This window comes from Actinokineospora auranticolor, assembly GCF_002934265.1.
In the GTDB taxonomy this organism is placed as follows: Bacteria; Actinomycetota; Actinomycetes; order Mycobacteriales; family Pseudonocardiaceae; genus Actinokineospora; species Actinokineospora auranticolor.
This window is the reverse complement of the sequence record NZ_PTIX01000025.1, coordinates 57672-107135: the sequence shown is the minus strand read 5'-3', so window position 1 is coordinate 107135 and position 49464 is coordinate 57672. Positions and strand designations below refer to the sequence as shown.

Below are 49464 nucleotides of genomic sequence, written 5' to 3'. Positions count from 1 at the left end.
TCCAGGGCGATGCGGCGGGCCGACCACTTGCGGTCCCGACGCAACCACTCGATCCGGACCACCACCTCGGCCGGGGCGGCGGTGGGCTGCCGACGGGGAGCGCTGGGGCGGTCGGACAGGCCGGCCTCGCCGAAGCGGCGATACCGGTTGACCCACTTCGAGGCGCATTGCCGGGAGATGCCCATCTCGGCGGCGACGTGGGCGATCGGACGGGTTCGGCAGCGTTGTACCAGACGGGTGGCGGCCTTCGACCGACAGCGGGGCGTTACGGTGGAGCACGGACGGGTCTTTCCACTCGGCGGATGTGTTGGTCGCACTTCTCATCCTGCCGCCGAAAGACCCGTCCCCTCGTCTCAGCCCCTACCAGCCGTCACCAACGTCATGACCCGCAACAGCTAGCTCCGCCCCATCATCTGGCACACCATGGCGTTGACCGTCTTGTCGAACAGCGACCCCGGTTCCTGGTTCAGGTCCGTCGCCACGAAGAGCACCGCGCTGCGCTTGCCTGCGCGGTCCTGGTAGGCGATGGTGTGGTAGCCCGGGAAATCGCCCGCGTGGCCCCAAACCCGGCCGCAGGGCGTGTCGACGTAGTAGATGCCGAGGCCGTAGCCGCCGTTGCGCTCGGGGACCTCCACGGTCGTGAGCATGTCGCGCAGTTGCGGCCGCTCGAGGAGTTCGCCGGTGAGCAGCGCGCGGTAGAAGCGGGCCACGTCCTGCTGCGTCGACACGACCGCGCCCGTCGCGCCCGCCAAGGTCGGGCTCCACGTCGTGGTGTCGGTGCGGGTGCCGTCCGGATTCGCCGTGTAGCCGTGGATGTGGTCGGGACGCACCCGCGCATCGGTTGCCAGGTAGGTGTCCCGCAGACCAAGCGGACTGGTGATCCGGTCGGCCACCAGTCGCGCCAGGGAGCGGCCGGTGGCCTGCTCCGCGATCAGCCCGACCAGGAGGTAGTTGGTGTTGCTGTAGGACCACCGGGTACCCGGCGGGAACAGCGGCGGACGCCCCAAACCCACCGCGATCAGCTCGCGCGGCGACCAGCCGCGCGTCGGGTCGGCCATCGCGGTGGCCAGCCACTCCGGGTCCTCGGAGTAGTCGTACAGGCCGGTGGTCTGGTTGAGCAGCTGCCGGACCGTGATCCGGTCGCCACCGGGGACCGTGCCGGGCAGCCAGCGCTCGATCGAGTCGGTCAGCCGGATCCGGCCCTCCCCGACCAGTTGCAGTACCACCGTCGCGGTGAAAGTCTTGGTGACACTGGCGATCCGGAACGGGTCCGACCCCCGGATGGCCCTTGGCGGGTCGAGCGTCGCGACACCGCTGCCGACGGTGCGGACCCGCTTTCCGTCGTCGACCCGGACCACCGCGCCGGTGACACCGGACCGCACCAACGCGTCCAGCGAATCACGCAGCCCGCTGTCCCCGCTCTCCGCCACCGCCGTCCCGGACGGCACCACCACCAACACGGCCGCCAGCCCGGCCACGATCCACCTGCGCACCTTGGATTCCCCCCTCGGTAAGGATTCGGTGCTACCAGCAGACCGGAATCACCCACCCGCGCGCTTCGGGTATCCCCCGTAGTCCCACAGGGGCACGGAGTCAGAGGTGTACCCGCAACTCGCGCAGACCTCTGGTCCGGAACGAGACCCGCCACAACGGTGCCGCATCGGGGTCGACCAGGCGCGCGTGCGGGAACCGGTGCAGCAGGGCCGTCGCGGCGAGTCGGATCTGCAAGCGGGCCAGCGCGGCACCGACGCAGAAGTGGACGCCGTGGCCGAAAGCCAGGTGCCCGCCCTGACCGCGGTCCGGGTCGAAGTCATCCGGATCGGGGAACTGCCGGGGATCGCGGTTGGCCGCAGCCAGGCTGAGCCACACACGACTCCCCGCGGGGATCTCCACGCCGTCGATCCGGATGTCCTCGACCGCGAACCGCCGCACCGCGTGGGAAAACGGCGTGACCCAGCGCAGCGCTTCTTCCGCTACGGCGGACATAGGTAGCGACCCGTCGCGCACGCGCGCGGCGTGGCGCGGGTGCCGGAGCAGCGCCAGCAGGGCGGTGCCGATGCCCGACGCGGTGGTGTCGTACCCGCCGAACAGCAGGAGGAACACCAGCGCCACCAACTCGTCCCGGCTGAGGCCGTCCGCGGTGATCAGCGCCGTCAGCACGTCGGACCGCGGCTCCGCGCGCTTGCGTTCGACGAGCTCCACGAGGTAGGCGTGCATCTCCGCCATCGCTCGACGGGACCGTTGCGCGGCCTCGGGATCGGGGGCCACCAGGGTGTTCGTCCAGTCGCGGAAGTGGTCGCGGTCGTCGGCGGGGATGCCCAGCAGGTCACCGATGACCAGCAGCGGCAACGGCATGGCGAGCCCGTCGACGAGATCGGCCGCGTCCGGCGGGAGGCGGTCCAGCAACCGCTCGGCGCCCACCCGCATCCGCTCCCGCAGCCCCTCGACGCGCCGGGCGGTGAACGCGCTCGTGACCAGCCGCCGGATCCGGGTGTGGGCGGGCGAATCCATGTTGAGCAGGTGGCCCTGCAGGACCGGGGGCAACGACGAGTCGACCTGGTCCGCGCTCCACCGGTTGTCCAGCGACAGCCGCGGATCGGTCAACGCCGCCCGCACGTCGGCGTAGCGCGTCACCAGCCAGACCGCGGTCCCGTCCGGCGCCGCGGCCCGGCACACCGGCTCGTCGTCGAGCAGCCGCGCGAGCACCGGATAGGGATCGGTGACGAACGCGTCGTCCATGTGCAGCAACGGAAACCTCCCGACGGGGGCGACCTGGCCGCTGCCCCGTGTCCCACCCCAGGCGGGCCGGTGACCACCGACCGCTCCGAGCATACCCGGCAAGATCAACACGGGACCGCGGTCGGAGACCGGAAAGCGCCCCCGCGCACCAGGTGCGCGGGGGCGGGGGCCTAGGTCAGGGGCCCTCGATCTCGCGGTAGCGGTCCAGCTCCGCGCTGCCGTCGCACTGGGTTTGGTTGCGCACCGCCAGGTAGCCCGCATCGGTCATGGCGAAGGAGAACACGCAGCCGTTGCGGTCCACGGCGGCGGCGGGCTGGCCGACGTGCACCGAGCCGAGGTCCGACCAGGAGGTGGCGTAGCCCGCGTCCGGCCCGGTCTGCTTCGTCGTGCTCTGGCCGGAACCCGCGTTCCCGGTGAACACCTGGATGCGCGCGTCCGCGATCGCCGCCGAGTCCGCCCAGGGGCCCGGAGCCTCGCTCGCCGCGACCGCGCCGGTGCCCGCCTGGCCGCCGATCTCCTCGCCGTACGAGCTGAACGACCCGTCCGAGCGCTGCCAGGTGTGGCCCACCAGGCCCGCGAAGTCGTGGTCGGAGTTGGTGGCCAGCCGGTAGAACACGTCGAGCCTGCCGTCCTTGTTGTGCACCACCGAGGGCGGGCCCGCGGGCTCGTACCCGGCCAGCTTCGGCTGCTCGGTGAAACCCTGCCCCGGCGCCGCGCGCCAGTGCCGGATACCGCCGACGCTGCCGTCGATGGTGTAGGCGAACACGTCGACCCCGTTGTCCCGGTCGACCGCGATCGCCACCGGGTCCTGCACGTACGGGCCGCCCTCGAGGTCGTCCCAGGCGGTGTCCCACTGGCCGTTGGGGGTGTGCTGGCTGATCACGCTGACCCCGCCGCCGCCGTTCCGCACCGCGACGCGCAGCAGCCCGTCCGGGCCGAGCACCGAGACCGGCGCGCCGAGCTGGGCCACCTGGTCCGGGCTCACGTTCGGGTTGCCCAGCGTCCCCCACTGGGTGGAGAAGACGCCGTCCACCGCGACCTGCCAGGTGGTCACGATGTCGTGGGTGTCGGCCCGGCGGGCGAACACCTGGAGCCTGCGGTCGGCGTTGCGGTTGACGGTCACACCGGGCAGCAGCGGCCACGGGGTGGTCAGCACCTCGCCCTTGCCGAACTCTCCGTTCGCGCCCTGGTACCAGGTGACCAGGCGACCGCTGAGCACGGCGAACGCCTCAAGCCTGCCGTCGTTGTTCGCCCCGACCCAGGTCGTGCCGGTCGGGTACCGGGTGTACATGCGCTTGGTCCAGGACAGGTAGGCATCGTCGTCCGCCGCGGTGTGCACGTCCCAACCGTCGTAGGCGAAGAAGGTGTTCGCCTTCTGGTCGCGGCCGCCGTAGGGGAAGTCGAGCCCGGTCAGGTTCACCTGGCCGTCGGAGATGTTGTAGTCGCGGTAGTTGATCAGGTCGACGGACCGGCGGCCGGTGGTGTCGGCGTACTCCTTGACCGCCTGGTCCGCGAAGCGGGCGGTGTGGACGTGGTCGTCGTGGTCACCGTGGATCTTGGGGTCCGGCTCCGGGTCCTGCACCCGGACGACGGTGGGGTGGTAGCGGCCGAGCAGGCCGCGCAGCACGTCCAAGAGCCGGTTGTGGTCGTAGGTGTACCGGGGCGCGAGGGTGCCCCAGGCCAGCACGGTTTTCGCGGTGGCGGTGCCCTCCCACAGGCGCATCAGGCTCTGCCCGCCCGCCGGGGCGACCTCGGGGTCGTCGTCGGCGGTCTCCGGCACGTTCAGGAAGACCAGCGCCACCTCGGGCCGGTCGCGCAGGGTGTACTCGTCGACCACGACCGGTCCCTGGCCGGTGTCGACCCGCACCGTGCCGTGGTCCCACTCGTCGGCTTGGCCCGCCATCTGCGCGTACGCGGCCTTGGCGCCCTGCTGCCTGCAGTAGGCGTACTCCTCGCGGACGAGGTCCCGCGCGGTCTTGCAGCGGTCGCGCTCGGGCAGCGGCCCCTGGTCGCCGGGTTCGTGGGTGTTCTCCCCCGCCGTGACGAAGATCGTCTTTACCGGCCGCCCCGCTCCGATCGAGTTCTGCAGGTCGGGGTTCATGAACAGGATGTCGTCGTCCTGGTGCGCGACGACGTGGACGATCACCGGGTCGGGCGGGCCCGCGGGAGCGGCCGAACCCACGGCGGGAACGGCGGCCAGCGTCACCCCCACCACGGCGACGGCACTCGCGAGTCTTTTCCTCATCAACGCTCCTCGTTATCGAGAACGGCGGATTCGCCGGTCACAAGTGAAGACGTCGACTGTGGTTGTGGCGATACGGGGGAGCGTCGATCCCACTTTACCAGTATTCATTTCCGCAGCTCACCATGGGCGGCAGTTTCGCTTCTGCCGCTCAGGCAGTTTTCTGGGGAGCCGCTGAACGGGGTTGCGGTGAGACCGTCAAGAATTCATGTTCAATTTCGTGAGCCCGCTGGATTGTTCGGGTTCCGGCCGCGAAAAGCGCTCAGGGCGACACCCCGTAATGGGTGGCGAGCGCGGCGGCGCGGTCGCGCGGAGCGGCGCGCAACCACGGTGGCGACAGGGCCTCCGCGTTCGTGCCGAGTTGCCACAACGCCCTGTTCGCGCACGGTGACCAGGCCGATCGGGTCCACCGTGCGCCACTTCGCGGCCTGGTCCGGCACCGCGTACCGGATGCGCAGCCGGTGCCCCGCGACCACCGCGCGCCGGATCGCGGCCAGCACCGCGTCGGGCACCTCCTCGGCGACCAGCCCGCGGGAGAGGAGGTCGGTCTCCGGGTCGACGAGCAGGCGCTGGACCGCGCCCGCCGCGGTGGCCCGGGAACCCTCGGGCAGCGCGTCGACCACCTTGCGCATCGCCGAGGCGAGGGCCGGGCCGAGCCCGAACGCCCGCGCGCCGCGTCGGGCCCCGGCGACGAGCAGGGCCAGCGCCTCGTCGTGGGTGAGCCCGGTGGACGGACCGTCCACAACGAACCGAATGGAACAGACGTGGCAGTGGCGCGAACGGTGATCAACCCGGCGACGTGGTCGGTGGCGATGGGGTTCAACCAGGGGGAGGTCGTCTCCGGGCACACCCGGACGCTCTACGCCTCCGGCCAGACCGCGATGGGCGACGACGGCAACCCCCGGCACGCCGGTGACATGGCGGCGCAGGTGGCGCTGAGCCTCGACAACCTGGCGGCCGTGCTCGGCGCGGCGGGCATGTCGCTGGCCGACCTCGTCCGGCTCACCGTCTACACGACCGACGTCGACCTGCTCCTGCGGCACCACGGCGTGCTGACCTCGCGCCTGGCGGCGGCCGGGGTGGCGCCGCACACGACGCTGCTCGGCGTGGCGCGGCTGGCCATCCCGCCGCTGCTGGTCGAACTGGAGGGCACCGCCGTCGCGTAACCCCGGGGTACATCAACACCCGGAGACGCAACAGGGCCCGTCCGGCCGTTGTGGATCTGGCCGGACGGGCCCCGCCTGCACGGTCGTTGCAGGGATTAACGACCCTGCAGCGACTTCACGTTGTCGCCGAAGCTCCAGCTCTTCGAACCGTCCCAGTTCAGGGACCAGGTCATGAGACCCTTGAGCTGGCCGCCACCGGTGCTGCTCCACGCCTGGGACACCAGCGAGGGGGCCATGTAACCGCCACCCGCGCCCGGCTGCGCGGGCAGACCCGGGACCTGCTTGTCGTACGGGACCTTGATGGTGGTGCCCTGGATGACCAGGCCGTTGTTCAGGCAGTCGGTCTGGACCTTGAAGCCCTGGACCGTGCCCGCCTGGTACGAGTCACCGGAGCAGCCGTACATGCTTCCGTTGTAGTACTGCATGTTGAGCCACCAGAGCCTGCCGTTGTCGGCGTACTTCTTGATGATCGGCAGGTACGCGCCCCAGATGGAGCCGTAGGTGACGCTGCCGCCGGTGACGTAGGCGGTCTCCGGGGCCATGGTGAGGCCGAAGTTCGACGGCATCTGGCCGAGCACGCCGTCGATGATCCGGATCAGGTTCTGCTGCGAGGCCGACAGCGTGCCGATGCTGCCCGAACCCGACAGGCCGGTCTCGATGTCGATGTCGATGCCGTCGAAGTTGTACTTCTTCAGGATCGGCACGACGGTGGCCACGAACTTGTCCGCGACCGTGGACGAGCTGAGGTCGATGCCCGCGGTGGCTCCGCCGATCGACATCAGGATGGTCTGGCCCTGCGCCTTGGCCGCGCACATCTCGGCGGGCGTGGAGACCTTGACGGTGGCGTCCATGCCGTCTTCCCACAGCACGGTGCCGTCGGAGCGGATCACGGGGAACGCCGCGTTGAGCACGTTGTAGCCGTGCTGGCGGATCACCGGGTTGGCGATGGAGGTCCAGCCGAACGGCGGGTGCACGCCGTTGGTGGAACCGTCCCAGTTCTCCCAGTAGCCGACGAGGACCTTACCGGCGGGCTTGGACTTGACCGCGCAGGTCTCGCCGCCCGGGTCGGTCGTGGTCGTCGTGGTCGGCGGGGTGGTGGTCGTAGTCGTGGTGGTCGTTGTTGTTGTCGTGGTGGTGGTGCTCGTCGGCGGAGTTGTGGTGGTGGTCGTGGTCGTGGTCGTCGGCCGCGTGGTGGAGGTGGGCGGGTTGCCGTCGCAGGCACCCAGGTCCTTCCACAGCGACTTCGAGGAGGCGGGGTTCCACCCGGCTCCCGGCCAGGCGGTGTGCGCGACTAGGGCGCTGTACTGCCTGCTCTGGTAGGTCACCTTGGCGCCCGCGGCGTAGGCGGTGCCCTCGGCCCAAGCCGGGGCGTCACAGGCCGCGAAGGCCGCCGCGGAAGCCTGCCCGTTAGCGCCGACCGCGAGCGTTGTCGCCCCAATAATGGCAACACTGGCAACCGCGGCGATCGCGAATCTCTGGGATCTCACTAATCTTGATGGTAAAGAAAAGTTCCACATACTGTGATTATCGTAAAACCCACAGTCCCTGTCCATACTTGCGCGTGCGCCACCGACTCCCCGTCGCGCCCCACCCCGTCACGTGGACGGTTTCCCTCGCGGCGCCACCTCGACATCCCCAGGTCAGCGGCCTGTCGGCTGTGACGATCCGTGATTGGCGCCAACCGGTCGTGATGTCGATCAGTCCGAGAGAACGACAACCTAACCCGGCTTCATAACAGGTATCAACCCCTCGGTCGCGGTGTCGCGGGAGTTTCGACATCCACCGGTTGATGTCCGATTGCGGAGCCCTTGCCGGGTGTCACCGAAAATGGGCGGACAATCGGTTGACCGCCGAGTGGTCGGACGTCCGATGAGCCCGCCGACATGGCCTCCACACCCGCTGGGGGAGCGGTTCCGCCTGCTGGTCCTGTTGCTCCGAACCGCCGGGGGACCAGCGCGTGACCAGGCCTGCGCGGTCTGTCTGGCGCCCCTTTAAGCTGTCCGCCCTAGGAAGTTGTTCGCCCTAGGAAGTTGTTCGCTGGGGAGGGCAGATGGGGGCGGGTACGTACGTCGATCCCGCCGCGGACGAGCCGACGGTGCGGCTGGAGTCGCCCGCCGCGGCGCGGTCCAGTGGGTTCCGGACCGACATCCAGGCGTTGCGGGCGGTCGCGGAGATCCTGCGCACCGGCCGGGTGCGGTTGGGGCGCTTCTACGCCCGCCGCGTGCGGCGCCTGCTGCCCGCCGCCTTCCTGGTGCTGGGCGTGAGCCTGGTCGCCGCGTACTTCCTGCTCCCGTTCCAGCGGTGGGAGACCAACGCCCAAGAGGCCGTGGCCAGCGCGCTCTACGCGGAGAACTGGCTGCTGGCGATCCACTCGGTCGACTACTCGGCGTTCACCGCCGTGGCCAGCCTGTCCCAGCACTACTGGTCGCTGTCGGTCGAGGAGCAGTTCTACCTGTGCTGGCCGCTGCTGCTCCTGCTGCTGTTCAAGATCCGGCAGCGCCAGGCGCAGATCATCGGCATCGCCGCCGTCGGCCTGGCCTCGCTGGCGTTCTGCGTGTACTTCACCGACGCGTCCAAGAGCCAGGCGTACTTCGTGACGCCGACCCGGGTGTGGGAGTTCGCCCTCGGCGCGCTCATCGCGCTGGGGGCACCAGGCTCGTCCTGCCCCGGGTCGCGGCGGGCCTGGCGGCGTTCGCGGGCCTGGTGCTGATCCTCGGCTCCGCAGCGCTGTTCGACCACGACACCCCGTTCCCCGGCTACCTGGCGCTGCTGCCCGTCGTGGGCACCGGCCTGGTGATCCTGGCGGGCAACGGCGGCGAGCGGCAGTGGCACACCCCGCTGTCGGCGTCCGCGCCGGTCCAGTTCCTCGGCGGCATCAGCTACTCCCTGTACCTGTGGCACTGGCCGCTGATCGTGCTCGCCCCCTTCGCGCTCGCGGACACGCTGGACAAGGGCCGGCTGGGCGGCGTGCACCAGGTCGGCATCCTGGCCGCCGCGATCGTGCTGGCCTGGCTGTCCAAGGTCCTGGTCGAGGACCGGGGCATCTCCCTGGGTGCCCGGCTGAAGACCCGGACCAACTTCATCGCGATGGTGGCCGGGATGGCCGCGGTCGCGCTGGTCGCGGGCGGCCTGGTGTGGACCTACGACCGGCACACCGCCCAGGCGGCGAAGGAGTGGAACGAGCAGGAGCCGTCCCGCTGCGTCGGCGCCGCGGCGATGGTCGCGGCGAACGGGTGCGCCGACCCGTTCGGCCCCGCGCGGCGGCCGATCAGCGACGAGGACGCGCCGTGGCTCGGCGGCAAGGGCATGTGCGTCAACAAGGAGATCCTCCCGGGGGACACCAAGACCACCGGCGTGTGCGACTTCACCGGGGGCGCCCCGAACCGGACGGTCGTGTGGGTGGTCGGCGACTCGCACGGCGAGCAGTGGCAGGCCGCACTGCTGCCCATCGCCCGCGAGCAGAAGTGGCTGGTCAAGCTGGGTCTGCTGGGCGGTTGCCCGTTCGCCGACATCCCGTTCGTGGGGTTCCAGGGCAGCAAGGACCGGGGCTCCGCGGCCCGGTGCACGAAGTGGGTGTCCGACCTCAACAAGGTCATCGTCCAAGACCGCCCGGCCAAGGTCTTCGTTCGACCCCCTGACCGAGGCGGCTCGCAACTCGAAGAACCCGGGGGTCTCCCTCATCGACACCACGGACAGCTTCTGCGACCGCAAGTACTGCTACGCCGTGGTCGGCGGGGTCGTCGTCTACTTCGACCGGAACCACATGAGCATCTCCTTCGGACGCACCCTCCGACCTGTGCTCGCCCAGGCCCTGGGCCTGCCGACCGGCTGAGCCCGCGCCGACCGGGCGGTGGCTACTCGTCGAGCGCGTCGAGGCCGGTGAGGTCGTCGATGATGTCCTCGATGATCAACCCCGCCTGGTTCGGCTCGTCGTCCGCCCGCAGGCCGACCGCGGTCAGTTCGGTGACGAGCACGGAGAGCAACGTTTCCACCAGGTCGGCGGACGCCGATTCGGTGGTCCGCAGCACCCACGGGTTCATCCCGGCCTTGGCCGCGACGTAGACCAGCACCTCGAACCGACCCCGGGACCCGGGGTACCACGGCGGCACCCGAGCCGTCACCGCACCGACCCGCGCACACCCGCCGCCGCCCCCCGGGGCGCGCCCACCGCCATGACCACCCGGCTATTCGAGCACACGCCCTACTGCAGCCAGATCTGGGCCGCGGCCAGCACGATGGGCAGGGCGACCAGGGTGAAGTGGGTGAACAGCGACACCGTGCCCATGCGGAGCGGGCGGATGGTGGCGGCGCGGCAGCGGTCGATCTCGCTGAGGTACGGGGCCATCGCGGGGATGTGGGTGTCGGGGTCGATGCCCTGGGCCTCGGCGATCGCGCGGATCTGCCGGATGCGCAGGGCCGCCGCCTTCTCCCCGGCCCGGCGGAAGAGGACCCAGGGGACGAAGGTGAAGACCGGCATGAGGAGCACGTAGAGGACGACGAGGAAGGCCACCCAGCTGGCGTTGGTGATGCCCAGTGAGATGAGGATGGTGGACAGGCTGGTGCCCAGCAGGGCGTTGGCCCACATGACCGTCCGGTAGAAGCGGGCCAGCGGCGCCCAGCCGTGGCGGTTGTCCTCGTTGAGCCAGTCCGCGCCCGGGTCGACGAGGAAGTGCATGCCGATGGTGACGTAAACGGCGATGAGCCCGACGAGGTGGAAGAGCAGGACGATGAAGATCGCGTAGCTGGCGAGCGCGAGGTAGATGGTGAACGCGAGCGGGTGGTCGATGCTGGCCCACCAGCCGCGGTAGGCCGCCTGGAGCCACTCGGCGCGGTCGGCGCCTGCCAGCTCGGACGGGGCGAGGGTCTGGAAGAGGCTGTTGCGCATGCCGAGCACGAGCAGGCCCGCGAGCACGATGGAGAGCACGCTGAGCGGCACCAGGTAGGTGAGCCAGCGGTTCGACACGGCCCCCACGACCCGGCCGACGAAGTGGCCGAAGGCGGTCTTGTTGTCCCGGTCCCGGACGATGGTGTCGATCCGCAGCAGCCGCGAGATGATGTTGAAGTTGCCGCGGAACGCCTCGCGGGGCAGCGGCTGCTCGTCGTTGTCGTCGGGTGGCACGGGGCCGGGCTTGGCGATGATCGCGCCGCTGCGCGCCAGTCCGGACAGGCACTTCGACATGTACTGCCAGTGCCGGTGCAGCAACACCGTCCCGGCGACGACGTTGGCGGTGAGGATCCACGTCGGGATGTCGCGCACCAGCGGGAAGGTCGTGTCGGACTCCGCCGCGGGCAGGCGCAGGATCCGCCGGAAGTCGTTGGCGAACTGGAACTCGTCGAAGCTCCCGACCATGCCGGAGGACGCCGCGGCCAGCAGCACCAGCGCGGTGAAGCCCGCGCCGATGAGCAGGAACCACGCCGAGTGCCGGTCCCGCAGCGCCCCGCTGGTCCGCCCGAACAGGAACGGGTTGAGGTCGACGGTGGTGATCCGCCGTTCCTCCAACGGGTTGGTGGAGATCCGGGTGTGCTGGCCGTTGTGGCTCCCGGACCGGGCCTCAGCGGTCATGTCGCGCGCTCTCCGCGATCAGCGCGGCCAGTTCCGCCGGGTGTTCGAGCCAAGGCCAGTGCCCGCAGCGCCGGATCACCGCGTCGCCCTCGACCCGGACCAGCTCGCGCACCAGCACGCGGTCCTGGTCCCGGATGAGCGGGTCGCGGTCGCCGGTGATCAGGTCGACGGGTTGGGTGACCGCGCGGAGAATGTCGTCGTACGGGATTCCCTTGGCGGTGAACAGAACCCGCAGCACGGCGGGGCTGCCCGTGCCGGTGAGGGTCTCGACGAGCAGGCCGCCGTCGAGGCTGTCGGGCGCGGCGACGAAGGGCCGCAACAGCAGTCGCCGCAATGGTTTCACCCGGGCCAGCGCGTTCAACACGGGGCGCGGTACGGGGAACAGGCCCGCGACGAACTGCGTGGCGACGGTGAGGCCGAGCATCGGCGCGCGCAGCGCCCGGGTCGGGTGCTGCGCCATCTCGGACGCGCGCACCAGGGCGCCGCTGACGAAAACCAGCCTGCGGAAGCGGTCCGGCGCCAGCGCGGCGACCCGGGCGGCCAGCACGCACCCCACAGAGTGGGACACCAGCACGCCGTCCCGCACGTCCTTCTCCGCGCACAACCGGACGATCGCCCGCGCGGACTCGTCCACGCTGAACGCGCCGGTGACCGTGCGGGTCCGGCCGAAGCCCGGCACGTCGACCGCGATCGCCCGCGCCCCCGCGCCCAGCAGGCGGACGATCTCGCTCCACTGCTCCAACGACCCGCCCAGGCCGTGGACCATCAGGTAGGTCCCGCCCACCGCCTCGCCCTGCTCGCGGTAGCGGACCCCGTGCTCGGTTCCCATCGTGCTGACCATGGCGGGCCTCCCGGCTGCGGCACTCGGCATGGATCTCGCGCCCGGCCGCGGCGGCATTACCCCGGCTCGGCGCCGCGGTCCGAAAGTCGCCACGAAAGATGACAACCGTTGGAGCGAAAGGCTGATCCGCTCCCGCGAGCCGCGTTCAGGGCGCTTGGTCCGCCGGTGGCGTGACCACGCCCCACCAGAGGTAGTCGCGGGCCCGGGTGGCGGCGACGAGGTGCCGTCGCGCGCGGAGTTCCTGTTCCGCGGGGTCGTTCGGCTTGCCGGACCGGGTGAACGCGACCGCGATGACGGCCTGGAAGTCCAACCCCTTGGCCCGGTGCACGGTGCCGATCTTCACCGTGTCCTCCGGTTCGCCGGTGTACTGGTCCAGGTGCGCCACCGGGACCCCTGCCTCGCGCAGGATCGCGGCGCACCGCTCCAGGTCGCGGTGGTTGAAGGTGATCAGCGCGGTCCGACCCCTGGGGACCGGCAGGGCGGCGATCGCCCCGGTCAGCGCGTCGGGGAGTTCGGAGTCCGTGCCCGTCCACGGTTCGGTTCGGCCGCCGGGGTTCGCCGTCTCGGCGTCGCGCAGGGCGACCCCCGCCGCGCCGTCGAGGTCGTCCACCTGGTTGGTGGCGTCGAAGCGCCGGGCGAAGTCCAGCACGGCGGCCCGGTTGCGGTAGTTCACCCGCAGCACGGCGCCGCGGCCCTGGACCGGGATGCCCGCCTCGGACAGCCGCCAGCCGCCGGGGTAGACCTGCTGCTGGCCGTCGCCCACGAGCAGCAGCCGGTTCGGGCCGTCGCCCGCGAGTTGGCGCAGCAGGCGCAGCCCGGTGAGGGTGATGTCCTGGACCTCGTCCACGATGACCGCCGCGTAGGGCACTTCCAGCGGACGGGCCGCCAGCTCCGCCCGAGCGATGGCGACCAAGTCGTTGTAGTCGCTCAGGTCCTTCTCGGCCAGGTGCCGCTCGTACGCCTCGTACAGACCCCAGACCGCGGTGCGCTGCGCGGGGTTGAGCGCGAGACCGCGGCCCCGGCGGGTGACCCGCAGGTATTCGTCCACCGTGGTCAGACCGCGGCCCTTGATGACCCGGTCGACCTCGGCCTGCCAATAAGCGGGCGCGGGCTCCAGGTCCGCCAGCGCCGCCCGGTGGGACAGCCAGGCCAGGTTGAACGCGGTGGCCACCTGGGCGCGCCACTGGGTCACCGGCCTGCCGCGCTCGGCGAGGAAGTCGCGGGCCCAGGCGTGCAGGTTGACGAACCGAACCCGGTCGGCGAACTCCGGCGCCATCCGGTGGAAGGTCCCCTGGTGCACGGCGGGCAGGGTGCGCACGAACGTGGTGAACAACAGCGGTCCGGTGCTGCGGCGGGCCAGGTGGAGCAGCCGGTGCAGGGCCACCACGGTCTTGCCCGTGCCCGCAGGCCCGCTGATCCGGGCCGGGCCGCCGTAGTTGCGGGCGACGACGGCCTGCTGCTGGGGGTGCAGGAACGCCATCCAGCTCTCGAAGGGCCGCTGCTGCGCGGCGGCGAGCTGGTCCGCGGTCAGGTCGGCCTCGTCCAACAGCCCCGGCGCCTCGGCCGCGCGTTCCACCGGTTCCACCTCGACCCGCCGGTACCCGGTCAGCCGGTGCGCGGCCTGCGCGGCGATCGACTGGGCCTGGTCCCGGGTGAGGACGGCGGCTTCCCGGCGGAACAGCGCGTCAAGATCCTGTTCCGGCACCACCCGGTACAGCGGACTGGGCGACGTGACCCGCTTGCCACCACCGGGCAGGACGACCAGGTGGCGCAACGCGCTCGACGCCAGCACCTGCCCACCGGGACCGCGAACCCCGGCGAAGCGCTCCTCCGCGTGCCGGGCGACGGCCCGCGCGGTCGCCTCGTCCGGTAACCGGTCGCGGATCAGGAGGGAGCACACGCCCGCCGGACCGATGAAGTACGCGTCGGCGACGTCCGAAGGCGACCCGGGGTGGAGGAACAGCCGCCACCGCTGCGCGGTGCGGACAAGCAGCGCCGTGCACACGCGGCGCCCCAACGGGTCCAGCCAGGGGGCGTCGCGGGTGAGCACCTCGGTCGCCCGCCGCTGGAGCTGCCGCTGCCTGCTCTGGTTCATCGTCCTCCGCTCGTCGCCCCACCGGCAGGCTATTGCGGAGCGTTACGGGCAGGGGACGGTCCGCGATCGACCACCCGAACGTCGTAGCGGCGCGCTCATGACGATCCGCTACCGACCCTCGACGGCCACCAACTGTCCACAGTGGTCTGGGCGGGCGGGGTGCCGGGGGCGCGGGGGCCCGCGCCCCCGGCACTTCACCGCTGGGTCAGCGAGTCGGCGAATCTCCGCCACGCCTCGGCGTTGGCGCGCGCCAGGTCCGCGACCTCGCCCCGGTGGTGGGCCGCGACGATGCTGGTCAGCCGGGTCCACTCCGCCTGGCCGAGCGTGCCCGCCTCCAACCACCGGAGCAGGACCCGCCCGGCGTCGGTGAACCGCATCGACGGGTCTCGGCGCAGGATGCGCAGCGCCCGCACCCGGTCATCCGCGTTCGACCCGGTCGCCTGCGCGGGTTCGGCCCTCGGCTTGCGCTCCCGGTCGCCCTCGGCTGCCCGGCCGCGCTCCGGCACCGGGTCCGCCCCGCGCCGCAGCCGCTCGCGCACGTCCCACGCCGTCGACAGCGAAACCCCCGCCGCCCGCGCGATGTCGCGCAGCGGGGCCTGCGGGCTGTCGGTCATCAGCTTGACCGCCAACCGGCGGCCCGCCGCCCCGTCGAGCGGCCTGGTGCGGCCGTCGCGCCCCAGGCGGGCGCCCGCCTGCGGCCCGGCCGAGGGCGAGCGCCCGCGGATGCTGGAGACCGTCTTCGCCGAGAGGCCGGTGGCCTTGGCGATGGCCCGGTCCGACCAGTCCGGGTGGGTGCCGATGATCCGCGCCGCGGACGCGGTGCGGTCGCGCATGGACAGCGGCAGCCCGTGGGTGACGTTGGACTCGACCGCGAGCACGAACGCCTCGTCCTCGTCGCCGTCGAAGAAGCGGACCCCGATGGTGTCGTGGCCGCGCATGACGGCCGCCTGCAGGCGGTGCATGCCGTCGATGATCCGCATCGTGGCGCGGTGCACGATGATGGGTGGCAGGTCGTTCTCCGAGTCCGCCAGCGCGCGGATGTGCTCGACGTCCTCCCCGCCCAGCCGCGGCGAGTCCGACGGCAGCAGCGCCCGGACCGCGACCACCTCGACGGCCTGCGCGCCCCCGTGCTGCCGCCACCGCCCCAGCGCCGACCACCCCGAGGTGCTCGGCTCCGGATCCGGTTGAACCTCCCCGGTCATGTTCCCCCCCAACAAACAACGGTGTGCGGTTCTTGTGGAGCGCCCGGGTCCACCGCGTCCGGGCGCGTGGCAGGTCAACTCCGCTGGGCCCCGCCGCGTCCGGTGACCGCCGCGACCACCAGCAGGACGACCCAGATCCCCGCCGGGAAGACCCAGTACGGGAAGGGCCAGTTCGACCCGGTCAGCCCCAGTACCAACCAGACGAACACGGCGATCAGGCACAGCACCCCCCACCACGTCAGCACCCTGCGCCAGTTGGCAGAAACATTGCTCATTTCCTGGTGTCCGCCTATTCTTGAGTTATCACTCGATTACGCCGAGTCTTTTCCTCGGTCGTTACCTGGCCATACCTGCGCGGCCGCCCATATTTTCCGTGGGCACGCGGAGCCGATGTCATCGGGCGCGGATGCGGCTTAGGTGTCGTGGAGTCAAGGTACCAGGAAACCGTGCTCGGATAAACCGGCGGCTGGTTTCGCGGGCGTCGCGCTCGGCTTGCCGGTGCCGCCTGAAATGCACCACATTCGGGCGGCTTTCCTGAACAGTAGATTAACTCGAACCGTATTGCAGATGTCCGACCGGCGGTGAAACGGTGTTGAAGCCGGCCAGTGCGGCGGTGGCCATCGCGGTCACGGCGGGTCCCAGCGCGGCGCCGACATCGGGCGCGAACCGCGGCGAGTGGTTGGGTTCCAGCGCGGCGAGCTTGGCCGCGGCGCCTACCCCCGGTGTCGCGGCCCACCGCCGCGGCCCCACGACCCCGACCATCCAGTGCACGAGGTCGATCCCCCTGCCGCCGTGCAGATCGGTGCCCGCGGGACCGAACAGCGCGAAGTCCTCGCACGCGGTCGCGGGCGGCCAGGCGGCAACGCGCGCGGCACCGAACTCGGCGGTGTGCGCGGCCCGCACCCACCGCGCCGTCGGCCCGACGGATTCGGTCACCGGTGTCCGCGCCACGACCTCCACGGCACCGCGCACGGACTCCGTGCACTCCTCGGCGACAATTCGCCGCACCGCAGCGATGACGCCGTCCAACGCGTCTTCCGCGAATGCCCGGGCCATCACGGAAAGCGTCACTTCCTCGGGTACCACATTCACGCTCACACCCGCGAGCAAGGCCCCAACGGTCACCATCGCGGTTTCCCCGGTGGGTGAAACCGCCTCGACCCGCAAGCGTGTGGCGAGCGCGGCCAGCGCGCCGACGGGATCGACGCGAGCCGTTGCCGCGTGCCCTCCCGGCCCCCGCAGCACGACCCGCAGCACCACCCCTGCCGCGAGCGCGGGCCCGTCGGCAGCGTGCGCCACCACCGCGGCGGGCAGCGGCGCGCAGTGCTGCGCCAGCACCGCGTCCGGCACTCCGAACCGCTGGTACAGACCATCCGCCAACATCGCCGCGGCACCCCGCAGCGTCTCCTCTTCCGGCTGCCCGACCACCACCAAAGTCCCACGCCACCGGTCGGTGGCCGCGGCGAGCACCCGTGCCGCCCCGGCCACGGCCGCCAAGTGGAAGTCGTGCCCGCAGGCGTGCGCCACCGGTGTGCGCACGCCGTCGGGGGTGGTCGAGACGACGTCGCTCGCGTAGGCCAACCCGGTCCGCTCCCGCACCGGGAGCGCGTCGAGTTCCGCCCGCACCAGGACCCGCCGCCCGGGACCGTTGCGCAGCACCCCGACGACCCCGTGACCACCGACCCCGGTGGTCACCTCGAAGCCGTCGGCCCGCAGCCACCGCGCCAACGCCGCCGCGGTCGCGACCTCGGCGCCCGACAGTTCTGGTTCCCGGTGCAGCCCGAGGTAGAGCACCAGGGCTTCCCGCACCACCGACGGCGCGCGGGCGAGGAGGTCGGACACGGTCAACTCCAGCGGTGTCGGTCGCTGACACGAGGTGTCAACGCGGTGAGAGCCGGTTGTGGGTGGGGTTGGGCTGGAATGGGCGGCAGGGGACCGGCGACGGCGCCGGACCGCCACCAGAGGGAGGAACCGTGAACGACCACAAGGGGTTGGCTTCGCTGGCCGACGAGATCCTGCGGCTGGAGACCGAGACGTTCGAGATCTCGGACTACGCCGACACCAACGACGTCGTGCTCGCCGCGTGCACCAGCTCCAGCAGCACGAGCACCTGCAGCAGCACCACCAGCACCACCAGCTGCAGCGCGTGAGCGCGGGTGGCCCGCCCGCCCGTCGGGCGGGCCACCGACCGGCGGGTCAGGGGAACGGGTGCGGCACGCGGCGGATCTCCCGGGCCGCGGCGCGCAGGCGGGGCATCGTCAGCGCGCGCTGGCGGGCCCAGCCGAAGTCGATCGGCAGCAGCCCGGGCACGATCACGCACACCGTGCGCAGCCCCAGTCCCAGCTGTTCCGGCGTGGTCTGGTCCACTACGACCACGTCGAACCCGGCCTCCGCCAACAACCCGAGCACGAACCGGATGTCCTCGACCAGGTCGAGCGCCCCCGGCCGCAGCGCGGCCCAGTCCCGGTAGGCCTCGGCCACCGCCAGCGTCGCCACCGGCTCCAGGTACGTGCGGGAATGACCCAGCATGCTCGGCAACCCGTGCAGCCGCGCGTGGTCGGGCAGCGTGACGACCTTCGAGTAGTCCACCGACATCTCGCGCAGTTCGTCGGCGTACTCCGTTACCTGGCGCGGTAGGTGCGGGATGTAGGTCAGCACTTCCGACAGCGCGGCCTCCAACGCGGTCTCCGGGTCCAGGCTCGCCCCCGCCGCGAAGGACAGCGCGCCCGGCCCGCCGTCGCGCCGGACCGCCAGCCCGGTCACCACCGGCACCGGCAGGTCGCTGCGGGTGTCGAACGCGTGCACGTCGTAGCCGTGCAGCGCCGCGCGCCGCACCATCGCCCGCACCGCCGTGCCGCGCGCGCTCGACAGGTCCAGTTCGATCACGGGCGCGTTGCCGTACCAGGACAGCAGGAACGCGTCGCGCTCCAGCAGTTCCAGCAGCCCGGCGAGGACCGCCTCCTCCAGGCTCCCGCCGATCGCGCAGCCGTTGGAGCACTCGAACACGAAGTTGTCCGCCGCGCTGCCCGCGCTGTAGTGGCTCAACCGCGACGGCACCAGCACCGGCCGCTCGTCGCGCAGCGAGTACCCGCGCTCCCAGGGGATCTCCCGCGCCGGGTCGAACGGCGCGACCATCGGGTCGGTCGCGTAGGTCTCGTCCGAGTACACCCCGCACGTCCGCGGGTCGAGCGCATCCGCGCCCAGGTCGTCGTACGCGGCGACCACCAGCCCGTCGCGCCACCGCCGGTGCGTGCCCGCGTAGCGCTCCAGGCCCTCCAGGAACGCCAGGTCCCGGCTGAGCCCGTACGAGTCCGCCTGCCCGCTCCAGGACACCTCGTTGAGGCCCGCGTACCCGCGCACCAACGCGGTTCCCGCGGCGGGCGCCGTCGTCGGCGACGTCACGTCCAACGACACCACCGGCCCCAGCACGCCGCACACCGGGTTGGCCAACGAGTTCGCGGGCAGGGCGTACGACCCCGGTTCCCGCAGTCGGAAGGTGTCCCGGTCCGGTTTCACCCGTGGGCGCAGCCGGTAGTCCGGCCACCCGCCCGACGTCGGTCCGCAGTGCGGGCACAGCGGCTCGGGCAGCAGGGACACCGTATGGACGGCCAAAGTGGACAGTGCGAGCCGCGATACCCGGGACGTCCCGGTATCGGGCTCACCGTACCCGCGCCGGTACAACGCCCAGACGGCGTCGACGACGTACTCGGGCAGCAGCGGCCATTCGGCACCGCCCCGCACGCCATGACCCGTCTCGACGGCCTCCCGCTCCGCGCGCGTCCGCAGCCGCTGCCACCGGATCGCCAGGCACAGCCCACAGCCCGCGCCCCGCGGTCCGACCAGTACGGAGTCACCGGTCAGGTGCACGTTCGCCGCCGCCACCGCCGCCACCGCGGCGGTCTCCAAAGCCGTCGCGTTCCGCACGCCCAACGCGGTCACCACCGGAGCCGGGCCGACCGGGTCCGCCGCGTGCCGGGTGCCGAGGGCGCGCTGGAGCAGGCGCCGGGCCCGCGCGAGCGGGGCGGGCGCCGGTGTCGTGGTCGTCATGTGTCGTTGCTCCAGCGGAACACGCGCAGGGCCACGGCGGCGAACAGCAGGGAGAAGCCGCCGAGCGCGGCGGCGGCCACGGCCACCTCGGTGAGGTCGCCCCGGCCCGCCAGCGACGCGGCGGCGCCGTCGTTGAGGTAGCGCAGGGGCAGCGCCCGCGAGATCGCGGCCAGCCACGGCGGCATCATGTCCACCGGGAAGAACGACCCCGAGACGAACGCCATCGGCAGCATCACGCAGTTGGCCACCGCCGCCACACCCTCCGGCGTGTTCGCCACCGACCCGACGATCATCCCGATCGCCAGGAAGGCCACGATCGCCAGCAGCAGCAACGGGATCAGCAGCGGCCAGGACCCGGCCAACCGCAGCCCCAGGAACGGCAGCAGCGCCACGCCGACGAACAGCAGCGTCTGCAGCAGGCCCATCACCACGGCCAGCGCGTACCGGGAGGCCAGCACCGACAGCAGCGGCGTCGGGGTCATCCGGATCAGCCGCAGGATGTCGTCGTTGCGCCACTGCATCAGGGTGAACGCCACCCCGAACACCGCCGCGTTCGCCACACCCCAGGACAGCACCCCGGGGGCGATGTAGTCGATGTAGCCGCGTCCGGTCTCCTCGACCCGCTGGCCCGAGAAGATCACGCCGAACACCACGAGGAACACCAGGGGGAACGCGAAGGTGAAGAACACCGTCGTCAGATCCCGCCCCGCGGCGCGGATCCCCGCGCCGGTCAGCGCGCCGTACCCGCGCATCAGGCCTCCGCCCCGGTCAGCCGCAGGTACACGTCCTCCAGGTCAGCGGTGCGCGTCTGCACGCCCGCCAGCCCGATCAGGTCGTCCAGCGCGGACAGCACCCGCGCCGTGGCCATGGTTTCCAGCACCACCGCGCCACCGCTGACCGACACCCGGTCCACGCCGTCGATGCCCGCCGCCCGCTCCGGTGTGATCCGGTCCTCCGGCACCAGCACCCTGGTCGGCAGTCCCGCGCCGCCCACGAGGTTCACCGGCGTGTCCAAGGCCACCACCCGGCCCGCCACGACGATCGCCACCCGGTCGCACAGCGCCTCGGCCTCGTCGAGGTGGTGGGTGGTGTAGACGATGGTGCGGCCCGCGCCCTTCAACTCGCGCAGCACCCGCCACAGGTCCCGGCGGGCCTGCGGGTCCAGCGCCGCGGTCGGCTCGTCCAGGAAGATCAGTTCCGGCTCGTGCGCCAGCGCGGACGCGATCGCCAACCGCTGCCGCTGGCCGCCGGAGAGCTTCTCCACCCGCCGGTCCGCGTGCTCGGTCAGGCCGACCAGCGCCAGCCCGTGGTCCGCGGCCCGCGCCGCGGGCACGCCGTAGAGCCGCGCCACCGTCTCCAGGTGCTCCCGCGCGGTCAACCGGGCGAAGAACGCCGACTTCTGCGTCTGCACGCCCAACCGGGGCAGCAACGCCACGTCCCGGGGCACCGGCGGGTGCCCGAGCACCGACACGGCGCCCGAGTCCGCGACCCGCAGCCCCTCCATGATCTCGATCAGCGTCGTCTTGCCCGCCCCGTTGGGGCCGAGCACGCCGAAGAACTCACCCCGCCGCACCCGCAGCGAGATCCCGTCGACCGCGCGCACCGTGCCGTACCGCTTGCGCACGTCCGACAGCACCAACGCCGCGTCCGGCTCCGCCGGTCCGCTCATCCGTTCCCCCTCGGTCCACTGGGGCGCGCCGCGCCCGCCCGCCGCGCCCTGACCCACCGCGTGATCGAACCCGCGAGCAGGAACAGCAGCAGCGCAACGGGAACGGCGACGGCGAGCGCCCCGATCCGTTGTCCCCACAGCAGGTGGCTGACCACCACGAGCCCCACGCCCAACCCGCCCACCACCAGCACCGCCCCGACGCCGTAGGCGGCGTAGGCGCCCCGGCTCGCCCGGGGGTAGTGCGCCACCGACCGCCCGCGCCGGGCAAGCGACCCGAGGAACCGGGCGCTCTCCGCCGCGAGGTCGATCATCCCCAGCGCGTGGCTGACCATCTTGTAGCCGTCGAGCGGGGGCAGTGGGACCAGGTTGCTCAACCCCTGGAGGCTACCGAGTAGCAGCAACGCCGACAACGCCTGCCGCGTCGGTGATCCGGTGGGCTGCGCGCACCAGGCCACGACGAACGGTAGCAGCAGCACCAGGTTCACCGCGGGCCCGGCCGCGGCGGCCAGCACGCGGTCGCGGCGGCGGAGGAGGAAGAGGTAGTTGTCCACGCGGCAGTACATGATGGCCACCGGCAACCGCCACTTCAGCCCGATCTCCCCGACCCGACCGCCGCGCGCGTGTGCCACCACCCCGTGCCCGATCTCGTGCGCGGTGACCGCGAACCACAGCAGGACCACGACCAGCACCAGGTCGAGGGGCCTGCCGAACACGGCACCGGTGTCCGCGACGAGCTCGGGCACCCGGGTGGCGAGCACGACCTGCGCGGCCACCGCCGCCAGCAGCAGCGGCACCGCGACCCACGGGCGCAGCAGCGGGCCGAGCAACCGCAGGACCCGGCCGACGAACACGTCCGGGTCCCGCACCAGCAGTACCTTGCCGCGCAACACCGTCGACCGCGCCTCGGTCCGGGTGGACCGGTCCACCGCGACCGCGCTTCCCTGACCCGCCAACAACTCGCGGGCACCGAGCAGGCGCAGCAGCTGGGTCCAGCCCACCGGGTCGAGCCTGCGCTCGAACCGCCGCGCGTACTCGGCGCCGATCTCGGCCAGCGTGCGCGTCCCGTCCAGCCTGCTGATCAGGAAGTGCTCCTTCGGCCCCACCTCGAAGCTCCGCTCGCCGTCCGGGTGCCGGATCAGGTGCACCACCACCGGACCCCGGATCAGCGCCGGGCTCAGCTCCGTGCCCGCCCGCAGCGCGGGCCGGGCGTCGAGGAAGGCGGCGGCGGTCACACCGCGCTCCCCACCCGCACCGCCCGCGCCAGCGCGTACGACAGGTACGCCTCGTCGCGGATGGTGGCGTTGAGCCGGTTGTTGGTCATGTGCAGGTACGGCGACAGCAGCCGCTGCAGGGCGTCGGCCGGGTCGGTCACCACCTCGTCGGCGGTGCCGTCCCACGACCGGAACTCCAGCGCGCCCCGCACGGCCGCCGAGACCACCGCCGCGCGCAGCCGCCGGGCGTGCGCGGCCCAGGTGTCCAGCGGCGCGGGCAGCCGGTCGGCGCGGTCCCCGGTGAGCGCGTCGAGCACCCGCGCGGACCGCGCGGGCAGGGCCTCCGCGCTGCGGTCGTAGGCGCGGGCGTACTCGTCGGTGCCGATCAGGTCCGTCCCCGCGAACGCCCGGTGCCAGAACACGTGGTAGCGGTCGAAGTACTCGGCGAGTTCGCCGCGGTCGGGCAGGAACGTGCCCGCCAGCACCAGCATCAGCTGGGCGCACAGCCCCAGCTGGACCGACCGCAGGTGCAGGTTCATCCCGGCCAGCGCGTCGATCACCAGGTCGGTGGAGTGCCGGAAGTGCCACTCCGCGAGGTCGACCCCCGCCAGTCCGCCGTACTTGCCGTACTCCGGCTCGTACGGCTCGAAGCTGTGGCTGTTGTTGGGCCGCAGTACCATCCGCCCGTCGGGCCCGGTGAACCGCGCCCGCTCGGCACCGGAGAACTCGAGGGCGAACAGCGTGTCGTACAACTCGTGCAGGAACCCGCTGTCGACCTCGTACAGCGCGGGTCGGGCGCGCAGGAACGCCGACACCGCCTCGGCCATCCGCGTCCGCACCGGTTCGACCGCCGCGTCGGACGCGGGCCGCACCCGGACCCGCACGTGCGGCCCCTCCAACCAGTAGTTGATGAAGAAGTGCCCGGTCGACAGCCCGTCCGCGGCCAACTCGGCGAACAGCGGCCGCACGCAGTTGAGCAGCAGCGGCCGGGGGTTGGCGGCGTAGAACACGTGCAGCGCCTGCCACGGCCCGGGTTGTTCGGCGGCGGTGGTCATCGGTCCCCCTCCTCGCGGTGGATCGGGTGCGTCTCCACGGCGATCTCCGCGACGTGGCCGCCGCGCGCGGAGACCACGTGCGTCTCGTCCGCGTCGGGCAGCGCCTCGGTCAGCACCACCCGGTCGCCCGGGTCGGTGATCAGCGCTTCCAGTGCCAGCAGCGACAACTGGCTGTCGAAGTCGACGTACTGCGGCTTCGACGTGACCGGGCCGCGCGCGCTCGCGCCGGTCACGGTGGCGAACACCCGTTCCGGCACGCCGTGCGCGCGCCGCCAGCGGTGCCAGGCGAGCAGCCACTCCGGGTCGCCCGCTCCGGGGGCGCGCAGCGGCAGCGCCCCGGCCGTGGTCTCCCACGCGCGGCGGGCCAGCACGAGCGGACCCAGCCGCAGCCGCGGCCGGCGGGCGACCCCGTCGACCGCGGTCGCGGGCACCCCGCCCCAGGGGTCCAGGCGGGCCAGCGACGCGGGGGAGAGCAGCAGCAGGGTCCGCGCGATCTCCGGCAGCGCCAGCGGCACCAGGTAGCCCAGGTACACCGGGATCACCTCCCGGCCCAGCCGGTTCGACCGCAGCACCAGCCGGTCCGCCTCGGCGTCGTGCGCGACCACGAGGTCCGCCAACGGGATGCGGTGCTCCGCGTCGACCGTGCTCACCTCGCCGGGCACCACGATCTGGTACGGCGTGAGCCGCCCGTGCAGGTTGAGGTTCGTCGTCACCTGACCGCCGGTCACCTCCGCGAACACCGCGCCCGGCGGTTGCAGCCGCCGCGCGGTCCGCAGCAGGGTCCCGGCGAGGTCGTCGTCGGGGAAGCAGTGGGTGAACCGGCTGAACGGGAAGAACAGGCCGCCGTAGGACTGGTTGACCACCGCCACCGTCCCCGGCCCGCGCTCGGCCACCTGCAGGAAGTGGCTGTAGGGCTGGAAGTCCACGCCGGTCGGGGGCAGCGCCGCGGCCACCGCGTCGACGAGGTCGCCGTCCAGCTCGACCTCGACCGCGCCCGGGCCCGCCGCGTCGGCCAGCGCCCGGATCCGCGCGGTGAACACCCGGCGCGCCGAGTCCAGCGCGACCAGCGCGGGCAGTCCGAGCCAGTTGGTCTCGGGGACGTACTCGCCGTCGGCGTCGAAGGCCTGCCGCGCGGCGGCGAAGCGGGTGTACTGGTTGTAGAAGTCCTCGTGGAACTCGTGCACCAGGCCCAGCACGTCCGCGCACCGACCGCCCCGGCCGTGTCGGGCCACGAAGTACCCCAGCAGCGTCAGCCGCTGCGCCACCACCAGGTCGAACGCGGGCAGGAGCCTGCGCAGCTGCCGCAGCGGCTCCTCGACGAGCTCGGCCCAGTCCGCCCGCGCGGTGGCGGGCGCGCCCGCCCGGACGTCCTCGTACACCACGGTCCGCGGCAGCCCGACCCGCTCGCCGCCCAGCCCGTCGAGCACCGCCCGCAGGTCCCGGCGCAGCGCCGCCAGCAGCTCGCGGCGCAGCTCGACACCGGCGCCGGGGAACCGCCGCAGGTGCTCGGCGGGCCCGCCGAGCGCGTCGGCCAACTCGCGAGCCCACGGCCGGTCGACCGCCACCAGCGCGTCGCGGAAGCGGGCCAGCGGGTCGGCGGTGTGCGCGTCGGTGTCGAGCACCGGCACCCGCAGCAGCCCCAGCCGCACCAGCGCGTCGAGGTAGCGGTCGCACTCGTCGGCCGGAACGCCGAGGTCCTCGGCCAGCCAGGCCACCAGGTCCCGGTAGCGGTGCGGGCCGGTCGCCTGCGCGAACACGCCGAGCAGCCGGTCCAACGCGCCGCTCCGGCGCAGGTAGAACAGCTTGTCCGACACCGCGTCGAAGGTGACGGCCGCGTCGGCGTCGCCCGTGGTCACCCAACGCCGCACGTACCGGACCCGGTCGGGGTCGCGGGCGAAGTCCGGGGTGGGGGCCACCGGCAGGTCGCCGCGGCGGTCCGGGTCGGCGAGCAGCAGGTCGGTCAGCCGGGCCAGCACCACCACGTTCAGCCGGACGTGGCCCACCCAGTCCTCGCCCGCGGGCAGGGACCGGCCGGTGCGCGGGCCGGTGTCGAACCGGCCGAGCGCGACCCCGGTGAACGTGCTGAACGGGCTGGTCTTCGCCGCCGACCGGTACAGGTACGACAGCAGCGACCGCTCGATCCGCCGGGTCCGCTTGTCCGGCTTCCCGGGTCGGTCGGCCAGGTAGCCGTCGAGCTGGCCGTCCAGGGTCGGTGAGGCCAGCAGCATCCCGGCGCGCAGGCGCGGCTCGGTCGCCAGCGCGCGCAGCGCGGTCCGGGACCTGGCCAGGTCGGCGGCGACCGGTCGGGTGCCCGCGGCGAGCAGGTCGACCAGCGCCCGCCTGCGCCGCGTCCAGTGCGCCACCCGGTCGCCCAGGGCGGGGTCCAGCGACCCGACCACCGCGCCCGGGTCGCCGACCGGGACGCGGTTGTTGAACAGGTCCCTGCGGAGGCGCAGCAGCGCGCGGCGAGTGCCGTCGTCGGCGGCGTGCACCACGTCGTGCACCGCGTCGCTGAGCTCCCGCCCCTCGGCGGTCAGGTCCTCCTCGGCGCGCAGCACGGCGTCGACCCACCGCCTGCTCGTCGGGCACCGCAGGTCGCGCAGCGCGGCCAGCGGCAGACCCGCGACGCGCACCACGAAGTGCTCGCCCAGTCGCGCGGTCGGTTCGGCGGCCACAGCCACCTCGGGGGGAACGGTGTCTCGATCGATCATCGGCTCAGGCGATCTCGTGCCGGAAGTCCGCCGGTCGCGCGCTGTCCCGCCCGACCAGCATGAGCAGCAGCGGCAGCTCACCGGATCCCGCCAACCCGAGCTCCTCCACGTAGGACACGTTGTCGAACCCCAGCGCGACGCCGCAGCCGAGGTCGAGCGCGGCCGCGGTGGTGTAGGTGCTCTGCGAGATGGCCCCGATGAGCGCGTTCACCAGCCGGTAGCCGCGCGGCCCGACGGCGTCGAGCACGGCGGCCGTCCGGGCGGCGGGGACCAGCACCGCGGCGCACCGCTCCAGGTTGTAGTTGGCCAGGAAGTAGTTGCGCTGCAAGAACTCCCCGGGTGCCCCGGGGCGCACTTCGCGCAGCGCGTTCGTGGCGGGCGCGTACTCGTAGACGCCCGCGGCGACACCGTGCACGTGGTTGACGAAGACGTACAGCTTCGCCAGCGCCGGGGGAGTGGCGCCGGTTTCCGCGTCGCTGTCCAGCGCGGTGCCCGCCGCGGCGGCGAGCAGCGCGGCGAGCTGCCCGGCCCCGATCGGCCTGCCGTCGAACCGGCCGAAGCTGCTGCGCCTGCGGCGCAGCGCGGCCCGCACGTCCGGGTCGGTCGACTCGGGGTCGGGCAGCGGGTGCCACCGCGCGCCGGGGTCGGCCGGTGCCACGGCACCCGCGGCGACGGCCCCCGGTGCGGGGCGTTCGGTGGCTACCCGGGCCGCCTCCACCTGCAGGGTGGTGACGGTCTCGAACTCCAGCACCCGGCGCGACTTCTCCAGGTCGGCGTGCCGCACCGCGGCCGCCGCCCCGGCGGTGGCGGGCAGCGGGTCGCCCCACCGCAGCGGCACGACCGCGAACACGCCCTCCGCGCGGTTGTCGATGCCGAGCAGGTCGGCGAGCCGCGCCTCGTCGAACCACAGCAGCGGCGCGATCCGCAGCCCCGCCGCCGCGGCCCACAGCCGCCACGTCCGCACCACCGTGCCGACGTCCATGGACACCGCGTGGTAGCAGAAGCTGTTGTACTTGAACGCGTTCTGCCAGTACTTCACGCCGAGCACCAGGTACTGGTCCACGCCGTCGGTCCGCTCCGGCGCGGCCAGCGCGGCGGCCACCTCCGCCGACACGTCACCGGCCAGCAGCCGGTGCGCCGCGTGCCCGCCCGGCGCGTAGTGGTAGACCCCCGGCAGCACCGGACCGGCCGCACCGCTCACCCAGTAGATCGACACCGGGTACAGGCCGCCGCCGGACGCGGTGCCCCGCGACCAGCCGCCGTGCTGGTAGCGCGGCAGCGACCCCAGGTCCTCGTTGGCGTGCACGCCCAGCCTGCGGCCCAGCAGCCCGTAGGAGTCGCGCAGCATGCCGCCCAGCAGCGGCAGGGTGAACCGGCCGTCGGGCGCGGGCGCCGGGGCCGCGTCCGGCAGCGGGAACGCCGCGCTGCCCGGGTAGGTCTTCCACTTGCGCGGCCGGTCCGACCAGTCGGGGGTGAACCCGACCGGCGCCATCGGCTCGCGCCCGCGGCGCAGCACCGCGGCGGCGTACTCGTGGGCGAAGCTCATCGCCTGCTCCTTGGTTCCGGGACGGTCAGGGGAACGGGTGCGGTGCCGGGGTCAGCTCGTCCGGCCGCAGGTCGCGGTCGAGCAGCCCGGCCGCGCGGGGCGCGGTGCGGGTGCGGGCCATCGTCCTGGCCCGCTGCCTGCGCCAGCCGAAGTCCAGCGGCAGCAACCCGGGCACCAGCACGCTCGCGGTGCGCAGCCCGAACCGCTCCTGCTCCGGGCTGGTCTGGTCCACCGCGATCACGTCGAAGCCGTGCGCGGTGACCTCGTCGACGCACCGGGCGAGGTCGGTCCGCAGGTCGTCGGCCAACCGGGGCGCGCCGAACGCGGCCGACAGTTCGGTCGGCGGGGCGTCGGTGTCGAGCAGGAACCGGGCGTGCCGGGTCATCTCCGGCAGCCCGTAGAGGAACGGGTGGTCGTGCAGCGAGACCACGAGGTCGAAGTCGTCGGCCAGCCGCCGCAGCCGCGGCTGGTTGCGCCGGGTGCGGCCGGGCAGGTTCACCGAGTCCGTCGCGATCTCGCGCAGCGCGGCGCCCAGCGCCCGCGCCGGGTCCAGGCTCGCGCCCGCCCCGCAGCACAGCGCGCCCAACCCGCCGTCCGCGCGGGTGGCCACCGCGGTCACCACGGGGATGTCGAAGGTGATCCGGGTGTCGAAGAACCGGGCCCGGTAGCCGTACATCGCCATCCGCTCGACCATGAGCCGGTCCCCGGTGGCCGCGGACCCGTCGACGCGCAGCTCCGGCAGGGACAACCCGCCGTACCAGGCGAGGAGGAACGCGTCGCGCTCCACCACCTCCAGCAGTCCGAAGTAGACGGCCTCGGTGAGGCTCGACCCGGACGCGCACCCGTTGGAGCTCTCCTGCACGAACCGCTCCGCCGGGTCCCGGCTGTGGTAGTAGGTCAGCACCTCCGGCACCAGGACCGGCCGCTCGTCGCGCAGCGAGTAGCCCCACACCCAGGGGATCGGCCGGTCCGGGGTGAACGGCGCCACGCCGGGTTCGCCGTCGTGGAAGGCGTCCGCGTACAGCCCGCACTCGGCGGGGTCCAGCGCCGCGCCGCCCAACGCGGCCAGGGTGTCGACCACGACGGTCCGCTTGGCCCGCGGCCGCATCCCGGCGTGCCGCTCCAGCCCCTCCAGCACGCCCACCCGGGCGCTGGCCGCGTAGTCGTCCTCGTGCCCGCCCCAGTAGGTCTCGCGCAGCTTGTGCGTGGCGCGCAGGGTGAAGTGCCCGGTCACCGGCGACGTCGTCGGCGAGGAGACGTCGAACTCCAGCGCCGTGCCCAGCGCCCCGGTCACCGGGTTGATGAACGCCGCGGCGGGCACCCCGATGTCCGCGGCCCGCCGGGTCCGGAACACCCCCGGCCCCGGCTTGGGCGCCCGCTCCCACTCCGGCGCCGCGGGGGCGTCGGCGCGCCGGTCGCCGCAGCGCGGGCACTCCGGGTCCGGCACCAGCGGGTACCGGCGCACGGACATGGCAGCCGGGTCGACCAGGTACACCACCGGGTAGGGCTCCGCGGCCGCCCGACCGGCCTCGTGCGCGGCCGCGACGGCGGCGGCCAGGTCGGCGGTGAACGGCAGGGCGTGCGGTGACGTCCCCGGCGCCGCCGTCGGCCCACCCAGTTCCAGCGCGTCGCGCAGCGGCACCGGTCGGGTCGCCTGCCAGCGCCGTGCCAGGCACCGGGCGCAGGCCCCGGGCGCGTCGGGGAACGGGCCGACGACCACCTGGTCGCCGTAGAGGTGCACCGGGACCGCGCCCGGCTCCCGCTCGTCGCCGTCCCCGTCGTCGATCGCGTCCCGCAGGCCGAGGGCGCGCACGGCGAACGCCCGGCTCCCGGTGGGCAGCAGCTCGGCGAAACCGGCGGTGACCTGGTGCGCGGTGTCCCCGTGGTCAGCCACCGGTGGCACCGCCGGTCAGCAGCACCCGCGCCACGTGCACGCCACCCGCCGCCAGGTCGGGCGCGGGCCGGGGCACCAGCAGCGGGTCGACACCCCGCGCGCGGAGCCCGTCGTGCAGCGCCGCCCAGGTGGTCGCGGAGGTGACGGGCGCGTCGGCCTCGCCGTCGACCGCCACGGTCTCGGGGGCCAGGTCGGCCACCAGCGGGTCACCGAGGTCGACGGGCGCACCGGTCTCCGCCTTGAGCTGCACCTGGCCGAGCACGTCGCACAGCGCCCGCACCGCCGCCGCGTCCCACGACAGGTCCGCCGCCACCGCCCACACCGGCTCCCCGTCCGCCGCGCGCGCCCGGGCGAACAGCACCGGGACCGCGCCGTCCGGGGCGAGGTCGAGCAGTTCCAGGTCCGCGTCGAGCAGGTCGACCGCGCGCAGCAGGAACGTCAGTTCCGGGCTCGCGCCGTCCTCCGGCACCCGCACCCGGAGGACGGCTGCGGTACCGCGCAGCGCGCCCCGGAGCGCGCGGAAACCCAACGCGGACAACAACCCCCGCCCGGCCGCCTCGGCGGGGGACCGGCCCGCGCCCACACCGGCCGAGGTCGGTTCGACGAGCCGGTCGTGGTTGGCGGGCCCGAACGGGTGCGCCGCCGCGGTCGGCACGAGCACGGTTTCCTTGGTCAGCAGGGACACCGCGGCCGTCCACCCCGTCACCTCGCCGGGCAGACCGGTCGCGGTGTCCAGCCCGCCGAGCCCGACCGCCGCCCCCTCCGCCCGCGCGGCCGGAGGGGGAGCGGCCACGTGGTCGACGTAGACCGCGCCCGCCGCGTCGAGCACCCGCAGCCGCGCCCCGGCCAGGTGGTGCGGGTCGAACGCGGTGACCCGCCGGGGCGCGCCGTGCCCCAAGGGCAGCACCACGGTCGCGACCTTGAGGGGGTTCTGGGTGTGGGACTCGTCGGCGAACGCGGTGACCACGCCCGCGTTGGGCTGCACCAGGCGCATCCGGTCGTTGAGCTCGGCCACCAGGTCGTCGGCGTCCCGCGCGGTCACCGCGGGCGGGATCGGCCGGGTGGTCAGCAGCGAGACGGTCAGATCGGGCGCGGGCTCGGCGGTCTGGGCGCAGCGGGGGCAGCGCGGGTGTGGCAGCAGCGGCTCGGTCGCCACGTCCAGGGTGGCGGTGTCCTGCACCACCACCTGGCCGTCGGTCTCCGCGGGCAGCGCCTGCGTGCGCAGCCGGAACACCTCGTAGCCCAGCAGGTTGCCCACCATCGCGGCCAGCGGTCGGTCCGGTCGCGCGCCGGGTGCGGTGGTCCCGGTGGCGACCGCGCTCCACAGGTCGGCCGCGGCGCCGGTCGAGCCCGCGCCCAACCGCAGCGCCGCGCACGTCCAGCACCCCGCGCGGCCCGCCACCTCCAGCGGTCCGATGACCTGGCGGTCACCGAACACCCAGGCGGGCACGAACGCCTGGCCCTCGGGCACCCCCTCGGTGCTCAACGCGTGCGCGACGGCGACGTCGGTCGTCACCACCACGTCGTAGTCCGCCAGATCGGTCCACTTGGGCGCCCGCTCGACGCGGGTGCGGGCGAACGCGACCGGGCAGCCCGACTCCGCCACCTCCCCGGCCTCGGTCCGCACCTCGTCCCACGCGGCCTCCTCCGCGAACCAGGTGGAGAGCACGTGCACGCGGGAGTTCCCGTTGCGCACCAGGCTTAACGCGCACCACCGCGCCACCTCGTCCCCGCCGAGCACCACGACCCGGGTGTCGCGGAACCGGCGGAACCGCTCGTGCGCGTGGTGGGCGTAGTGGTCCACGTAGCCGATCTGCGCGGCGAACCGACGCGCGACGGGTTCGGTGAGCAGCCGCGCCCCGCTGTCGTCGGCACCCTCCGGCACGTCCCGGGCGAAGCCGCGCTCGTAGAGCAGGTCGACCACGTTCGCGACCATCGCCCGCTGCGGCTCGCCGAGACCCGCGCACAGCCGGGCGACCTCGGTGGTGCCGTCCAGGTGCGGCACCAGCAGCACGGCGAAGCGGTAGGCGTCCGCGCCCCGGACGTGGAACCCGCCCTGGGTGTTGTGGAACAGCACCCCGTCGGGCGCCGCGGTGAACAGCACGTCGCGGCGCAACCGCGGCCTGGTGCGCGCGATCCGGTCGTAGGCGGTCTCCATGGTGTGCCTTCCTCGGCTCGTTTCCGGTGCGCTCACGCGCTGTGGGGCAGGTGCGGGTGCCGCGTGGCCCGAGCCCGCAGGTGCAGGCGGTGCAGGGCGTGCATGCGGTACTCGGCGGGCGCGGTGCTCTCCAGCAGGCAGGCGTCGACCAGCCGCTCCAGCACCGCCTCGGCGGCGGCTTCGGTCGTGCCCAGCGCGCGGGCGGCGGCGGCGGGGTCGACGGGTTCGGGAACCCCGGTCGGCGCGGCCGTGCCCGCGGCCAGCGCGGTGGCCGCGGCGCGCAGGTCCGGTGCCAGCCGGTCCAGCCACGCGTCGAGCACGGCGGGCACCGACAGGTCGTCGCCGCCGGGCAGGGAGAGCGCGCGCAGCGGGTCCGCGCGCAGCCACCGGGTCCAGTCGGCCAGCCGCGCGCCCGGGCGGGATTGCAGGCGCGCGGCCACCACCCGCAGCGCCAGCGGGAAATGCCCGCACAACTCGGCTACCTCGGCCGCCGCGTCGGGCTCCGCGGCCACCCGGGCCGCGCCGAGCGCGCCGGTCAGCAGCGACACCGACTCCGCGGCGGTCAGCGGGCCCACCCGGTGCGCGAGCGCGCCGTCCCGGGCGATCAGGCCGGTGAGGCTGTCCCGGCTGGTCACGATCACCGCGCAGCCCGCGGCGGCGGCGGGCAGCGGTGGGACCTGGTCGACCCGCTCGACGTCGTCGAACACCAGCACCCGGCGCCCGGCGGTGGTCACGGGGGTGCCGGGGTCGAGCACGGCGTAGCCGTCGGGGTAGTCCGCGCGCACGAGCTGCGCGGCGTGCAGCGCCAGCGCCGTCTTCCCCGCGCCCGCCGGTCCGCTCAGCACCACGGTCAACGGGCCGTGCCGGGGCGCGGTGAGCTGCTCGACCACGGTCGCCACCAGCTCGGCGCGGCCCGCGAAGAACGCCACCGGTGTCCGGGTGCGGACCGCGGACCGCGGCCCGGTGCCGTCGAGGTCGTCACCGCGCAGGATCGCCGCCTCCAGCCTGCGCAACGGCGCGCCCGGGTCCACGCCGAGCTCGTCGCGCAGGTATCCCTTGACCCGGCGGTACTCGGCCAGCGCCTCGTCCTGGCGGCCGGTGCGGTACAGCGCCTCGACCAGCTGCTCGGAGAAGCGCTCGTACCCGGGGTGGGCGCGCGCGGTGGCCCACAGGTCGGCCAGCACGACCCGGCTGCGGCCCGCGGCCAGCTCCAGGTCGCCGACGCGTTCGACCGCGCGCAGCCGCTCGTCTTCGAGCCGGGGTACCTCGTCGTGGTGCAGCAGGTCGGAGGCGACGTTGGCCAGCGGCGGTCCCTGCCACAGCGCCAGCGCGGCGCGCAGCCACGCCAGCTCGGCCTCCGGGTCCGGTTCGGCGTCGGCGGTCCGCAGCGCGGCGCGGAACGCCAGCAGGTCCAGGGACCCGGCGTCGGCGACCAGCCGGTACCCGCCGGGGTCGGTGGCGATCGGGTTGTCGGTCACGCCGTGCGCCGGGAAGATCCGCCGCAGCCGCAGCACGCAGGTCTGCAGCGCCGCGCGGGCGCCCGCGGGTTGCCGCTCGCCCCAGATGGCACGGCGCAGGTAGTCGGTGGACACGGTCTCGTTGGCGTGCAGCAGCAGCGCCGCCAGCAGCGAGACCGGCTTGGACGGTTGCAGCACCACGGTTTCCACACCGTCGGTGACCGAGAGCAACCCGAGTACGCGGAACCGGGCTCGCCCGTCCCCCGACGAACTACCCGGTGAACCCCCGGACACCAACTCCGGGACATTCGGCGAAGCCATTTCCCCCACTATCCGAAAGTATTCCGATCGAATCGCTTTCCCGCTTCGTGACCGGCGGGCCGGTCTTCGACTTCGTCAATTTGCCGAAGACCGGCCCGCGGTTCACGGGTTATCGCTTGACCGCGACACCGCACTCGTTGGCGGGTAGGTTGCGGAATCCGTTGTTCACGATCTGCCTGCGGGCGTTGTCGCCGCAGATCCAACCGTTCGCGCCCTTGCCGTCACCGAGGAACGGGCGCAGACCGGCGGGCACACCCGCCCCGGGCCCTTCCTTGCGCACGACGTTGTAGAGGTTGTGCGCGACGATGAAGCCACCGTCGAAGTTGCCCTGCACGACCTTGCGGCGGCCGGTCTCGTCCACCGGGACATCGATGAAGAACCGGGCCGAGGAGAACGGCAGGATCGCGTTCGGGTTGCCGTCCACCGCGGTGTGGTCGTGCTCCTGCACCTCGGCGACGCACGCGCCGGGCGCGGTCAGGCCCAGCTGCTCCAGGAACAGCGCCCGGGTGCCCGAGCCCGCCTGCGGGATCTTCGGCGCGATGGTGTCGCCGGAGAGACCGGGGCGCACCGCGCTCCAGGTGGTGGCCTCGCAGTTGTAGATCCGCACCAGCTCGTCGCGGGTGACGTCCAGCGGCGCGTTGGTCGCCGGGGCGTCCACCACGTAGCGCAGGTCGTCGATCGCGAAGGGCAGGTACACCAGGTTGGCCGGGGTGTCGGCGGCCGGGCCGACCGACGAGCGGGCGAAGTCCACCGCGCGGTTGGCGCGCAGCGCGTCCACGCCCGCCACCGAGCCGTTGGGCCGCTCGATGGTCACCCCGGGCTTGATCTGCACCTGGCCGCCGGTCTGACCGGTCGCCGGGTCGCTGGCGTCGAAGGACGCCACCCGGCGGGCCGCGCCGGTGTCGTAGTTGTAGAGGGCCGAGAGGTCGTTGAGGACCGTCTGCGTGGTGTCCGAGCCGACGCCGACCAGGTCGGTCCAGCGCGGCGTGACGCCGGGGTCGGCGGTGGCCGTGGAAGCCAGGGCGGCGGTGGCCAGCACGGCCGCCCCGATCGCGGTCAGCCCGCGGCGTACGAAGGACGAGCGCATTCGACACTGCTCCTTGTCTTGGGTGGTGTCTATCGGATTTGCACGGCATGGGTGCGTCGAGTCGCTATTTCGCGCACGGCGAATCCACTGCTGCCAAGGTTGAAAGACCGCTACTCGTCTGCCCCCAGAAACGCGCCGGTATCACCGGCGCGGGCACGGTACCCCGTGCCTGGTGCCACGTTAGCCGATCCGCACTCGGGTTGTCTGTGTTTAACGTGCCGATGATCGGGGAAGAATTTGTTTTGCCGGTCGGGTTCGCGCGCGGCGTGTTCGACTGCTGAATTTCCACAGTCGAACACGTCTTTCCGCTGCGCCGGAAGGACCGTGGCGGTCGCGGTACCAAAGAGGACCAAAGGCCCTGGTGCGTCCACTATGGACCCCTGGTCCGTCGCGCCCGCCCGGGCGCGGCTGGGTTCCAAGTGGATGGATCGGCACGGTCACCGCCGCGGTGACCGTGCAGGTGCACTCGCGGCGCCGGTGCGGGATGTGGTGAGCGCGCTGTCCCGGGGCGAACGAGTCGGGGGAGGTGGTCGGGCCGGTAGGCTGGCGCGGATGGTGGCGGGGGAGGGGTGGCGTGACAGCGGGGGTTGGGGCGCAGGGGCAGGACCTGCTGAGCGAGCTGCTGCGGCCGATCCGCCTCACCGGTGTCTTCCACAGCTGGTGGCATGCGCGGGCACCGTGGGCGGTCGAGGGGGATACCGAGCGGACCTGCGCGGTGCTGCACTACGTCGACGAGGGTGTCTGCTGGATCACCGCGGACGGAACGGCACCCGTTCGGCTGCGCGCGGGTGACCTCGCGGTGTTTCCCACCGGTGTGGCGCACCGGATGTCGGACCGGCCGGAGCGGCGCGGCGTCCCGATCGAACGCCTGCTCTCCGACCGCGCCCCCGGCTCGTCCGAGCACATCACCCTGGGCGGGGACGGGGAGCCGAGCCGAATCCTGTGCGCGGGGTTGCACTTCGACGCGGGTGTCGCCTCATCGCTTTACCGGGCGTTGCCGTGGGTGATGGTGTTGGAGGCGGCGCGGATCGCCGAGGAGCCGTTGTTGCGTGAGGTCATCGACCTGCTCCTCGGTCACCACGGTGATGGGCCCGGCGCGCAGCTGATCACGTTGCGGGTGTTCGAGATGGCGTTCGTGCTGACCCTGCGCCCGCTGCTGCAAGGCATGCTGGAGCGGCCGGAGGTGCTCGCCGCCGCGCGGCACCCGGAGATCGGTACGGCGCTGCTGATCATGTACACCCGGTTCGACGAGCCGTGGACGGTGGAGTCGCTGGCCCGCGAGGTGGGCATGTCCCGTTCGGCGTTCACCGCCTGCTTCCGCAAGCTCGTCGGTGAGGCGCCCGCGGGCCACCTGACGTCCTGCCGGATGCGCGAGGCGGCCCGGTTGCTGGCCGACGCCTCGGTTCCGCTGGGCGTGGTCTCCGCGCGGGTCGGCTACCAGAGCGTCGTGGGCTTCCACTTGGCCTTCCGCAAGTTCTTCGAGACGACCCCGGGCGAATACCGGCAGCTCCACCAGGGCTGAGTCGACTGGACGGTTGTTAAGCGACTCCGGTCGGATACTCGTTGAACCCACTCGCGGACTCGACCACGCTGGGGTCACCGGGTCCTCTGTGGAATCCCGGTTGGGTCAGGTTGTCCGGCGGGGAAAGGGGGCGCGATGGACCGCGCCGCGCGTCGCGCGCTCGCGTTGCTGGCGGGCACCCAGTTCCTGCTCGTCCTGGACACCGCGATCATCAACGTGGCGGCCCCGTCGATCGGCGCGCGGTTCGCGGTCGCGCCCGCCGCGCTGTCCTGGGTGGCCAACGCCTACCTGGTCACCTTCGGCGGGTTGCTGCTGCTCGGCGGTCGCGCCGCGGACCGGTTCACCCGGCGCGGGCTGTTCGCCGCCGGGCTCGGTGTGCTGGTGGTCGGGTCGGCGGCGGGGGCCGTCGCGGGCGGCGTCGGCCAGCTCGTCGCGGCTCGCGCGGTGCAGGGGGTCGGCGCGGCGATCGCGGCCGCGGCGGCGTTCGCCCTGCTCCTCGCGCTGTTCCCGGCGGGTCCTGGGCGCGACCGGGCGCTCGGTGTGTTCGCCGCGATGGCGGGCGCGGGTGGCGCCGCGGGCACGGTGCTGGGCGGTGTCCTGACCGGGTGGCTGGGGTGGCGGTCCACGTTCGCGCTGAACGTGCTCGCGGGTCTGGCGCTCGCCGCGCTCGCGCCGCGGGTGCTGCGCCCGGAGGCGCCGCGCGAGCGGACCGGCGGGTTCGACGTCGGCGGCGCGCTCGTCGGCACCGCCGGGTTGGGACTGCTGGCCTACGCCCTGGTCAACGCCGGTGTCGACGGCTGGACCGGCGCCACCACCCTGGTCACGGGCGGGCTGGCGGTCGCGCTGCTGGTGGCGTTCGCCGTGACGCAGACCAAGGTCGCCCACCCGCTGGTGCCACCGGCGGTGATCCGCAGGCCGATGGTGCGCGCGGCGAACCTGCTCTCCGGTCTCGGGCAGGTCGTGCTGTTCCCGGCGTTCTTCCTGATCAGCGTGTGGATGCAGGACGTGCTGGGCTACCCGCCGGTGCTCGGCGGGCTGGGGCTGCTGCCGCTGTCGTTGACGGTCATCGCGGTCGCCTCCTGTGCGGGGCGGGTGATCGGCCGGTTCGGTCCACGCGCGGTGCTGGTCGGCGGGTTCGGTCTGGTCGCCGTCGGCCTGGCCTGGTTGTCGCGGATCTCGGTGGACGGGTCGTTCGTCGGTGATGTGCTGTTCCCCAGCCTGGTGTTGGGGATCGGCCTGCCGCTGGTGGCGATCACCACCACCGCGGCGGCCACCGCCGAGGCCGCGCCGGGGGAGGTCGGGTTGGCGTCCGGACTGGTCAACACCAGCCAGCAGTTCGGGTCGGTTGTCGGGCTGGCGGTGCTCAGCGGGATCGCCGCGGCGGTCGGCGGACCGGCCGACCCCGACGCGCTCACCGCCGGGTTCTCCCTGGCGTTCCTGGTTTCCGCCGGGCTGGCGTTGCTGGGCGCGCTGTCCGCGCTGTCCCTTCGGCCTAATCATTGGAGGACAAGGAATGTCAGCTGAGAGGCGCTATCTGGTGATCGGCGCGCGGGGCTTCCAGGGTGGGGCAGTTGCCCGTGCTCTGCGTGACCGCGAGGCCATCGGCTTCGTCAGGCCGGGAAGGACCGTTCCGGGATTGCCGGTGGTGGAGGGCGATCTCGCCGACGCGGCAGCGGTGCGCACCGCGTTCGAGGGCGTCACCCACGCGTCGGTGGTGCTGCCCCTGGTGTACGACGCCGACCTGGTGACCACCTACGCGCACAACGTGGTCGACGCCGCCCGCGCGGCCGGGGTGTCCCGGTTGGTCTACAACACCAACACCCCCGTGCCCGACGAGGACACCGGCCTGGCGGCCTACGAGACGCGCCGCGCCGCCGAGCGGGTCTTCCGCGAGAGCGGGCTCCCGGTCGTCGTACTGCGGCCGCCGGTCTACCTGGACAACCTGTTCAGCCCGTGGAACGGCCCCGCGCTGGTCAACGACGGCGTGCTCGCCTACCCGCTGGCCGCCGACCGCCGGGTCGCGTGGATCTCGCACGGCGACCTCGCCGAGGCGACCGTGGCCGCGCTGGACACCCCGGACATCGAGGGCGCGGTGGTGCGGCTCGGCGGCCCCGAGGCCGTCGACGGACCGGGACTCGCCGCCGCCTTCAGCGCCGCGCTGGCCAAGGAGGTGACCTACACCCCGCTCGGCGTCGACACCTTCGAGGCGGCGTTGGCCCAGGTCATGGGTGCGGTCGGGGCCGCGGGGGTCGCCGGGGTGTACCGGTACGCCGAGGTCGCCGCCCCGGACCTCTTCGCCCCCGAACCCCAGCGGCTGCTCGGGGTGCGGTTCGGCCGGATCCGGGACTGGGTCGCGGCGCGGCGGTGGTCGGTGTGGGCGAGTTCCTGACGCCCTCCGGTCAGCGCCTGCCGGTGGCCACGACCACGAGGAACTGGCCGCCACCCGCCTCGACGTTCGTGGTCACCGGCAACCCCGGGACGAGCCGGGACAGCCGGTCGGCCAACCAGTCCGCCGCCTCGCGGGCGTCCTGTTGGGTCGGGCAGCGGGCGACCGTCTCGCGGCCCCCTTTGCGCTCCAACCGCCCGGCGACCGCGATCAGCGGCGCGGGCTCGACCACGTGCAGGCGGTCCGGCCAGGGGATGACCACCTTGACCGCCCCCTTGCGGGTGTTGCACCCGCGGTGGGCGAGCCGCTCGGCCACCTTCGCCTTGCGATCGGCGGTCCGGCTGTCGACGCTCGGCCCGCGCGGGTCGTTCACCGACATGTCGGCGTCGACCGGCTCGTCGCACACCCAGCACCGCCAGCCGTCGCGCTCTGCGACGTCATCGAGGAGACTCACCGGGGCAAACTAGCCTGTGCGGTGCCTGCCCCGCGCGCCGCGGTACTGGACAGCGAGTCCGTACCGGACCGCGTCTGCCGGTGCGGACCGCAGGGTCACGTTGTGTCGAGCAGGTTGGGGACGAAGATGTCCTCGCAGGTGAGCAGCCGTCGGGATAGGCCCTGTTCGTGGTGGTAGCGAAGGAACGTGTCGACTGCTTTCCGGTTCGCTGCGGTGCCGTAGGGCCACCAGTCCTCGCCCAGCAGCGCGCGGTTTTCCGCGAACAGCTCGCTGAACCAAGGGGTGATCACGGCCATGTGCTGCTTGGCCGCGTTGGCCCGGTACCGGTCCTGCACGATCTCCTTGGCCTCGCGGAACGCCCGGTAGACCGACTCGACCAGGCCCGGGACCTCCGCCAGCTCCCGGCGGATCGCCACGACGTGCATCATCGGGAAGATGCCGGTTCGGCGGTAGTACTCCCGTTCGACAGCTTCGTAGTCGACGAACAGCCGCCGGATCTTCTTGGTCGTGCCGTTGAGCAGGGTTTGGGGGACGTCGACCGAGAGGAGGGCGTCGATCTCGCCCGCTTCGAGCATGGCGCTCAAGGTCCGGTCGGTGTGGCGGGCGCGGACGCCGTCCGGGACGGGCTGCGGGATCCAGTCGAACGGGGGGATCGGGCGGTCGGTGCCGCCGATCACCCAGTCCAGTTGCTCGGGCGTGACGCCGTACTCCTCGGCCAGCACGCCTTTCACCCAGACGCCCGGGTCGGAGCCGTAGAGGGCGAACTCGCCGATGGTTTTGCCCGGGAGGTCTTCCGGGCGCTCGATGCCGCTGTCGGTGTGCACGAACAGCGCCGAGTGGCGGAAGTTGCGGTTCGGGAAGATCGGTAGGGCCAGGAAGGGCGAGTCGGGCAGGTCGAACGCGCGCAGGAAGTAGGTCAGGCCGAACTCCGCGACGTCCAGCTCACCCTCGGCCATCCGGCGGAAGACGTCGGAGATCAGGGGTGAGGTCACCAGGGTCGCGTCCAGGCCGCTGATCCGCACCCGCCCGTCGAACAGCGGTTCGGTGTGCTCGTACCGGTAGACGCCCACCTTGAGCTTCAGGTCGGTCATGCCAAGGCTCCCTCCGTGAACGACCATTCACTGTTGTCGTGAGCGCCTGGGACCGAAGAGTCAAGGCGAATGACCGTTCATTCATGGAGGAGGGCGTCATGCCACGCATCACCGCAGAACGCCGGGCCGCGAACCGGTCGCGGATCGTGGCGGCCGCGCGCCGCCGCTTCTCGCGGGACGGTTTCCACCAGACCTCGATGCCCGACATCGCGGCCGAAGCGGGCGTGTCCGTCGGCGCTCCCTACCGCTACTTCGCGGGCAAGGAGGAGATCATCCTCGAGATCGCGGGCGACGCGTTCCGGGTGATGTTCGAGCCGGTCGAGCGTCTGGCGGGCGAAGTGACGGTCGCCGACCTGGTCGCGGCGGCGATCGAGCCGTTCGGCGCCGACCGCGCCGTCGACGAGGCGGGCCAGGCCATGCCGGTCGACGAGCTCCTGCGTTGCGTGGTCCAGGCCTGGGGCGAGTTGCTGCGCCACCCCGAGCTGCGGCAGCGGGCCGAAGCGGGCTTCGAACGCGTGCGCGGGCACATCGCCGACGCGCTCCGCGCGGGTAGGGGAGCGGGCACTGTACCGTCCGAACTGGACCCCGCCCGCGGTGCGCGGGTGGTGATGGCGCTGTTGCACGGCTTCGTCCTGCAGTACACCGCCTTCGGGCTCGACGACATCGAGGGCTTCACGCGCGAGGTCCGCGTCCTGCTCAACGACGCCGGACTGCTCCGCGACCCCCGCTGACGGTCAGGCTCCCGGCCGACCGGTATCCGACTCCTCTGTGGACAATCGCGGTCCGGGTCGCCGTCGACCGCATCCACACCGGATCGTAGGGTCTGCCCGTGAACCACGAATCCACGTTACCCGACGACTGGCGCGGGCAGCTCACCCAAGCCTTCGAGATCGTGCTCGGCGCCCCCCTCGCCACCTACCCGCCCGACGCCGACTACGCCACCTACGTGGGCGGCAACGTCTTCGACGAGTTCGGGTACGACAGCGATCCGGCGTGGGTCCGGCCCGCCGCGCTGAGCGGCGCGGAGCCGGTCGTCCTGGACTGCGGGCTGTTCGACCAGGGCGAGCCCCCGTCGCGGTTCGACGCGGCGCGCTCGTTCTTCGAGTTCGACGACTTGGACGCCGCCCCGGACCAGGGGTTCGCGGCCGACCTGGCCGAGGTGGCGATCGCGCCCGGCCTGGTGCGCGGCGCGGACCTGGCTCCCCTGGTGGCGCGGCACGGCATCGACCTCACCGACGAGGCCTGGTCCGGCCAGTGGTACGTCGCCTACCCGAGACTCGCCTCCGACGGCACCCTGTTCGACGCCATGCGCACCGCCCTGACCCTCGGCGACGGCCCGGAGAGCGTCCTGCCGCTCAAGGCCGAGGCGACCGAGCAGTGGACCCGAGCACTGGAAGCCGTGACCCACCCCGGCCTGCGCGCGCACCTGTCCTACTACTGCACCAACGGCAGCCAGGGCCTGATCCACCTCGGCGCCAACCAGGGCAGCGACGAAACCCTGGTGGCGAAGGGCTCCACGGTGGTGGCGACCTGGCAGGAGGGCCAGTCCCAGGTGGAGTTCACCGTCATCCAACTCAGCGACGAGGTCGCGCGCCCCGCTTAGTCGGACCGCGGGACACCGGAACGCGTGCGCGGCTCCCCGGCGGACTCGGCCGTTCGGGGTAGCCGCGCAGCGCTCACCCGGCCCGACTCGATGTGCCACCCGGCGTTCATCCCACCGAACCTGTCCGCGCCTGGTGGCCGACGGTTGAGGGGCTGACGTTCCCGGAAAGTTCCGAAGGCGGTGTCGGATCGGGGCGGGGACGTTCGTAGTGGGGGTGAGGTCGTCCAGGGAGGGCGGCCCGTCGAAGCCGAGAAGGACGTCCCCATGACTACCTCGACGATCATCGCCGCCCGGGTCGCGCAGGGCGCGTTCGGGGCGCTGCTCATCCCGCAGGGCGTGGCGGTCATGACCAAGGCGTTCGACCGCGACATGTTCGCCAAGGCGTTCGGGTTGTTCGGGCCGGTTCTGGCGCTTTCGAGTGTCGGCGGTCCGGTCTTGGCGGGCTTCCTCATCAGCGCCGACCTGTTCGGCCTGTCCTGGCGGCCGATCTTTCTGATCAACATCGTCCTGGGGGTTGTCGGGCTGGTCATCGCCGCCAGGGTCCTCCCGCGTGATGACGACGCCAACCGGGCCACCGTGGTCGACGGCCGCGCCTCCGGCCTGCTCGGGGTGACCATGCTCGGCCTGCTGTACGGCCTGATCGAGGGCTCGACCAACGGTTGGGGCGTCGTCCCCGTCGCCGCGGGTACGGGGTTGCTCTTCGTGCTGCCCCCGTTCTTGCGGGAAGGGCTGCACACCGGCCCGGAGGGCGCCTCCCTCGGTCTGCTGCCGCTCCCCCTGGGGCTCGTCGTCGCCGGGTTCGCCGCCATGGGCGGGCAGCGCCGGCGGGTCGTTCAGCTCGATCCAGCAGCTCGCGTCGGCGATCGGGTCGGCCGCGGTCACGTCGACCTACTTCCAGGCCGCGACCTCCGGGCAGGCGCACGCGATGGGGGTCACCCTCGTCGTGGTCCTGGCTGTCACCGCGCTCAGCCTGCCGCTCGTCGCCCTGATGCCCCGCCGGGCCGCGGCGGAAACCCGGCCGTGAGCGCCCGGCTCCCCGAGGGCGCCGCGGACCGGCGGGCCACCGCGACCTGCGCCAGCACGATCCCGGCCAGCATCGCCGCACACCCGGCCCACTGCGCGTTGTCGAGGTGCTCACCGAGCAGAACCGCGGCCAGCACCCCGCCCACCACGATCTCCACGGCCGCGACGAGGCTCGCCGAGGTCGACGGGATGCGCCGCTGCGCCACCGCGCCGAGCAGGATCGCGGCCGCCATGCCGACGAGCCCGACGTAGAGCACCAGCGCCCACACCGGCGCGCCGATCGATCCCACGGTGCTCACCGCGGTGAGCGCGTGCCAGGGGAACGGCGCGACCACACCCGCCGCGACCAGCGCGACCGCGCCGAGGGACGCGCCCCAGGTCGCCATGACCAGCGGGTCGTACGTGCGCAAACCGCGCTCGGCCAACACGAACCGGGCGGCGAGGGTCACCGCCGCGAGGAGTCCGAAAAGGACACCGAGGCTGTCCGGCGCCGCCGCCGTCCACACCTGGGTGACCAGCGCGAGCCCGGCGAGCAGCACGACGATCCCGGCCCACAGCAGGCGCGGCACGTGCTCGCGCCGCGCGAACCGCACCCACAGCGCGACCAGCACCGGCGCGAGGTACTCCAGCAGCAGCGCCACGCCGACCGGCAGCCGCGCCAGGGCGACGGTGTAGACGACCTGGTTGACCGCCAGGGTCAGCACTCCGTACACCGCGACCAGCCACCAGTCCGCCCGACGCACCGCCATCCTGCCGCGCCGCAACACCAGCGCCACCGCCAGCAGCGCGACCGCGCCGACGACGGTCCGCGCCTGGATGGCGTTCACCGGGGACAGCGCGGTCACGGCGAGCAGTTTGAGCGCGGGCGCGGCGCTGCCCACGGCGATCGCGCCCACCGCGCCGAGGGCGAGACCGAGGGCCAGCCCGGCTGGAGGGCGGCGCACCGGCTCGGATGGGTCAAGGGAGATCGGAGTCATCAGCCACAACCGTTTCCTGGAGGGTCGAGCAGGGGCACAGCCCACCTCGTTGTGAATGGCGTGGACGGGTATTGCCGCAGCCCGGCCATGCCCTTCAACCCGCTCGCTCGCGCATTGTCGAACCGTCTCGAGTCCGCGTCGATTTCGTGCGGACAAGGCCCACCGTAGCCGAACCCGCGCGGGACGCGATTGAGCGTTTCCCGGCTTTCGCGCAACAATCTCGCGTGCCCGCGAACCTCGACGACACCGACCACCGGCTCCTCGACCTGCTGCAGCGCGACAGCGGCCGCACCCTCGCCGCGCTGGGCGAACTCGTCGGGCTCTCACCCAGCGCGGTGCAGCGGCGGATCGACCGCTACCGGGCGAGCGGGCTGCTCCTGCGCGAGGTCGCGGTGCTCGACCCGGCACCCGCGCTGCTCGCCGTGTGCCTGGTCACCCTCGACCAGGAATCACCGGAAACGCACAACCGGTTTCGGGAATGGGTGCTCGCCGCCCCGGAAGTGCAGCAGTTCTACAACGTGTCGGGCGAGCACGATTACGTGGTGATCCTGGCGACCGACGATATGCGGCAGCACCGGGAAACGGCTGATCGGGTCATGAAGAACGCACCGCACCTGCGCCGCTATTCGACGATGTTCGTGCTCGACCCGATCAAGACCACGCTCGCCGTCCCGACGCGGGGGAGGTAGCGGGGCGCGTCCGCGGTGGACGTCACCAGATGGGCCGCAGCGGGGGGATCGCGTCGCCGACCGCGGCGCGGACCAGCGTGGCCAGTTGCTCGCGCAGGTGCGCGAGATCGGTGTCGCCGATCCGGTCGGCCAGTTCGGACTCGACGGCACGCAGCAGCCGACCGGCGACGTCGAGGTGGTCGTGCGCCCGCTCGGTGAGCTGGATGAGCTGGGCGCGCCCCCCGTTCGGGTGCGGCGCCTTCCGCACGTAGCCGCGCTTCTCCAACTCGGTGACGATCTGCCCGACGGCCTGCTTGGTGACGCCCAGCCGTTGGGCCAGCTCGGTCCCGGTCAGCCCGGGGCCGCGCAGCTGTTGGAAGACGAAGCCGTGCACGGGGCGCAGTTCGGCGTAGCCCGCCGCGTCGAGGCGCTGGGTGAACTCCGCGAGCACGACCTGGAACGACATGCCGAGCAGGACGGTCAGGTCGGCGTGCCTGAGCGGATCGGCGTCGTGGGTCACGGGGTCCTTCTTGACAGGTGTGAGTAAAGCGGCTTTACTCGCATCGTAGCTCACCACCGCGGTTCAGCGGGAGTCCGTCAAACCACCACCACGAGTATAGGAGCACGCGAGTGCACGTCATCTCCGCGAGCCAGGAGCGCACCGTCACCACCCCGGCGGCCGTCATGATCGGTCTCGCCGCGCCCAGCCGGGGCAGCGCCGAGCTGAGCACCTGGCGGGTGCGGATGAACCCGGGGTCGCCGTCCCCGGTGCACGTCGTCGACCGCGAGCAGGTCTGGATGATCATCGCAGGCGCCTTCGAGTTCACAGTGGACGGTGAATCCGCGAAGGCCGTGGCGGGCCAGGCCGTGGTGGTCCCGGCGGGTGCGAGCCGTCGGTTCCACGCCCTCGCGGAGGCGGGTGATGCCCTGGTGTGCATGGCCGCGGGCGGCCAGGTCGGCGCACCCGGCAGCGAGGCCCGGCAGCCGATCCCCTGGGCCGTCTGAGTCCGACGGCCGACCTCGCCGGGGGTGCGGTCGGGGTGTTCCGCGTCGCTGACAATCCGGGAACGTTGTAGCGACGCCGTGGTGACGGTTGGTTTGCGACTCTGAACCGTTGGGTGCCCTGACGGGGAGGAGTGCCGTCGATGCCTCCGTCGATGGTCGGTGCGAAGCGCTCCGCCGTGCGGGACCCGGCGGTGACGCCCGCGAAGGCGCCCGTGCCGGTGAAAGACCGTCCGCCGCAACGCAAGCCGCCGCTGCTGCCGCCGTCGAACGCCGCGGTGTCGGCGGCGTTGCGGGTGGGCGGCAAGAAGCCGTTGGGCGACCCGTCCCAGAAGGGGACGCAGGACCAGGTCGGCAACGGCGCGGTGGCGGCCGGGCTGGCCAGGGGGCCGGGGACCGATCCCAAGTTCGCGGTGCTCAAGCAGGACGTCGCGCACAAGAAGCGGACGATCGCGCGTTCCCACCCCCCGGCAGGCAAAGAGGCGACCTCGGCGCTGCAAGCCTCGGTACCGCCCAAGGACGACGCGGTCGCGCAGGGCAAGACGGCCAACGCCGAGAAGATGAACGACGCCAAGCCGAAGGACTTCGACAAGGACGCGTTCATCGCCGCGGTCGAGAAGGCCATCGCCGAGAAGGCGCCGAAGAACCTGGAGCAGGCCGACGGGTTCGCCGACTCCGGCAAACCCGCCGAGATCAAGGGCGAGGTCCAGGGCCGGGTCGGTGAGGGCAAGGCCGACTCGGCCGCGCAGATCGCCGACACCACGGCCGCGCCACCGGACACGTCGGCCGCCGTCGCCAAGCAGGTCGTGCCCCTCGCGCCCGACCGCCCGCCGGGCCGACCGGGCACCCCCGACCCGGCGAAGGCGACGCCGGACAAGCTCCCGCCGTCGGCCACGGACATGTCGGCCGGGCCCGCGCGCGTCAACCAGGAGATGGCCGACGCGCAGGTCACCGAGCCGCAGCTGCGGAAGTCGAACGAACCGTCGTTCGACGCGGCGGTGAAGGACAAGAAGGCCGCGGAGCAGCACTCGGACACCGCGCCCGGGCAGCTGCGCGAGCACGAGTCCGCACAGCTGCACCGGACCACCGCGCAGGCCAAGCGCCTCGGCACCACCGCCATGGGCGCGATCACCAACCAGCGGGTGCGGACCGGTCAGCAGGTCGGCACCGGCAAGACGAACGCGAAGTCCAGCGACGAGGACAAGCGGGCCCAGGTAACGGCTATCCTGCAGAAGGTCTTCGACGTCATGAAGACCGACGTCGAAGGCATCCTCACCGGCCTGGACAAGCTGGTCGACGACCAGTTCACCCAGGGCGAGAAGGAAGCCCGCGACGCGTTCACCGCCGAACACCGCCGCAAGATGGACGAGTACAAGGACCGGCGGTACGGCGGCGCGTGGGGCGTGGTCAAGTGGGGGCACGACAAGCTCTTCGGCCTCCCCGACGAGGCGAACCAGATCTTCGTCGACGCCCGGGACCACTACGTCAAGCGGATGCGCCAGGTCATCTCCGGGGTGGCGGACACCGTCGGCCGGGAGCTGACCAGGGCGAAGCAGCGCATCGCCAAGGGCCGCGACGAACTCAGGGCCGAGGTCGAGAAGCTGCCCAAGGACCTCAAGGCGCTCGGCACGGAGGCCGCCGCCGGGTTCGCCGACAAGTTCGACCAGCTGACCCAGTCCGTCGACGACAAGAGCAGCGCGCTCGTCGACACCCTGGCCACGAAGTACACCGACGCCGTCAAGTCGGTCGACGACGAGATCGCCGCGGAGAAGGAGAAGAACCGGGGCTTCGTCGACAAGGCGATCGATGCCGTCAAGGGCGTCATCAAGACCATCCTCGAACTGAAGGACCTCCTGCTCGGCGTGCTCGCCAAGGCGGCGCAGGCCGTCCTGGGCATCCTGAAGGACCCCATCGGCTTCCTCGGCAACCTGGTGCGCGCGGTCGGCGGCGGGTTGACGCGGTTCAAGGAGAACGCCAAGGCCCACCTCGAGCAGGGGGTGCTGTCGTGGCTGCTCGGCACCGCCGCCACCGCGGGCATCGTGCTGCCCGCCACCTTCGACGTGCTGGGCATCGTGCTGCTGGTCGCCGGTCTGCTCGGCCTGACCTGGGCCGGCCTGCGCGCGCGCCTGGCCACGAAGCTCCCCAAGGAGGCCATGACCGCGATCGAGGTCGGCGAGCACGCCCTCCCGATCGTCGTGGAGGCGCGGAAACACGGCGTGAAGGCGCTGTGGGACGACCTCAAGTCGCGGGTCGGGGACCTGAAGAAGAACCTCGTCGACAACCTGGTGTCGTTCCTGCTGCCGACCATCATCGTCGCGGGCATCACCTGGATCATCTCCCTGTTCAACCCCGCGTCGGCGTTCATCCGCGCCTGCAAGATGATCATCGACATCATCCGGTTCATCGTCACCAACGGCAGCCGGATCATCGAGTTCGTCAACACCGTCCTGGACGCGGTGATCGCCATCGCCAAGGGCGGCGGTGGCGGCGTACCCGGCCTGGTCGAGAAGGCCCTCGCCCGCTCGATCCCGCTCCTGATCGGCATGCTGGCCGCACTGCTGGGCGTGGGCGGCATCGCGGGCAAGATCAAGGACGTCTTCCAGAAGCTGGCCAAACCGGTCAACCAGGCCGTGGACTGGGTCATCGACAAGATCGTCGGTTTGGCCAAGGGGGTGCTGGCCAAGGTCAAGGCCATCACGAAGACGGTCAAGGACGAGTTCGGCAAGGCGCGTCCCGGCAAGGACCGGCCGAAGAAGGGGCGGCCCCCGGCCAAGCAGCGGCCCGACAAGGGGCATCCGGAGAAGACGCGACCGGAGAAGACGCCACCGGGGAAGACGCCACCGGGGAAGACCCAGCCCCCGACCAAGGCACGGCCGGGCGACGTGCGGCGGCTGGAGCCGGACTGGGCGGTGGTCACGTTCTCCGCCGACCGGCACACGCACCGGCTTTGGTTCGTGGTGTCCGGCAGCACGGCCACGCTCATGGTGGCCAGCCGCGAGCAGTCGCTCCTGAACTACCTCGACCACGTCATCGCCGACGAGAAGACCGATCCGAAGGTCAGGAAAGAGGCGCGGGCCGCGCGTCGGCTGGCGGAGGCCGCGGGTGACCAGGCGAACGAGATCGCGAAGCTCGCGGTGCACGTGCCCAAGTCCGATGAGGACGCGGGCAGGAAGAAGTTGACCGCGAAGCAGCAGGAGCTGGCGGGCCAGCAGCGACAACTGGCCGACGCGCTCAAGGAGATCTTCGCGGCGAAGAACCCCATCGAACCGTGGCTCGGTACGCTCATCGCCGGCGTCCCCAAGGACCTGTTCGGCTACGACGTGCGGACGGACAGCGGGAAGTACCTGTACGGCGGGGACTACTCGTTCCTGCAGATTCAGCGCGCACCCGGGTTCGGCTCGGCCGCCCCGGGCAGCTTTCCCATGGTGCACGTCGACTCGGCCGACCTGGTGCAGAAGGGTCCAGGCATCCTCCGGGTCGAGATGGAGGTGATCAAGGTCTATCGCGACACGATCGCCGCGTACCGGGACAAACTGAAGCGGGACGAAGCACCGGATCTCGAGGGCGACGACCCCGACGGCCTGGCGAACTCGTTGGCTTCGGGCGCCAACAAGTTCCAGCCCCTCAATGTGGGGGTCCGCAAGCAGATGGAAGCCATCGTGAACTTCCTCAAGAACAACGGTGAGTTGACCGGCATCGAGGTCCATGTCGGGAAGAAGCGCGTCGACTACACC

General features: G+C 72.6%; 35 protein-coding genes and 7 pseudogenes (1 of these 42 cut by a window edge). 14 read left to right on the top strand and 28 right to left on the bottom strand.

Annotated elements, in window-relative coordinates; translation table 11 throughout:
* From CLV40_RS30930 to CLV40_RS30910, 5 genes and pseudogenes are all read right to left on the bottom strand, one after another.
* A pseudogene (locus tag CLV40_RS30930) lies at positions 1-279 on the bottom strand (helix-turn-helix domain-containing protein); the annotation flags it as partial.
* Positions 280-395: 116 nt separating this feature from the next.
* Entirely contained in the window at positions 396-1493 is a 1098-nt protein-coding gene (locus tag CLV40_RS30925) for a serine hydrolase domain-containing protein (protein WP_104482538.1), read from the bottom strand.
* 100 nt (positions 1494-1593) lie between these two features.
* Positions 1594-2739 carry a cytochrome P450 family protein gene (locus CLV40_RS30920; protein WP_104482537.1) on the bottom strand — a complete coding sequence of 382 codons (1146 nt, stop codon included), beginning with the start codon at positions 2737-2739 and terminating at the stop codon, positions 1594-1596.
* Positions 2740-2914: 175 nt separating this feature from the next.
* Positions 2915-4984 (bottom strand): DUF8189 domain-containing protein, encoded by a 2070-nt coding sequence (locus CLV40_RS30915; protein ID WP_104482536.1) that lies wholly within the window; start codon positions 4982-4984, stop codon positions 2915-2917.
* Between the two features lie 353 nt (positions 4985-5337).
* Positions 5338-5709: pseudogene (locus tag CLV40_RS30910) on the bottom strand (helix-turn-helix transcriptional regulator); the annotation flags it as partial.
* A gap of 42 nt (positions 5710-5751) precedes the next feature.
* Here CLV40_RS30910 and CLV40_RS30905 point away from each other — a divergent pair.
* Positions 5752-6147, top strand: coding sequence for a RidA family protein (locus CLV40_RS30905; RefSeq protein WP_104482535.1), 396 nt, complete (start codon positions 5752-5754; stop codon positions 6145-6147).
* Positions 6148-6242: 95 nt separating this feature from the next.
* On the opposite strand, the pseudogene CLV40_RS30900 reads toward CLV40_RS30905, so the two are convergent.
* Both CLV40_RS30900 and CLV40_RS40625 read right to left on the bottom strand, forming a co-directional pair.
* Positions 6243-7205: pseudogene (locus tag CLV40_RS30900) on the bottom strand (chitinase); the annotation flags it as partial.
* Positions 7206-7388: 183 nt separating this feature from the next.
* Positions 7389-7664, bottom strand: a pseudogene (locus tag CLV40_RS40625) (carbohydrate-binding protein); the annotation flags it as partial.
* 533 nt (positions 7665-8197) lie between these two features.
* Here CLV40_RS40625 and CLV40_RS30895 point away from each other — a divergent pair.
* From CLV40_RS30895 to CLV40_RS40920, 3 genes and pseudogenes are all read left to right on the top strand, one after another.
* Positions 8198-8857, top strand: coding sequence for an acyltransferase family protein (locus CLV40_RS30895; RefSeq protein WP_104482533.1), 660 nt, complete (start codon positions 8198-8200; stop codon positions 8855-8857).
* Positions 8758-9102 (top strand): annotated as a pseudogene (locus tag CLV40_RS40925) (acyltransferase family protein); the annotation flags it as partial. The gene CLV40_RS30895 and the pseudogene CLV40_RS40925, both read left to right, overlap by 100 nt.
* Before the next feature lie 676 nt (positions 9103-9778).
* A pseudogene (locus CLV40_RS40920) lies at positions 9779-9979 on the top strand (SGNH hydrolase domain-containing protein); the annotation flags it as partial.
* Between the two features lie 369 nt (positions 9980-10348).
* On the opposite strand, the gene CLV40_RS30885 reads toward CLV40_RS40920, so the two are convergent.
* From CLV40_RS30885 to CLV40_RS30865, 6 genes are all read right to left on the bottom strand, one after another.
* On the bottom strand, positions 10349-11710 hold the full coding sequence (locus CLV40_RS30885; RefSeq protein WP_104482531.1) for a hypothetical protein: 1362 nt from the start codon (positions 11708-11710) through the stop codon (positions 10349-10351).
* Complete coding sequence (locus CLV40_RS30880; RefSeq protein WP_181043844.1) at positions 11700-12539, bottom strand: alpha/beta fold hydrolase; 840 nt, start codon at positions 12537-12539, stop codon at positions 11700-11702. The genes CLV40_RS30885 and CLV40_RS30880 overlap by 11 nt, the downstream gene beginning before the upstream one ends.
* A gap of 157 nt (positions 12540-12696) precedes the next feature.
* Positions 12697-14646 (bottom strand): UvrD-helicase domain-containing protein, encoded by a 1950-nt coding sequence (locus CLV40_RS30875; protein WP_104482529.1) that lies wholly within the window; start codon positions 14644-14646, stop codon positions 12697-12699.
* 194 nt (positions 14647-14840) lie between these two features.
* Positions 14841-15848, bottom strand: coding sequence for a ParB/RepB/Spo0J family partition protein (locus CLV40_RS30870; RefSeq protein ID WP_104482528.1), 1008 nt, complete (start codon positions 15846-15848; stop codon positions 14841-14843).
* Positions 15849-15922: 74 nt separating this feature from the next.
* The gene (locus CLV40_RS37530; protein WP_146108310.1) at positions 15923-16123 is read right to left on the bottom strand and encodes a hypothetical protein; all 201 of its coding nucleotides are present in this window, start codon (positions 16121-16123) and stop codon (positions 15923-15925) included.
* 271 nt (positions 16124-16394) lie between these two features.
* Positions 16395-17690, bottom strand: a complete 1296-nt coding sequence (locus CLV40_RS30865) for an amidohydrolase (protein ID WP_181043843.1) — start codon at positions 17688-17690, stop codon at positions 16395-16397.
* A gap of 131 nt (positions 17691-17821) precedes the next feature.
* Here CLV40_RS30865 and CLV40_RS30860 point away from each other — a divergent pair, with 131 nt between their 5' ends.
* Entirely contained in the window at positions 17822-17998 is a 177-nt protein-coding gene (locus CLV40_RS30860; protein WP_104482527.1) for a thiazolylpeptide-type bacteriocin, read from the top strand.
* A gap of 46 nt (positions 17999-18044) precedes the next feature.
* Here CLV40_RS30860 and CLV40_RS30855 read toward each other — a convergent pair whose 3' ends face one another.
* The 11 genes from CLV40_RS30855 to CLV40_RS30810 form a co-directional block, all read right to left on the bottom strand.
* Positions 18045-19895, bottom strand: coding sequence for a TOMM precursor leader peptide-binding protein (locus tag CLV40_RS30855; RefSeq protein WP_104482526.1), 1851 nt, complete (start codon positions 19893-19895; stop codon positions 18045-18047).
* Complete coding sequence (locus tag CLV40_RS30850; protein ID WP_104482525.1) at positions 19892-20647, bottom strand: ABC transporter permease; 756 nt, start codon at positions 20645-20647, stop codon at positions 19892-19894. Before CLV40_RS30850 ends, CLV40_RS30855 begins: the two co-directional genes overlap by 4 nt.
* Positions 20647-21564, bottom strand: a complete 918-nt coding sequence (locus CLV40_RS30845) for an ABC transporter ATP-binding protein (RefSeq protein ID WP_104482547.1) — start codon at positions 21562-21564, stop codon at positions 20647-20649. Before CLV40_RS30845 ends, CLV40_RS30850 begins: the two co-directional genes overlap by 1 nt.
* Positions 21561-22796 carry a M50 family metallopeptidase gene (locus CLV40_RS30840; RefSeq protein ID WP_181043842.1) on the bottom strand — a complete coding sequence of 412 codons (1236 nt, stop codon included), beginning with the start codon at positions 22794-22796 and terminating at the stop codon, positions 21561-21563. Before CLV40_RS30840 ends, CLV40_RS30845 begins: the two co-directional genes overlap by 4 nt.
* Positions 22793-23830, bottom strand: coding sequence for a lantibiotic dehydratase C-terminal domain-containing protein (locus CLV40_RS30835; protein WP_104482524.1), 1038 nt, complete (start codon positions 23828-23830; stop codon positions 22793-22795). The genes CLV40_RS30840 and CLV40_RS30835 overlap by 4 nt, the downstream gene beginning before the upstream one ends.
* On the bottom strand, positions 23827-26541 hold the full coding sequence (locus tag CLV40_RS30830; RefSeq protein WP_104482523.1) for a lantibiotic dehydratase: 2715 nt from the start codon (positions 26539-26541) through the stop codon (positions 23827-23829). Before CLV40_RS30830 ends, CLV40_RS30835 begins: the two co-directional genes overlap by 4 nt.
* A gap of 4 nt (positions 26542-26545) precedes the next feature.
* The gene (locus CLV40_RS30825) at positions 26546-28087 is read right to left on the bottom strand and encodes a SagB family peptide dehydrogenase (RefSeq protein WP_104482522.1); all 1542 of its coding nucleotides are present in this window, start codon (positions 28085-28087) and stop codon (positions 26546-26548) included.
* Positions 28088-28112: 25 nt separating this feature from the next.
* Positions 28113-29981, bottom strand: a complete 1869-nt coding sequence (locus CLV40_RS30820; protein WP_219824161.1) for a TOMM precursor leader peptide-binding protein — start codon at positions 29979-29981, stop codon at positions 28113-28115.
* Positions 29974-32139, bottom strand: coding sequence for a TOMM precursor leader peptide-binding protein (locus CLV40_RS39155; RefSeq protein WP_219824160.1), 2166 nt, complete (start codon positions 32137-32139; stop codon positions 29974-29976). The genes CLV40_RS30820 and CLV40_RS39155 overlap by 8 nt, the downstream gene beginning before the upstream one ends.
* Before the next feature lie 32 nt (positions 32140-32171).
* Complete coding sequence (locus CLV40_RS39150; RefSeq protein WP_219824159.1) at positions 32172-33917, bottom strand: AfsR/SARP family transcriptional regulator; 1746 nt, start codon at positions 33915-33917, stop codon at positions 32172-32174.
* Between the two features lie 109 nt (positions 33918-34026).
* Positions 34027-35004, bottom strand: a complete 978-nt coding sequence (locus CLV40_RS30810; RefSeq protein WP_104482521.1) for a PstS family phosphate ABC transporter substrate-binding protein — start codon at positions 35002-35004, stop codon at positions 34027-34029.
* 574 nt (positions 35005-35578) lie between these two features.
* On the opposite strand from CLV40_RS30810, the gene CLV40_RS30805 reads away from it, so the two are divergent.
* The 3 genes from CLV40_RS30805 (at position 35579) to CLV40_RS30795 (ending at position 38915) form a co-directional block, all read left to right on the top strand.
* Positions 35579-36526: an AraC family transcriptional regulator gene (locus tag CLV40_RS30805; protein ID WP_104482520.1), complete on the top strand. Its 948-nt coding sequence runs from the start codon at positions 35579-35581 to the stop codon at positions 36524-36526.
* Positions 36527-36661: 135 nt separating this feature from the next.
* Positions 36662-38050 (top strand): MFS transporter, encoded by a 1389-nt coding sequence (locus tag CLV40_RS30800; RefSeq protein WP_104482519.1) that lies wholly within the window; start codon positions 36662-36664, stop codon positions 38048-38050.
* The gene (locus CLV40_RS30795) at positions 38040-38915 is read left to right on the top strand and encodes an SDR family oxidoreductase (protein WP_104482518.1); all 876 of its coding nucleotides are present in this window, start codon (positions 38040-38042) and stop codon (positions 38913-38915) included. Before CLV40_RS30800 ends, CLV40_RS30795 begins: the two co-directional genes overlap by 11 nt.
* A 10-nt stretch (positions 38916-38925) precedes the next feature.
* Here CLV40_RS30795 and CLV40_RS30790 read toward each other — a convergent pair whose 3' ends face one another.
* Entirely contained in the window at positions 38926-39366 is a 441-nt protein-coding gene (locus CLV40_RS30790; RefSeq protein ID WP_104482517.1) for a hypothetical protein, read from the bottom strand.
* A 95-nt stretch (positions 39367-39461) separates the two neighbouring features.
* Positions 39462-40457: a PhnD/SsuA/transferrin family substrate-binding protein gene (locus CLV40_RS30785; protein WP_104482516.1), complete on the bottom strand. Its 996-nt coding sequence runs from the start codon at positions 40455-40457 to the stop codon at positions 39462-39464.
* A gap of 98 nt (positions 40458-40555) precedes the next feature.
* Between CLV40_RS30785 and CLV40_RS30780 the strand changes: the two genes are divergently transcribed.
* The 3 genes and pseudogenes from CLV40_RS30780 to CLV40_RS40915 all read left to right on the top strand — a co-directional run.
* On the top strand, positions 40556-41188 hold the full coding sequence (locus tag CLV40_RS30780; protein ID WP_104482545.1) for a TetR/AcrR family transcriptional regulator: 633 nt from the start codon (positions 40556-40558) through the stop codon (positions 41186-41188).
* Positions 41189-41286: 98 nt separating this feature from the next.
* Entirely contained in the window at positions 41287-42060 is a 774-nt protein-coding gene (locus CLV40_RS30775) for a hypothetical protein (RefSeq protein ID WP_104482515.1), read from the top strand.
* Positions 42061-42324: 264 nt separating this feature from the next.
* A pseudogene (locus CLV40_RS40915) lies at positions 42325-42864 on the top strand (MFS transporter); the annotation flags it as partial.
* 161 nt (positions 42865-43025) lie between these two features.
* Here the strand turns inward: CLV40_RS40915 and CLV40_RS30765 are convergent.
* Positions 43026-44060, bottom strand: a complete 1035-nt coding sequence (locus CLV40_RS30765) for a DMT family transporter (RefSeq protein WP_104482514.1) — start codon at positions 44058-44060, stop codon at positions 43026-43028.
* Between the two features lie 224 nt (positions 44061-44284).
* Here CLV40_RS30765 and CLV40_RS30760 point away from each other — a divergent pair, with 224 nt between their 5' ends.
* On the top strand, positions 44285-44749 hold the full coding sequence (locus CLV40_RS30760; protein ID WP_245931672.1) for an Lrp/AsnC family transcriptional regulator: 465 nt from the start codon (positions 44285-44287) through the stop codon (positions 44747-44749).
* Positions 44750-44771: 22 nt separating this feature from the next.
* On the opposite strand, the gene CLV40_RS30755 is transcribed toward CLV40_RS30760, so the two are convergent.
* Positions 44772-45248 (bottom strand): MarR family winged helix-turn-helix transcriptional regulator, encoded by a 477-nt coding sequence (locus CLV40_RS30755; protein ID WP_219824157.1) that lies wholly within the window; start codon positions 45246-45248, stop codon positions 44772-44774.
* Between the two features lie 110 nt (positions 45249-45358).
* Here CLV40_RS30755 and CLV40_RS30750 point away from each other — a divergent pair, with 110 nt between their 5' ends.
* Together CLV40_RS30750 and CLV40_RS30745 are read left to right on the top strand one after the other, a co-directional pair.
* Entirely contained in the window at positions 45359-45733 is a 375-nt protein-coding gene (locus CLV40_RS30750) for a cupin domain-containing protein (protein ID WP_219824156.1), read from the top strand.
* Between the two features lie 140 nt (positions 45734-45873).
* On the top strand, positions 45874-49464 hold the 5' portion of the coding sequence (locus CLV40_RS30745) for a hypothetical protein (RefSeq protein WP_245931671.1). Its footprint extends 282 nt past the window's final position; the window shows 3591 of its 3873 coding nt (coding positions 1-3591); the start codon lies at positions 45874-45876; the stop codon falls past the right edge of the window.

Coding starts and splice junctions, on each gene's coding strand:
- CLV40_RS30895 (WP_104482533.1), top strand. CDS start 8,198: ATGGGGGCGGGTACGTACGTCGATCCCGCCGCGGACGAGCCGACGGTG.
- CLV40_RS30920 (WP_104482537.1), bottom strand. CDS start 2,739: ATGGACGACGCGTTCGTCACCGATCCCTATCCGGTGCTCGCGCGGCTG.
- CLV40_RS30870 (WP_104482528.1), bottom strand. CDS start 15,848: ATGACCGGGGAGGTTCAACCGGATCCGGAGCCGAGCACCTCGGGGTGG.
- CLV40_RS30765 (WP_104482514.1), bottom strand. CDS start 44,060: ATGACTCCGATCTCCCTTGACCCATCCGAGCCGGTGCGCCGCCCTCCA.
- CLV40_RS30825 (WP_104482522.1), bottom strand. CDS start 28,087: ATGAGCTTCGCCCACGAGTACGCCGCCGCGGTGCTGCGCCGCGGGCGC.
- CLV40_RS39155 (WP_219824160.1), bottom strand. CDS start 32,139: ATGGAGACCGCCTACGACCGGATCGCGCGCACCAGGCCGCGGTTGCGC.
- CLV40_RS30850 (WP_104482525.1), bottom strand. CDS start 20,647: ATGCGCGGGTACGGCGCGCTGACCGGCGCGGGGATCCGCGCCGCGGGG.
- CLV40_RS30830 (WP_104482523.1), bottom strand. CDS start 26,541: ATGATCGATCGAGACACCGTTCCCCCCGAGGTGGCTGTGGCCGCCGAA.
- CLV40_RS30855 (WP_104482526.1), bottom strand. CDS start 19,895: ATGACGACCACGACACCGGCGCCCGCCCCGCTCGCGCGGGCCCGGCGC.
- CLV40_RS37530 (WP_146108310.1), bottom strand. CDS start 16,123: ATGAGCAATGTTTCTGCCAACTGGCGCAGGGTGCTGACGTGGTGGGGG.
- CLV40_RS39150 (WP_219824159.1), bottom strand. CDS start 33,917: ATGGCTTCGCCGAATGTCCCGGAGTTGGTGTCCGGGGGTTCACCGGGT.
- CLV40_RS30800 (WP_104482519.1), top strand. CDS start 36,662: ATGGACCGCGCCGCGCGTCGCGCGCTCGCGTTGCTGGCGGGCACCCAG.
- CLV40_RS30795 (WP_104482518.1), top strand. CDS start 38,040: ATGTCAGCTGAGAGGCGCTATCTGGTGATCGGCGCGCGGGGCTTCCAG.
- CLV40_RS30835 (WP_104482524.1), bottom strand. CDS start 23,830: ATGACCACCGCCGCCGAACAACCCGGGCCGTGGCAGGCGCTGCACGTG.
- CLV40_RS30780 (WP_104482545.1), top strand. CDS start 40,556: ATGCCACGCATCACCGCAGAACGCCGGGCCGCGAACCGGTCGCGGATC.
- CLV40_RS30810 (WP_104482521.1), bottom strand. CDS start 35,004: ATGCGCTCGTCCTTCGTACGCCGCGGGCTGACCGCGATCGGGGCGGCC.
- CLV40_RS30885 (WP_104482531.1), bottom strand. CDS start 11,710: ATGACCGCTGAGGCCCGGTCCGGGAGCCACAACGGCCAGCACACCCGG.
- CLV40_RS30875 (WP_104482529.1), bottom strand. CDS start 14,646: ATGAACCAGAGCAGGCAGCGGCAGCTCCAGCGGCGGGCGACCGAGGTG.
- CLV40_RS30915 (WP_104482536.1), bottom strand. CDS start 4,984: ATGAGGAAAAGACTCGCGAGTGCCGTCGCCGTGGTGGGGGTGACGCTG.
- CLV40_RS30785 (WP_104482516.1), bottom strand. CDS start 40,457: ATGACCGACCTGAAGCTCAAGGTGGGCGTCTACCGGTACGAGCACACC.
- CLV40_RS30845 (WP_104482547.1), bottom strand. CDS start 21,564: ATGAGCGGACCGGCGGAGCCGGACGCGGCGTTGGTGCTGTCGGACGTG.
- CLV40_RS30880 (WP_181043844.1), bottom strand. CDS start 12,539: ATGGGAACCGAGCACGGGGTCCGCTACCGCGAGCAGGGCGAGGCGGTG.